The following is a 57671-nucleotide window of genomic DNA, read 5'->3' on the forward strand; positions in this document are numbered from 1 at the left end:
TCGGCTCGATCCATGGAGTGCCCGCATTCCGGTGTACGTCCAGGCCGGGTCTTTCACGCTTCCGCTGCCGGTCGATCCGGAAACCTTCCGCGAAACCGCGCAGCATTACACGGTCTTCGACCAAACCGTCGGCGATAATCCGTTCGCGTTTTTCGACCCCAAGATCGGCGCGAAGCTCACCGTCGGCGACACGCTCCGCGGCTTGAGCGCGCAGATCTTCGCGGGCCCGGGCCACGACCGGCAGAGCGGCCTTGCGACCATCGGAACCGATGTCATGACGTATCTTCAAGCCGCCGCCGGCCCGGTAACCCTGAGCGCTTACCGCTACGGCGGCGAGCGTCCCGATGCGCCCTCGTTCGTCGATCGGTTCCAACGAACGGGCTATGCCGTGGTGTTCGGCAAGGGTAAGTGGACCAGCGAATCGCTGCTGCAGACGGGATGGGATTCCAGCATCGCCGGCGCCGGCTACCGTTCCAGCGGCGGATTCACGCAGCTCCGTTACGCGTTCAGCCGGCGCTTCTTTGCCCTAGCACGATACGAAGGGACGAACGACCCCGCGGGCTTCGCGCGCGACGGCGTCGTTCTGCTCGGGTACGCACCGATGGAAAATGCGCGTTTCACCATCGAGGATGTGATCGCGCGCACGCCGCTCACGACGCATACGATGAACGCCCAGTTTACGATCGGATACTGAGATGCGCACTATTTTACACGCTCTCCTTGCAGCCGGCGCGGTTGCGTTGATCGCGGCAGCACCGCCGGTATCTCGCGCAATCGATCCCGCGCGTTCCACCGCGACGTTCTCGGTGCAGCACATCTTCGTAAGCAACGTCGTGGGAAGCGTGCCCATCGTAGACGGGCGCGTTACGCTCGCGCCGGGAACGCGCGTGCCGACGTCGGTTACCGCCACGCTCGACCCGAGCAGGATCGCCACCGGCGACCGGGATCGCGACGCGGCGCTTCGTGGCGAGGATTGGTTCGATGTCGCTCGATACCCGCATTGGACCTTCGCCAGCACGGCGATCTCGCGCACCGCGACGGGGTTCACCATGGACGGGATGCTGACGATCCACGGGGTGAGCCGCCCGGAGCATCTCGAGGTCTCTGTCGCAGGCAACGCGGAGCATCCGATCTACCACGCCACCGGGAAGATCGACCGGCACGCGTTCGGCATGCACGTGGTCCGTCTGGATCCAGTCATCGGCAACCCCGTCACGATCGCCCTCGATATCGTTCTCGCGCCGCCGGGCATCTAACTGACGGAAGCGGCGTTCCCTTACGCGAAGGGGTATATCGCGTGAATCTTCGGGGATTACCCGGCGCGCTCGCGCTCGGCTTACTCGTTTCGCTCCTCGCCCACACGGTGAGTTACGGCGCGGGCCATGCCGAGGGAGGCGCCTTCCACCTACTGCTGGTGGGGCTCGCGGCCGTAGCCGTTCTCGGCTTCGCCGGGCGAGCTGTTACGCTGGCATGTTCCGGGGTTGGACATTGCCTCCAAGGCAGCATTCTTGCGACGCGCTTATCATCGCTCGTACCAAGCCGTTCGCTGCTGGCGGTGGTATCGCTGGGGTGGTTCGCTCTGGGTGAATCGTTAGAGCCCGCGCATGCCGATGCTTCGGTTGCGGTCGTGCTGGCCGCGGTCGTCGCGGTCGTGCTCCTGATTCGCAGCATCACGGTCGGCGCGTTGCGCGCGCTGGCGAGGATCGCGGTCGCGATCGCCGCGGCCGCCTTCGCTCCTCACATCCTATGGTGGACGCCCCGTACCGGCACGCGCCCGCTCCCGCAACGCTTTCGCCTAGCGCGACGGCGTTTCGCCCGCCCTCCTCCGGGCTCGATGCTCGCCGCCTAACATCACCCTTCCCAGCATCTGAGGAGACCCCATGTCACGTCTCTGCGCGGCGGCGCTCGTCGCCGTCTGTTTGCTTACCTGTGGCGCGAATGCGTTCGCGGCCACGACCAGCCTTATTCGCGGCGTCGTCACGCTGGCGGGCAAGCCGCAAGCGGGAGCGACCGTTACGCTAACGGGCGACGGCTCGTCGTTTACCACCACCACCGGCCCGAGCGGCGTCTACCATTTTTCGCGAGTACCGTTCGGCCACTATCACCTCACGGTTCGCGAGAACGGCTCGGATAATCCCACCCTCGATATCGACATCACGAGCGACTCGGTCGCCACGGTCAACGTGCCGCTGGACAGGCTTGCAATCATCGGCCGGGCGGTCGTTGCGGCGCACGCGGGTGCGAGCGGCACGCCCGTCTCCGTGAACGTGATCTCGAAGCAGCAAATCGCGAACTCGCCCAATCGCGATAATCTCAACCGGCTCATCGAAACGGTTCCGGGCATCGTGCGCTTTTCGTATAACGAACCGGTCGCGCACGGCTTCCACGGCGTGACGTATGAAATCGACGGCGCACCGCTTCCGCTTGCGACCAGTTCCAACTTCGGCGAGATCATCGATCCGCGCAACATCGATTCACTCGAAATCTCAACCGGCGCGATGCCCGCAGAATACGGTGGCAGCCGCGCCGGCGCCGTCATCAACATCGTCACCACGCGGCTCTCGGACGTCGCTCCCGGAAGCTACGGGCACGTCAGCATCGGGGGCGGAAGTTTCGGCTCCGCCTCCGGCAGTCTCAGCGACTTGATACGTTTCAAGAACAGCGAGCTGTTTGTGAGCACGAACGCGCAGCGCAGCAACCCCGGCATCGATGCTCCAACGTACTCGCCCATCCACGACGGCTCGTCGAATGCGGACCAGTTCGTGCGTTTCCTCACACAACTTAGCCCCCGCAGCACCTTGTCTTTTGACGCATCGAATCAGTTAGGGCAGTTTCAGATTCCAATCAATACCGATCCGAACAATCCGATCGATCCGGTCTTTAGCCCAGCCGGGACCGACGACGTGCAGCGCGAGTACGACCGCTTCTTCAACGTCAATTTCACGACCACGTCCAAAGACGGGGATGGGATCTTTCAAGTGATTCCATGGGTGCGGTACACCCGCATCGCCTATGCGGGCAATTTAGCGAGCGACGTGCAAACGTTGGCTCCGAACTCGGCGTATGGCGATCCAACTTCTCCATCGGCGCCGCTCTACGCAAACCAAATTGGGCTCCGGCAAGATCGCCGTGCAAGCTACGGGGGCATTCGCATCTCGGACTTCCGCGCCACCAAGCATCACGCATTCAAAGTGGGCTTGGACGCAAGCCGCGAGATTTTTAACGCATCGCAGACCTTCGGGTGCTACGACCCCGCATGCACGCTCGCGCCAACCACCCCTTTGCCGCCGCCGCCCGCTCCCGGATACTACGCTTTTACGACCGGACAGCATCAGGCCGGCGCTCAAATCGGGATCTACGCGCAAGACCAGTGGCAGCCCAATCGCAATCTGGCGGTCAATTACGGCCTGCGTTACGATCATTCAACCGGCTATGCCGGTGGATACATGCTCGAGCCGCGCATCGGCATCAACCTCTCCGACGGCGGCAAAAATATCGCTCACGTCTACTACGGACGCTTCTACGCCGCGCCGCAGCTTGAGGACGTTCGAGCCGATTGCGTGCTCCTTAACGGCTGCAGCGGGACGCCGACATACAACCTCCAACCCGAACGCGACGCATACTACGAACTCGGCGTCGCGCACTACTTCAACGCCCACATGAAAGGCTACGTCAATATCTTTCAGCGTTCGGTGACGAACGTACTCGACACGACGCAATTCCTCAATACGCCGCTCTTTGCGGTCTTCAATAATGCTACCGGCATCGACACCGGCTTCGAAGTACGGTTGCAAGATGCGCTACACGACGGCGACTCGTGGTACGTCAGCGGAACGGTATCGGGGTCGTATGCGGGGGGCATCTCGGGGTCGACGTTTCTCTTTCCAACATCGAGCCTCGATACGGGTGGGCTGCCGCTCACCTCGCCGGCGCTGCTCGCACCCGAGGATCACGATCAAACGGTCGCGGTTACGGCTGCCTACACGCACACCTTCGGGCCGATGCGCTCCTGGTTTGGAACGCTCCAAACCAATTATGGCACCGGCTACCCGGTTGCATTTCAGAATCTCAACGGCGGCGTACTCAACGGACGGTTAGCATCGCACACAACCTTCGATCTCTCGCTCGGCCGGCACTCGGCGCCAAGGATTTTTGGCTTCGATTTCGACGTGCAAAATCTGTTGAACCATCAGTACGTCATCAAGATCGCGAACGGGTTCAACACGACGCAGATCGCAAGCGGACGCCGGGTGGACTTCCGCATTACCTCCGCGCTCTAATGCATGGGCCCGCCGGGCTAGCCGAGCTTTGTTAGATGAGATGCTTCAACCGGAGCGCCTCGTACGTCTGCTTGCAGCCGCAGAAGGATGGAGGTTTCTCGAGCGTTCCAGGGCTCTGCACCACGCATCCCCGTTCGCCGTGTAGAGTGACCGAGTGCCCGCACTCGTCGCATGCATCGCTTTTAAGCAACGCGCATACGGCTTTTAGGATGCACCGCGGTTGCAAGCGCTGCGACGATGGAACGAAGCGCGCCATCCGAACGGGCATGCATCAGTTCGAGCACCAAGCTTGGGGAGGCCCCAAGCCCACCTTCGTCGCGCCCGATGCGTTGGGCGAATTCGTCGGCGACGGCTACGATGAGGGCGAGGGTGCCGACCCGGTCGTCGCCATCGATCGCATAGCGTTGGTACTCGCGGATGGGACCTGCCAGATTCCGGAGCTCGGGAATCCGCTCGAGAGCCGCCGGGTCGAGGTCTCGCAGAACGCCGATGCGGCGCGCCCGCACGGCATCCGGAGCGTCTTTGAGGGCCCCGGCGATTCGCGCCGACCACTCCCCGACTTCGCGAGCCCGGGCATAAGCCGAAGTATTGCTGCCGACGGAGAGCACCAGCACGGCGTCGATAACCGCCTCTACCTGCGCTTCCCGCACCCAAGCGGTCTCAAGCACGCTCGGCGCTATCGTCCGCAGCTTCCGCTCGGCCTCCAAACGCCCCAGCTCCCAAAGGGTAAGTTCCTCGTCCATAGGATGAGCCTAAGGCAGAGGGGGTCCGCTCCACTATACGCATGCTTAGGTAGGCCAGGGTGGAAATTCGGCCGAGTCCCGCTTCAAACCGGGCATATTTGCCGTAAGATGTCAAAATAGATGGTCGGAACCGACTACCTGTATTGCTTCGAAATCACTTCTTGAAAGGGTGGATACCATAGTGTTTCAGTTACTGGCTCTTGTTCTTAGCATTTTTGCCGGCCATTTTGGCGGGACGTTCACCGCCGCCGATTCAGTTGGTGGACCGCCTACGTCGCGCATGATTGCCCCCGCTGACTCGATCGGCGGCCCGCTTACCTCACCCGTGGTTACCCCCGCCGACTCGATCGGTGGCCCGCTCACCGCGCCCGCGGTCACCTCCGCTGACTCGATCGGCGGCCCGCCTGGGTCCGTAGTTGTCTCCGCCGACTCGATCGGTGGCCCACTTACGTAAAAAGAGCGAATCGCTAGGCGGTACCCCAGGGTGCCGCCTACTTTAGCGGGAACATCGTGCATATGGAAAGGCCTTCGCTGGTGGAAGACGCCTTAAACGCATTCCAACACGGTCACTATCAAAGGGCGAAAGACATTCTGTTGGGATGTCCGCGGTGCACTGCGTGCTCCGAAGTGCTTCTTCTCATCGGCCTGCGGCTACGAGATTACGATCTCGTTTGGAGAGCCGCCGTCGACCTGCGTGAAACGGGCGAGACGCCGGATCAGCGCGCAATCGGCGAAGCAAGGATATTTTATGCCGACGTTGCCCGGAATCGCACAGCAGAACCCTTCTCTCAGACAACGCGCCCGCGAACAGCGGTAGGGAAAGCCGAAATCGCACTTATCCACGCATCGATCGAATGGATGCGTGGTTCGACCGACATAAAGACGCTACTTTCGAAAAGCCCTCCGCAAACGCTCGATCAAAAAATACGGCGAATATCGATTGAAGCCTGGATTGCAGCACATCGCGGAGATATTCGTCGACACTCGGAGTTACTGCTGAACGCACTAAGTCGTGCTTTGGCAGGTGGACTCGACGTCGGAGCGATCATGGTGCTTGCGCACCCCGTCGCCGCCCTGTTTCGCGAAATTGATTTAGGCGAGCTTGCCCCATATGCGGAAGCGATTCTCCAGAAGGTTCCATGGGGATCCGTTTCGATTCACGATCGCTTTTATGGAGAGCGAGCATTTGCCTGGCGACGAGCTCTCGACGGCGACTTCATATCAGCACTGAAACACCTGGATACCGCGATGCTTGCAGCGCCCGACGATCTCTGCAGGGCACTCTCTCATATTGACTCGGCTCGGATTGCCGTTGCGAGCAACTCGCATGTCCACGCGCAAGCCTCGGTAGCATTGGCTTTCGCGGCTTTTGAGCGCGTCGAATGGACCGTCGCCACGCATGAAGAGCCCTTGGGACTCTATGGTTCTCTCGACATTCTCTCGGTAGAACCAGAGCGAGCCCGGCTTCTGCTTGACCGTGCCGTTGCTGCCGTTCCTACTGCGGCGCTAGGGATCGCGCACGGTTCCCGCCTTACGGCATACCGAACATTTGCGGAAGCAGCTGTCGCAACGTCGCCTGAGGAAGCGCACATAAAGGCGAATGCTGCATATCGTCTTTTTATCAAGTGCGGATATATTTTTCGGGCGGCCTCGGCAGCCGTGCTTGCGTTCGAAGCATCGGGCCAACGTAAATGGTTGGAACGTGCATCAGAACTCGTCATGCCGTATCCCCGCTCCATACTTGCGATGTCACTTCGTCAATATGCGGAGCGTCCCGACGGATTGACCGAACGGCGCTTGCAGGTTTTGCGCGGACTTTGTCAGGGAAAAACCTCGCAACAGGTTGCCGAGTCTTTGTGCCTGTCCGAAAGTACCGTTAGGAAGCATATTGGAGATCTCCATCGTATCCTAGGAGTAACACGCCGCGCGGAGTTGGTGCTGCGGGCGATCGAACTCCGCCTCGCCGCGTAGACTGCCGACGCGCGAACCTCACCGGCAGGCTTCCGCGGAATCCGCTGCTCCGGCATTCTCGGGTGAATTCAAGCTCTCAGCGAGCAATGCGATTCATCGCTTTTTATTTTGTAAAAACTAAGCCCGAGATTTTGCCGGCTTGGTCGAACGAAATGTACTCCTCGATGGATCCGGCCTTGAATGCAACGACGTAGCGATAGACCGTGGTTTGGCCAACCATTTTGGAGCCGCCGTATGCCGCACCGTACGGCTGACCGAGAGGCGCGAGCTGCTTTTGCAGAGTGGTTAGCATCTGTGGCGTGAGTTTCGCGTCGATCGTCTTATTGAGTTGGCTGCGATCGACGTTGCCGCTCTGCACTCGTTCCAGCCATTCGACGGCCTTGCTCTCTATCGCCGGATTTTGAGAGGCAGCGCTCGCGGCCAAGCCCGGCAGGGGCGCGGCCGGCGCCGGCGCGGTCTGCGCGCCCGCGCTCAAAGGCGTTGTGCCGACTGCAAGCAGCATTGCGATGACGACGGGGTAACGACTTTTACTCATGATTGCCTCTCACCTGATTGTCTCTGAGCGCTCACGGAACCACGTGTGGCACGCGGAACGTGAGCTGGAAATTGGGAGCGTCTTGAGTAAGCCCGATCGCCAAAACCGTTTGGTACGAGAGGTTCTTGCTTACCGCGTAGGTCGCTCCAATGTTGAACACCGCCGCATTGAGCGCACTTCCAACCACATTGGTCCACGGCAGCCCGTCGGGGCGCTCCCGCAGCGGCTGAACCATCGAATCCTGGAACGAGAACGAGGTGCTCATGCGGTCGTTCAGAGAAAACGCCGTTCCGATCGTAAAGCTCAGCGAGCCACCGGGCTGGATCGTTCCGGGCTGTGTGATGCCGACATAAGGGCTGATGTCGTTGTAGTGCTGCGGTAAGTTATAGGCTAGATTGACGCCTCCGAAAACGACTGCCGGATCGAGCGTTTTGATCATCGTCGCGCCCAGTTGTAATCCCCAGGCTCCTTGCCCCGTCGGGAGCGCTTCCACATAGGAAAGGTTGTTGTTCGTCGTGTCCTGGTACACCTTAATCCCATACGGGCTGATCCCCGTCGGGGCGGTGATATGGGCACTCAGAATGGTCGCCGGGCTGCCAAGCGAATGCTGAGCAAGCTGATAGTAGAGCCCAAAGTTTACATCGCCGATCGAGCCGCTATGCGTACTGCGCTCGCTGATCTGTGCGGTGGACGATTGCGCACCCTGAGAACTGTACATCGACGAGCGATAGACGAATGGAACCGTCGCATCGAATTGCAAACGATTAGATGCGCCGTAAGCGATATTGAGATTCGGCTCGTAGAGCGCGTTCTGCTGCCGGCTTACGTTGATGTTCCCAAGAAAAATCGCTCCCAGCGCCATGAATCCGTTAAGGGTGAAGAATCGGTTATCGCCATACGTATAGGTCGCCGCAGGCGTCAGGGTTAGCCCCTTACTGAATAGCGCATTCTCTTGCTGGTATACGGCTTTTACCGCGTTGGCAGTCGGCGCAGCTTTGCCATAGGTTTGCTGGGCTATCGGAGGTGGAGCAATGAGGTGCGCTGCCGACGCCGACGGGGCCGACGCCTCGACGTAATGGTTCTGCGACGGCAGAGGGTCCAAATAGCTCGGCGTCGATTGATAGACGGCCGGCTCGGCAGTAACGACGTTAGGCGAGGACATCTGCGACGACTCGTTCTGTTGCCGGCTGCGTTCGAGCGCCTTGATGCGCTGGCGATCTCGCGCATTCTCCTTTGCCAGATGCTGCATCTGCAACTGGAGAGCATGCACCTGTTGCGCGAGCGTCTGCTCTGCCAGCGCCGGCGCCGGCAAAACCATCGCAGAAGACAAAACTACGGCCAGATATCGCGAACCTTTAAACATGAGCGCGCCCCCTTTTATGGTATTCCGATTAGGGTATTCAAAATCGTCGACATTCCCGTGCCGGTTAACGGGCTCGTCGGCTGACTATGAACGGTGATGCCGAGTTGATTGGTAATCTGGTTTGCGTCGCCCCACGCTTGTACGGATTGCCCGATCGTGCCGGACCCTACCACCTGCGACACCGTGCCGCGCGGCGTCACGATCGAGACGCTGAACGCGTTGTCCCCGACCGTGGTCGAGCATTGCGCACCGCAGGTATTGATGACGGGAACCGGAGTTAAGCCCGGCGCCGCGTTGCCATAGGTGACGGTCGCTTCGTTTGACGCCGTATTGCCGTCGCCGGCTATTTGAATGCTCTGCCCGACGCCGCTCGAGATATTCGTCAAGGGAGCGTTTCCGGCGATGCTGTCGTTGGCGGGCCCTCCTGGAATACCGCCGCCGCTCCCGGAACTCCAACTCTGGATCGAAACGCTCTTAGACTGTACGTCGATCCCAACGTTTAGTCCGACGCTGTCTTGCGTCGGGCTCGCAGCACCTTTTACCGTCCACGTGCTGACCATCGCGATCCCGAAATACGTTACGCTGCCCGATCCCGTAAGGTTGGAGAGCGGTGAGGGGCCACTGGCGGCGGCCGCCGCGGGTGTCTGTGAGAGGATCTGCGAGCCGGGCGTCCCCATCGCAAGGGCAATCGGCCGAATCTCCGTCGGCGGTACGTATTTACCGCGAATCCCATTAAGATCCGCGTCCGAAACGGCCGAAGCATCCGCCGGCATGGCCGGAAACGCCGTCGCGTCGGCTCGCGCCGGCACTGCGTCGAAGAAAGGGAGCGCCGCAAGAACTACGGTTGCGATCGTTAAGCGGGCGATAAGCATGGCGCTTCTCCTCATCACAGGCGATTCATGGCCGGAATGTACACGAGCATCAACTGCGCGTTATTAAGCGCATTCGATACAGACGGAATGCCATTCGATATCACGTCAAGCGGCAGCGGCTGGTTCAGCGCCAGCAATTTATTGTGTATGTCGTAGGTGTTGGCCGCGATCACGAAAATGATGCCGTCCCACGAGTGCGCGAATGCACCCGTCTCGATCCGGCGGTTTCCGAACATCGGATCGGCCACATACACGTAGTCCGGATCCGCATGCTTCAACACCACGAAGTGCGAGTATCCCTCGACCGTTATCAGCGCGATCGACGGCACTTTAATCGCGTACAGCGATGTTAGCGGAAGACGATAGCCGGACCCGATAAACCCTATCGCGTCGACATAGTGCTTGATGTCCAGCAATGAAAAGCCGTGGGTTTTGACGACTTGCGGATCGCTGATGCTGAGCATTCCACGGATCGTGCCGTTTTCAGTCGCTGCCAAACCGTACGCGTAGCGCAGTAGGGTCGCCACCGAGGCGGCCCCGCAGCTATAGTCCGTCGATTGGCGAACGATATGGGCAAAGCGTTCCGAATAGAACGATGAGATGTGGAAGCTCACTTGCCCGGCTCCCGGGATGAGCATCGGCGATTGCTGCCCCAAGGCTCCTCGAGAGACCGCGAGCATGACTAAAAGCGTTAGACTGATAATGCGCATGGTGGTTGTTTTTCAACATTCCGCATAGTATGTGTGGGCACGGATCGCCGTGCCCACACCACAAAGCAGCTCGTCTCTATGGCTCGACCACGAGGACGTTGGCTTGCTGGTTGCCGATGCCGGAGGCTACGTTAGCCCCGATGTTTCCTGAAGCGTTCTGGAAGGCGTTGTTACGAACATCAGCGTTATTTCCACCCGACAGAATGTTGACGGTGACTGCCGAGATTTGGCCGATGGTCGAGGTGACGCTGCCGAGATCTCCGTCTGCAGCAGAGCTGAGGTTCATCACAACAGCACTATTTGATTGCTGATTCAGCGATCCGGCAGCCAGGTTCAGCCCGATATTGCCTTTGGCGTTCTGGAACGCATTGTTCATAGCCTCGGCGTTATTTCCGCCCGAGGCGAGGGAGATCGTAAAGGCCTGGCCTTGCCCGACCGTATCGCTGACGTTTGTCACGTTCTCGAGTACGGCAAGGGCGTTGTCCTGCATATTCTGTGCGCCGCTCGCGATGTTGGCTCCGACATTACCCGAAGCATTGCGAAACGCGTTATTTTGCACAGTTGCTTTGTTCAGACCGGAGAATACGGATGCCGCACCCAAGGTCCCTTGGAGAAAAGTTCCGGTATAGTTGTACGCTGGCGATGTCGGGCCATCGATATATGCGCTATTGGCCTGCTGGTTGCTGTCGCCGGCGGCGATGTTTGCGCCGATGTTGCCGCTCGCATTCTCGAACGCATTGTTTATGGCCGCCGCGGTGTTTGCGCCGCCGCCGCCATTACCGCTCAAGATATTGATCTGCCCGACGGTCTGATCGACGGGAACCGTGGGCGGCGCGGCGAAGGCCGGCCCGCATAGAGCTGCGATGAATGCAAAGCTCGCCGAGGCCGCTATGAGTTTTCTGTTGATCCGCACGTGATGCTCCTTCTGTAATCGCGTGACGCTAATGCGTTACGCCTTGTTGAACTTGGAATAGAAAGCCATTGGCCGATGCGTTTCCGGTCCCGGCAGTTTGGTTGAGTTGAACGATCCCTTTGCCATGAAAGGTCGTGACATCCGAACTCACCGAGTTCGCTATTGCGGCCGGTGTTGTACCGTTCGCGGATGTCGTTTGAACCGGCATGGCGCCGGCGAGCGTGTCGTCGCTCAACTGCTGGGCGGGAACCGCAAACCGCACGATGGCGAGGTTGCCCTGTTCGTTACCGGATCCGGCAGATTGGTTTACCTGCACGAGACCGGAAACATTCGAAAAAGCAAAGTCTCGGATGCTAGCGGAGCCCCCACTCCCATTGGAGATGGTGGCCTGCTGCGTTAAGCGAAGGGGAAGGTGTGTGTCGCCGACGGTGATATCGGTGACGTTGCCTTGAACGTTCCCATTACCGGCGGCCTGATTGATATGAAGCGCGCCGGGAACTGTTTGGAACGCATCGTTCGCGATCGTTGCGGTATCACTGGCAGGCGTCGGATCGGCGAGCGCCGGTGTTCCGACTCCGCTCAGAAAGCCCAGAGTAACGGCCACTGCAACGATGTTGAAGGGACGCATATTCACATCGACACCTGTTTTCTCTTTCGATTCGAAAAGCGTACTATTGCTGCATGGTCGCGAACAGTGACGAAAGCCCCGGGACTTTCGCCCCTGCGCGAGCGACCTTTATTTGAACGTTAGATCGTTGCACATGTCCGTTAGCATGCGACGAATCGTCGGCGATCCGGCACTCTTGGGAATGACCAATTTAACCTGCGGCGCGGTATGAATTTGCGATTGGGTATGCGACATTCGCGCACAAAAAAGCACGACCGAGCTCTCTCGGCTCGCCGCCTCGGCACGGCGTAGTGCATTCAAGAGGCCGCCGGTGAGATAGTCGGTATCCATGAAGACCAGTCCGGGGCGATGCCTGCGCAGATAGTCCTCGTCGAGATCCGCGCTGACGTACGCTACGGAAATGTTGAGGCCCGAGAAGATGGCGGTCAGGGACCGGACCAATATGCCCTGCGCCTCAACGATATAGACGCTGGGCAGAGAGATGGACGGCATATTCATATCCGTCCATCGTAGTTCGAGACTTGAACTTCCTTAGAGGCCGCTACTGCCCACCGACGTTAGTACCAAGGGACTACGACTTCCGGTAGCGAGACCGTGACGCACCGCGTGAACTGCAACCTGGGATCGAGCCGTAAGCCCAAGTTTCACGAAGATACTCCCGATATGGTTTTTAACGGTCTTTTCTGATAACTGCAACTCGCTTGCGATCTGCTTGTTCGTCAGGCCCTCTGCGAGCAGACTAACGATTTCGAGTTCGCGAACGGTGAGGTCGCTGGTGCATCGCTGGGTCCGCGGCGCGGAGCCCTTGAGGACGGATCGCACGAGCCGCGGGTCGACGTAAAACCCGACGCTGGCGACGGTATGGATTGCATTGAGAATTTCCGTCGGAGCGAGGTCCTTAACGATATACGCATCGATGCCGCTTGCGAGCGCGTTTAATACGACGCTTTCATCCAGAAATGCCGAGAGCATGCAAATGCGTGAACTGACTCCAGCTTTCCGAAGCGCATGAACGATTTGGCAGATATTGAGCCCGTATGGGTCACCGTCGATCACGAAGATGTCATGTTCTACAGCCAGCAAGGTGGCAATCGTAAGCTCGCTTGCTTCGGCGACGATTTCGAGCTGGTCGTCGGTGGCGATAATCGAGCGAAGGGCTTCGAGCAATAGCCGCTGGTGTTCGACAATGATCAATCTAGCGGGAACGGTGTTGAAGTTTGATAGCTCCATCACACACTTTCCAAGATACGGTAGTGGTAACATTTCTAAGGACGGAAAAAGACCGGCAGCACTCTGCGCGTCGATTTTCAATCGACGTAGCTGTACTGATCGTCCCTACGTCTTACTCCCTACTGTAGCGGGCGCAGGGCGTCCTAGGCACCCTCAATTTAGGGGGGTTTTGGAGGGTAAAATGCCCTTTGGAGCCTAGGTATATCGCCATATGCGGCGCGGGCCTCGTGCCTCACCGGCCCGCCCCGCCCGGCGGTATTTCCTAAGATGAAATTTCGGCGTACCTAGCTCGGCTATGAACCTTGCCGATGAAGCTTAAAGTACGTAAAGACGAGGTGATCGCAAGGGGGCCTACCTAATATGCAAGCAATAGTTCTCCGATAGATTTCGCGAGGAGTCGAAGGAGCGGTACCCGGCGTTCTCGCCGGGCATGTGACCGTTGAGGATCATTGGGATGGCCGATGCGACAACCTGAAAAACATCACATAAAGAAACCGAAAACTGCGATCGAGGCAGGCCCCGCGGATAGTATTACCGGGTGGTGCTACGTTAGGCTCGGCCGGTTCGGCGAAATCCGAATGCTCCAGCACGAGGGCATTAAAGATCAAGCGTATGTATTTCGCCTCATTTACGCCGATATCGAGCTCTCCGGGATCGCGGACGATATTTTGCACGGCGTTGTGGGCTTCGATGGAAGCCGAGCCCTCGCATTCACCGAATTACATACCAACGGCGTCAGCCGTATTTATATGCTGGTGCGCGACAAGACCGCTCGTGGTGAAGCGTGGCTCGTGGGGTTGCGCCAAGAAGCGAGCACCCTGCTCCGGCTCTACAACGCTCTCCCGGATAACTGTGTGAACGGTGCGCTGAACATGCGCACGATCACCAGCATCGCGGTAATCCAAGTTGACGCTTCTCAGACTCCGCTGGCATCGTGGTTTTCGGAGGATGCGAGCCTTCGTGCGGTAGCACCGATATTGGCCCTCAAGCACGATCGGCTGCAAGCGCATATCGCAACGCTCGTTTCGGCCTTGACGCAGGATTGGGATTGGAACGACCCGTCACGGTGCGCTCCCGTTAGCGGGATGCTCGGCACGGATATCTTGCTGCAGATCGTGCCATCGTCTGCGCAGGGATCGGTTCTAGCGACGCTCATTTTCGAGCCCGTGCGGATGCGCCGCACCCTTTCAGATACGTTTGCCACACGTGCCATCACCGCTCGCGAGTCGGACGTCGTGCGCCTCGTCATGGCCGGTCGCTCCGTGAAAGAGATCGCCAGCGCTCTCTCGGTAGCAGAATGTACGATTCAGGACCACATCAAAAACGTACTAGCGAAGACCAACGCCCGGAATCGATCGCAAATGATCGCAACGTTGCTCGGATTCGGCGCGAGCTAGCGCTAGCCGCCGCTTAGATATTTATACCGATTAGCGAACATCGCGTCGGTTACCGGTGAGAGCACGCCACCCAGAACGAGTTCGCTCGTATAGAGCCCGGGTGCGGCCGCAGCGATAACGTCCTTGCATCGCAGTGCGATGAGCTTGACATATTTCGCCACGAACGGCATTTCCGATGCATACACGATCCGAGGTATCCCGGCCCAAATCATCGCGCTCATACACATCGGGCACGACTCGCCGGTGCCGTACATGGTGAGATTGTTCCACCCCTGGTTACCGTGATGGGCGATGTAGTCGTTCATCGCCGCGATCTCCGAGTGAAACGTCGGATTGGCTCGCATATTCACCACGCCGCGCCCAACCACCGTGCCGGAACGCTGGTCGACGATGACCGATCCGAACGGCCGAGCCGGATTTTGCTTGGCCGCATCGATGGCCATCTGCATGTAGCGCTCGTGCCGCGCCAAGTCATCCGGCGAGGGTGCGGCCGACGTTGCCGAGACGGCTGCGGCAGCAGCGACCGTTCCCGCGATTCCCGCGATAAAGTGCCGGCGCGACGAAGGGTGGGTCATGCTTGGACTCCTTAGGCCGACGTGGGCGCGCCGGCGAGTTTCGCGAATATGCGGTCCTCAGTAAACGGCGTACTCGTGAAACGCACGCCCGTCGCGGCCCGAAGCGCATTTCCGATAGCCGGCGCAACCGGATTTATGGTGTTTTCGGCGATCGACTTCGCGCCTAACGGGCCGATCTTGTCGAAGGTATCCGCGAACAAGACCTCCGTCACGGGCGCGTCTGCAAACGCTGGAATGCGATAATTTCGAAGCGACGGATTGACCACCGCGCCGGCCCCGTCGTACACCATCTTCTCTTGCAGCGCAAATCCGATGCCCTGAACGACGCCGCCGATAACCTGTCCCCGGACCTGGTTGGGATTCACGACCACGCCCGTATCCACGGCCTCAATGCTAAAGAGCACGGCTATTTCTCCCGTGACGCGATGCACGGCGAGCCGAACTCCGTAGGCGATAAACGCCACCGTGCGCGGCGATCCATAGGCTTTGCGAAACGAGGAGAATTCCTCACCCTCCGCAGTCCCCTTGGCCGCTAACTCGGTCAACACAAGACGCTTGCGGCCACAAACCACGTGCCGGTCTTCTATGTGACAGTGTTCGACCTTCTCTCCGGTCGTGCGGCTCGCGTACGCCAGGATCTTATCGCGCAACGCTCGGGCAGCCTGTTCGACCGCTTTGGTGGGGACCATCATCCCGACGCTCGCGAACGTGCCGCTATCGTACGGCGTTTTATCCGTATCGGCATTCAGGAAGGTCACTCGCGATGTCGAGCAGCCAAGAATCTGCGCCGCGACCTGTTGCTGCGCGGTGACCAGACCGTTCCCAATCTCCGATGAGCCCACCGTAAAATGGTAGCGCCCGTCCGGCAACAGCTCGATCTGCGCGCCGGAGCGCTGCTCGGTGGGCGGCACGCAATCGAGCATCGAGAGCGCCATCCCGCTCCCTTCGAGCCAATCGTCACCGGCAGGTTTGGAAAGCCCTCGGCCGCTCTGCAGCGCCCTATCCACTGCGTCGATGCATTGGTCCAATCCGTAGCTGCCCATCGTCAGATCGGATGCCTCTTTCCATACGGATTCCATGTTGTCCGAGGGACCGATGACGTTCTTGCGGCGCATTTCGATGGGATCGATCGCCAGCATACGCGCCAATTCGTCGAGGGCGGACTCTATCGCAAACGTCGTCTGCCCGGTACCGTATCCGCGAAAGCCGCCGCCGCAGTGCATGTTGGTGTACACCGCATATCCGTCGCCTTTTTTGTTCGGACATTTATAGATCGCCCACGGGCCGGACATGCCGTTGGCCAGGGTTTCCCCGCCGTGATTTCCGTATGCGCCCGTGTTCGATACGACGCGGAACTGAATCGCCGTTAGCGTGCCGTCCTTCTTCGCGCCGATTTTTACCTGCGTTTTCATCGCGTGACGAGTGGTTGCGCCGATAAATTGCTCTTCTCGGGTAAACTCCCATTTCACCGGACGTCCCGTTTTCAGCGTCGCTAAAAACGGCAAATCTTCGCTCATCATATCTTGCTTGCCGCCGAAACCGCCGCCCACGCGTTCGGTGAAAACGTGCACGTCTGAGAGGTTGAGTCCAAAGATGTAGCAGAGCTTGCTCTTAACGACAAATGGCCCCTGAGAGCTCGTCCGCACGTGCATGCGACCGTCCTCGCCACGCCAACTAATCGACTGCATCGTTTCGAGGTGCACGTGCTGTTGGCGTTGGGTCGCGTAGGTGTCCTCATAGATCGCGTCGGCATCCGCAAAGCCGTCTTGCACGCTTCCGATTTCACCATGGAGTTCCAGAAAGACATTCTTCTCGGGATGCATGATATGCGAATAGGCCCGCTTTTCGTGGAGCACCGGCGCGCCGGGCAGCATCGCTTCTTCGGGATCGAAGACTGCCGGGAGAATCTCGTACTCCACCTCGAGCTTGCGACAGCCTTCTTCGGCGGCGGCCTCCGTATCGGCAATGACGGCGGCGATGCGCTGCCCGACGAATCGCGCAACGTTGTCGAGGAGATAGGTATCGTCCGGATCGACCCGATTATCTTCGTGAATCGCCGTCGTATAGAGTGTGCGCGGGACGTCTTCCCACGTAAATACGTCCACAACGCCGGGAACGGCCATTGCCTTATCCCGTTTGACCGACAGAATCCGCGCGTGTGCGTGCGGCGAGCGTAGAACCTTCAGATGAAGCAACCCCTCCATCGGTGGAATATCGCTAGTGTAGCGAGCGTGTCCGGACACGATCGACTCCGCGAATGGATTGGGAACGCTGGTGCCGCTCGAGCTGCCGGCCGCGTCCCGCACAACGTTCGTCACGCCCGCGAAGGCATCGCGAATCGACGCATACCCGGTGCAGCGGCAGAGATTTCCCTTGAGCGCGTGAGGAAGGTCGCGCTTTTGTTCTTCGGTAAGGGCCGCCCCCGTCATGATCATGCCCGCCGCACAATAGCCGCACTGGAACGACTGCGCATCGAGGAACGCCTGCTGCATCGGGTGCAGCGTACCATCCGGTTCGGCCAATCCCTCGATCGTCGTGATTTCGTGGCCCTCGGCCCGAAATGCCGGATAGAGGCAGCTATGTACCGGCTTTTTATCCACCCAGACCGTGCATGCGCCGCAATCGCCGCCGTCACAACCCTTTTTGACGCCGTACCATCCCAGATCGCGCAAGAACACGCGAAGGCATTCGCCCGGGGCCGGTTGGCCCGAGAAATCCTTTCCGTTTACCGTGAGTTTCATGCGCTCAACTCCTGACGAATCTCTTCGGCAAAATGATAGGTAAGATGCCTGCGGTGGCTCGGCGAACTGTGCACGTCGTCCAAATACAGCGCGTCGGGAATGCTCGCATCGATCGCGTCTCGTAACTGCGCGCTCGTCGGTGTCGTTTCGAACCGCATCTGCACGGGGTGAATCGTGGCTGCGGTAACGGTAACGAGCATCTCGTTCGTCGTACGGTCGCGCGTACCGATGAGCAGAACGCCGGACCGGCCGAGATGCGTCAGCGAAGCTCGACGAAATGCGTATGTTTTTTCCAGCGCGCGCCCCGGGATATGGATGTTTCGCACTAATTCACCGGGTGCAAGAACGTTAGCATGATTTCCGGTGACGAAATCGATCGCCCGCACGTCGCGGGGCGCTCCGCTTCGGGGCCATAGCGTATAGATTGCCTCAAGCGCAACGGTGAGCGAGATCATCGGTCCGGCCGGTAGCGACATGACGATATTGCCGCCAATCGTGGCTTCATGCCAAATCTTAAATGATGATAGGAACGAGCGGCAACATTCCCCGATCAAAGCCCCCGCATGCCACTCTGCAGGCGGCCTAAATGCGTAGAGCTCCGCAATCGTACACGTTGCCGCAAGGTCGAGGGCGGCTTCGGTACTCGCAAGCGCAGGCCAGTTGAGGTCGTGCAAATCAACGAGCGTCGTGGTGTGAAGCTGGGGCTCCGAGAATAGCCACGTTCCACCCGCAAGCCATGCGTAATCATCACGCCATTCTCGAATCTCTTCGGCTGATTTTGGGCGTCGCACCTCGGTGATCGTGTTCAGATTCATAAATGCCTCGTCTTCGCGTCTTAGAGTAAGCGCCAGAGAACTGCGATCTCGATCGCGTAACATAACAGCAGAACTAGCGGGCTGGTAAGCACCAGCCAGCGGGGTTGCGATTCGGGAAAGAGCCATGCGTGGAATACACGGACCGCTAGCGGCATGAGGGGCCATGACGTGAGCGCTACGCTGATCGCGTTACCGATAAACGTGCCCATGGCGGGATTCAATGCTTGGAGATGCGGCGAGAGAAACTTCAGCTCGAGCATCACCACCGGGAAGAGCGTAAGGAGCACCAGCGATGCCGTCTTCCACATGTTCGGTGGTTTGCCGGTGCTTGGATTGAGCGGGGCCCATCCGGGAAACGACGTGTCGACCCGTTGTGCGTGGAAACCGTCGATGAGATCCTCGCTTTCCTTCAAAAGCGAGGCCCTAATATCGGAGTTCAGCCACCCGTCTAGGCTCGTTTCCGAATCGAAGCGCAGAACGGTAGTCCAGCCCGATTCCTTTTGGTGCGGCGGCGCGACGAACGAACCGAGGTAGCCCGGAAACGTTTCCTGCACTTTTTGAATGCGATCCGCGAATCTCCGGTACGCTTCTTCTTTACCGGCTTTGATCCGCGTGATAATGACTTCGGTAGCGCTGTGCTGCACGTAGTATTCGATAGCAGCCTGGCCGGCGAGTTGCATGATGACGCCGCCCGCAACGAACGGCGCCCCTTCCTGGATAAGGTTCCGATTGCGCTCGGAGCTGCGCCAGGCCCGCAGCGCGTCCACCGAGTCAAATCGCGCGATCGCGACCGCCTCGTCCTGATCGGGAGTGGGCGGCCAATACTCGAAGCTCGTCGATCCGGGCGACGCAAGCACGTCGCTCTGCCAGCGAGCGTGCCACTGCGTGAAGTCGCTCGCCTTCTCCGGCAGCACCCGGGCGCAAAGGATCAGGCTCGCGCTTGGGCCGTCGCTCACGGCTGGCGCTGCAGCTGCTCGATCGTCGCCGGGCCGGCGCCGGGAGTAATCTTCACCGGCCACTCATGCGAGCCGAACGGCACCAATGGCGGCAGGTACTCAGGAATCCCAAGCTTTTTATCGCCGGCAATAATGGCGGCACGGGCATCGCCACCCATCAGTTCGTAATCCATCAAGTAGTAATTACCGAAGAACTCTTCGCCGACGGATCGGTCGGCGATAACCCGCGTTAGGGCGGTCATCATCGCATCGGGCGTCGTGGTGAAGTCGGTGGTTTCGAATAGCATGAGGCGCGTATTCATAGCGCTCGGACCAAAAAACTGTGCGAGCACGCTAAAGAGCACGTTATTTTGACGCGCGACGTAGATCGTGTTGCTCAGCGCGTACGTCTTGTCCCAATCGTCTTTGCCGAGGAGATGCTTCCATCCGGCAACCACTCCCATCCAGTGATCGACCTGTGTGTGCGCGGCCCACGTCACACATTTTGCCAGCAGAGGACTCTGCTGATGAGCGAACGCGTGAATATCGTCGTAAGAAATGACGCCCTTGGAAAGCTCTTTGTCCATAAACGCGATATTATTTGCGAGCACCGATTTCATGGTATTACGCCACGCCGGATTCACAGAGATATCGCCAATCGTATCGAGCGCGGATTGTTGCTCGGTACGATCCGATTTCATCATCGCGACCCACGATTGATCCGCGGAATTGTCCAGGTGCGGGCCGGAGAGCTCGAACAGGGCCATCGTGCTGTGACCGACCGACTTCAACAATTGATAGACGATCGGTACGGACGGCGCATCGAGGGGCGCCTTCCCGGGCCGATAGAGAATCATCTTGCCGCCCGAGCCGCTGAAGAGCGCCATCAGCACGGGATGCTGTGCCAGCAGATTTTGCTGGAAGCTCGCCAGCGCCGAATCGTAGTACGAGAACATCGAAAGATCCAGCGAAAGCACGTTCTGCTGCGCTACTCCCTCTTTGGTGGTGGCGGGATGGCCGACGATCACGTTCATATATGGCGGCATCTGAGCGGCGCCTGCGCTCTGCAGGCCAAACGCCCCGAACAGCGCGAGCGCAAGTGCAAGGACTGCGATACGGCAATATAACGGGCGTGCGTACATAGAGCATCCCTTCAGCGGACAGTGAATTGTCCGTCGGAGCTTTCGAATAATAGCTGTAGTAGCCTTTTGGCTCGAGCTTTTTGCCGGATAGCACAAGAAAGGAGCGCGCTCGCATCGCGTATATCCACAGGTAGGGTTTGCGCCCTGAAGAACCCCAAATGCTATGCGAGATTCCGGTGCTGTAACGACGCCAGTTCCGACGTTGCGGAGCGAACGTCTGTGCCTGCGACCGTTTAGCGCAATCGATCCCGATTCACTCCTGACTTTCCAGGAGCGTAATCGGGCCCATTTATGGGAGCCCAAGCGCGACGAAGCTTTTTACACGCGCGACTACCAACGAGCACAGATCACCGCCAGCATCGTAGCAGAGCAGAAAGGAACCGACGCGCGCTTTGCCGCTTTCGAATCTGACGGAACGCAGATCGTAGCATGCGTCAATTTGTGGAGCATTCGACGTGGCGCTATTCACGCGGCGGTTCTCGGCTACTCCGCCGATGTCGACTACCAGCAACGGAGCTTTGCACAAGAGGCTGCGAGCGCAGTCATCGACTATGCCTTCGATATGCTAAACTTGCACCGAATCGAAGCGAGCTATCAGCCCCTCAACGAGCGCAGCGGCCGCGTACTGCGAAAACTCGGCTTCGCCGTTGAGGGATATGCGCGCGACTATCTCTTTATAGCGGGCGAATGGCGCGACGGCATTCTCACCTCGCTAACGAACAACGGCTGGAGCCCACGCTCAGTAGCTTCTGACGCGAAGTGAACTTCGTACGGTAAGCCGATCGCGAACGCTCGAACGGGCAGCCGGCATGAACCGGAGGGGGCGGCGAGAACAAAAGAAGGCATGGCCGATCCCACGCAGCGGGACAAAGTCCAGACCACTCGAGTGAACGAGATCGTGGCACTATGCGAGCGAGCCAACGTTGACGAGCATGGCCCGCTGGCCGAAGCCGGATCTTCGGCGCTCTATCGTTCGGCGCAAGGCCTTCCCATCTCGCGCATTTCGTCGGAGTCAGAGCACGGCAGCGACGAAGCGGCGGCATTCTGCCGCGGCGTCCTGGCACAGTTGCAGGCAATCGACATCGCTGCGCTTGACGAGCAACCCCGGCTCTCCACCGTGGTTCTCCGGGCAGCTCTTGAACGGCGGCTGGCAGCGGCTCGCTACTACTGGTATGTATCTCCAGTAACGCCTTACCGGTCGTTTGTGGGGGCGTTTCGGCTGATTTTCCGTTCTTTTGACGTTGATTCGGACGAGGCACGCACGCGCTATCTCTCAGTCCTGAAAGACGTCGCGGCTTTCGCACTTGCAGCCAAGGATAAACTCGCCGGGCAAGCGGCACGTGGTCTTACCATCACGGCGCGCGCACTTCCGCCGATCATCGCACTGCACCGAGCTGCCGCCGCGTCCGACGGAACGCCATTCTTGCCGGGAACGGAGAAACTCGCAGCCCTCGACGAACGCGCATGTGAACGGCTTCTTCGAGACGCGCGAGCCGTTTTTCAGCACGATGTCTCACCGGCACTGCACGAGCTGGCCGAGTATATTGCCGGGCCTTACGCACACTCGGCGTGCGCCGCATTCGGTCAATCCGCCTATCCGGGCGGCACCGACTACTACGCTCACGCGGTTCGGGCAAATACGACGCTCGCTATCGAACCATCCGCGGTTCACGCCCGCGGCTTGGCGGTGATGGACGAACTGCGGGAAGCGATGAGCGAGCTCCGTTCGCGCCTTGGGTTTCACGGAACGGCGCAAGAGTTCCACCGCTCCCTGCGGGCCGATCCGCGGTTCGTCCCGACTCGTCCGGAGCAAATCGGCGAGCGACTGCAGTTCTTTGCCGAAAGGGCCGACGTTGCATTGCCTGCGCTGTTTCTCCGCAAACCGGCAGCACCGTTTAGCACCAAGCGCTTATCGCCGGATCTCGAACCCGGCATGACCTTCGGATACTACGAACCTGGAGCCAAGCCGGGTGAATGCGGCAATTATGTTTACAACGGTTCGAAGCTCGCTGAACGTTCGCTCCTGAGCGTCGCTTCTCTCGCTCTTCACGAACTCGTTCCGGGCCATCATTACGAAATAAATCTGTCGCGCGAGAATGAAGCTCTGCCTCGTTTTCGGGCATTCCAGTCGCTCGCCACATACATTCCCGCATACCATGAAGGTTGGGCCGAGTACGCTGCGGATCTCGGCAAGGAACTGGGCATATACGAGGACCCATACGATCTGTACGGGCGACATGCACTCGATAGCTTCATTTCCTCGCGCCTAGTCGTGGACACGGGAGTCAACGCACTTGGGTGGAGCTTCGATCGCGCGGCAGAGTATTTGCGCGAAAATACGCTCCTTTCAGAGGGCGAGATCGAATCCGAGCTCCTACGCTATGCCACCGATCTTCCCGCACAAAGCCTTTCGTACAAAATCGGCTCGCTGAAGTTTGCAGAACTTCGAGAGCGAGTGCGCTCGCAACTCGGGGCGGCTTTCGATGTACGCTCCTTTCACGATCGAATCGTACGGAACGGCGGAATGCCGCTCGACGTCCTGGAGAGCGAAACGCTCGATTTTATTTCCGACCAATGAATAAAGGCTTCCTTAGGGCCGCCTTAGCGTTTTTAGGACCGGTATAGGCGGCGAGAGGCTCCGCCTAGGCGCTACGCCTTACGGTCGAACAAGCCATATGACGGCCACGACGACGAACAGCACGTCCGAAATCACCGCGTGCCGCCCCGCTAGTCCGGGCGTATCGCCAGGCGCGGCTCCGGTGCGTGAGGAAGGCGTGGATTATGGATGATGCAAAACGGTTGGCGGCCGCACTCAACGTACTTGCGAAGTCGCCTCAGTTTTCGAACAGCAAGGCGCGCTCCGCAGCGCGCCAGGAGCCGGCGGTGAATTGGCCGGAAACGAAAGCTCTCAACGCGGACTTCAACGCCGAAGTAGACGGGTTCGAATCTTTCGTCATGAACGACGGAAGCACGTGCGCCTGGATGCCCGGCCAATTCCGCTACGCGGCGCAAGCTCGTTAGACGGCGGTAATAGCAGCCCGAATTATCGGAAGAGTGCGAGTACCGATTGGGCGTTATTGTTCGATTGCGAGAGTACCGACGTTCCTACCTGGACCATAATCTGCAGTCTTGTGAACTCGGTTGTCGCTTGACCGACGTTGAGATCGCGAATCGACGATTCCGACGCCTGCAGGTTTACGGCTGCGGTAGTGTCGCTATCCGCATCCTCGTTCAAGCGCACAACGACGGCGCCCAGGTTCGCTTGCTGCGAGAGCACCGTACTTAGCGCGATGTCGATCTGACCGATCGCATCTTCAGCTCCGAGCGATGGATTATTGGCACTCGAGATGGCGACGTTGATATTCGAGATGCGCAGCGTCGAGGTGTTGGTCGCCTGAATCCCAACCTGAATGACGTCGCCTTCATTGGCACCGGATTGAAAGTTGAACGCGGGGTTGCTGGGATTCGTTAACGCCGCAACATTTTGACTGACCTTGATATATGCCGTCGTCCCGACATCCGCGGTGGTGATGGCGCCGAGCGTAACCGCCACGTTATCGAAGCCCGAGTAGTTGCTCGTGAACTTTGCAGTTATATTCTGCGGATGCAAGCCGAGCGCCGTGGTCGCGACCGCACTCGGGCCGAATAGCGTACCCGATACGCAGACCAGTCCGGTCGCGCTCTCGATGAACGTTTCTTGTACTGCGATCGAGACACCGGTGTTGATAACTTGAAGCTCGATCGTGCCGTCGACCGTCGATTCCCCTGCGCCGGTGCCGTTCCCGAGCCCCTGCACGCCTGGCAGCGCCGCATTCGGTGTCGTGTTAAAGGCGGTCGGAAACGACGCGACCGCCGTCGCGACGAGGAATCCGTAATTGATGCCGCTGGCAGAAGCAACGCCGCCGTTCGTCGCAAGCGCGGAGTTCGCCGTGACGGTGAGGTACGCGTTTTGCTCCGCTTGGAATCCCGCGTGGCTGCCATCGAGGAGTGCCTGGCCGTTGAAGTTCGTGTTCTGCGAGATCCGGTTGACCTCAAGCAGAAGCTGCGAGACCTCGGTTTGCAGATTAGCGCGATCGTTCTGGCTGTTGATGTCGGATGCGGCTTCGACGGCCAGCGAGCGAATGCGCTGAAGAATGTTGGTCGTCGTCGACAGGGCGCCGAGTGCGACTTGCGCCGCGTTGTTGGCGTTCTGCACGTTTTGAACGGCGGTATTGAAACCATCGACGTTCGTCTGCAGATTTGTCGCGATCGCTAAACCGGAAGGGTCGTCGGCGGCGCTGTTGATGCGCAGGCCCGATGACAACTCATTGACGGTCTTTTGCAGCGCCTGCTGATTTCTGTTGAGATTGAGCTGGACGCTGTTAGCCAACAGGTTGTTTGAAATGCTCAGGCCTTGACTCAAGGGACACTCCTCCATGGTTGCGCCGAGACTTCCCGGCTAAGATGGGCTATCCATAGCCCTCCCAACGGCGCCGATACACGTTTACTATCGGTAACTCCTGTCGCTTTTATAAGCGCAAAGGCTCGAGCCATCGCGGGCCGAGAACCCTATATAAGATGGCATCACTCGAAGACGGGCTGGCGCAAGCGCAGGCGGCGCTCGCCACGGCCCCGGACTCCTGGCGGGCACTGGCCGCCGTGGGGAGCCTGCTTGCGGCCCTCGGGCGGCTCGAGGCAGCCGTGCCTTTCCTCGAGCGGGCGTTTGCCCTCGGTCCCAACCAGGCGACGGTCGCAAATAATTTGGGTGCCGCCTATCGGGCACTCGGCCGGCTAAGCGAGGGGCGCGAACTCTTTAGGCGCGCAGCGGCCTTGGAACCGAGCTATGCCGACGCGGTCGCGAACCTCGCCGGGTCGTATTCGGCCGTGGGGGCGCACGAGGAGGCGGCAGCGGCGCTCGAGGGCTTGATCGCCGAGGGCGTGGATTCGGCCGGAATGCGCGACCAGCTTGCCATGGCGCTCTGGGCGGCAGGCCGGGCGCCGGAAGCGATCACGCATTTGGAGCGCGCAATCGCACTCGATCCACGCCACGCCGGCGCCTACGCGCATCTCGGGCAGATCCACGTGGAGAGCGGCAGCCTACCCGAGGCGAAATGGGCCTATCTCAAGGCGATTGAAATTGCGCCGGAGCGGCCCGAGTACTACCGTTTTTTGATCGAGGTCGATGCCGAGGCACTCGAACCGCACCACCTCGCCTCGCTCTCTTCCATGCGGCCGGACGACCTTTCGATCGACGATCGCATCGAACGAGACTTTGCGTTGGCCAGAGCGGCGATGCGTACCCGCGACACGAGCGTCGCCTTCCAACACTTCGCAGCGGCAAATGCCGCCGCGCGCTCGCAGCGCGCGTACGAAGAGCGCCAGACACTCGACGCATTTATCGGTATCTCCGAAACCTTCACGCAATCTTTCATCGCAGCGCGCGAAGGCACGGGAGACCCCTCCGAACTGCCGGTGTTCGTCTTCGGGATGCCGCGGTCGGGGACAACCCTCATCGAGCAGATGCTGGCCAGCCATCCGGATGTCGCGGGCGGCGGCGAACTCGGGCTTTTCGAGGATGTCGTGCAGGAACGGGAAGGGCCGCGCGAACTGCGCGAGATCGGCGCGGCATACGCCGCAGCGCTTCGTGCGATCGCTCCCGGCGCGCTACGCGTCACCGATAAAATGCCCGCCAACTTTCGCTATGCCGGGTTCATTCATCTCGCGCTCCCGAACGCGCGGATGATCCACGTGCGTCGCGACCCGATCGACACATGTTTTTCGTGCTTTACACAGCATTTCCGCAGCGAGGGGCTTGCATGGACGTACGACCTAGGCGAAATTGGCCGCTACTACCGCGGCTACTTCGAATTGATGGAGCACTGGCGACGCACCCTCCCGAACGGAGCGATACTCGAAGTGCAATACGAGGATCTCGTCGACGACTTCGAAACGCAAGCGCGCCGCATCGTCGCGTACTGCGGCCTGACCTGGAACGACGCGTGCCTAACGTTCCACCAAACCAAGCGTGCCATAAAGACCGCGAGCGTCGCGCAGGTACGCCGCCCGCTCTATCGCTCGTCGATCGGGTATTCGCGCCCATTCGTGCCGTATCTCAGTCCGCTGCTCGACGCACTCGGCCCAACGCGTCAACGCTTGTAGAACACGCCCCGGAACGCGCCCAGCTCGGCCTTCTTCAATCTGCTGCCCGCGTATCCGATGGACGGCGGGCGAATCGTCCACGCGCTCGCTTGAGGCGCGACGCACAGCCGAGCGAAGGCGATAAAAATTGCCGGAACGCTCGGCACGATCATGTCGGTATTGCTGGGCTTGTGGGGCGTGTTTTTACTCGTCGCAGGCTTTACGGTTGCGGGCGTATCGTTGAGCGATTTTGCTAAAGCCGCGCCGCAAAACGGCACGTGTACCGTCACGTCGATCATGACTCCCGTGGCACGACTCGCGCATGTCGACGCGGACACCAATGCGCTCGACGCAATGAAACAGCTCTCGAGTTCGGGCTTCCACCAACTGCTAAAACGAACGCTCGAAATCGATCGCACATGACCGCGACGTTCCTCGGATCCGGAACGAGCCAGCGCTAACCGCCGGCGGTTACCGGTGAGGCACGCCATCGTCAAAACGGTCCGCTAAGAGGCTCGAATCGTTCTGCCAGCGCGAGCAGCTTCGCGTCCATTCCTGCGGGAGCGACGAGTTGCGCCCCAATCGGCAAACCATCGCGTGAACGCCCCACGGGAAGCGTGAGGCTCGGTGTTCCGAAGAACGACCACGGGGCCTGCGAACGCGCATCGCCGGTCGTCTCGCGGCTTGGGGCGGGTCCGACGCACGTGGTCAGCAACGCATCGATGCCGGAGAATAGCGGCGCCAGTTTCAAACGCAGCTCCTCCCTCAGGTCTAGCGCGGCTCGATAAGCATCCTCATCGATGGCCTCGCCTCTACGCACCAGAGCACAAATTTCCGGCGGCCGGTCGCGCTCGCGCAGAAATGGCAAGGCGGCGGCGACTTCGAAGGCCACGATCGTTTTGAGCGGATCCAATGTGGCCCGCGCAACAGCTCCAAAGTCGCGAGGCACGACGTCCGCAAAGTCCGCGAGCCGGTGCGCGAATCCCTCGAGCGCTGCGTGGGCCTCGTCGCCGTAGTACTCCGAAAAAAGCTCCATATCGACGGCAATCAGCGGCCGCTCCGGCGCCACCGCCGACGTCAGGCTCGGGATCAACACCCGCGCGACGCGTGTGACCATTCCGACATCGCGAGCAATGATGCCGACGTGATCGAGAGAGTGTGCGAGCGGCAAAATGCCGCGGGTTGAGATGCGCCCGTAACTCGGTTTGAAACCAACGACCCCGCAGAAGCTCGCCGGACGCAACGTCGAACCGACCGTTTGCGTGCCGAGTGCGAAGTCGACGTGCCCGGCTGCCACGGCCGCGGCGCTACCGGCGCTCGAACCCCCGGGCGTGCGTGCCGGATCGTGTGGGTTGCGCGTCGGCGCCGGATCGAGATACGCAAACGCCGTCGTGTGCGTTTTCCCAAGGATCGCCGCACCGGCGTCGCGCAGCGCAGCGACGCACGGCGCATCTGCGGTCGGAGACATGTCATGAAAATCAACCCCAAAGCGCGTCGGCATGCCACCCACGTCGATGACGTCCTTAATGCCGCATGTCAACCCGGCAAGTGGTCCTTCACCGGCCGGTGCGGGATTGGGATCGATGAAGACCCACGCCTCGATTCCGCGATCGGAACCGTCACCCGGAACCGATGGTGCATGCGTCGCATTTTTCATGTTCGCTCCCTTTGATTCTGTCATGTCGCGAGCGCGGTCATTCCGAGCCGCACGAACAGCCGCGCGTCCTCGTCCGGTTCCGGATTCGGTGTCGTGAGCAGTTTCGGACCCGCGAAGATCGAGTTCGCGCCGGCGAGAAAACAGAGCCCCTGCAACTCGTCGCTCATCTGTTCTCGGCCTGCCGAGAGTCGCACGACGGTCGCCGGCATCGTGATGCGCGCGGCCGCGATCGTACGCACGAACTCGATGGGATCGAGATCCTCGTTCCCGGCCAGCGGCGTTCCCTCCACGCGCACCAGGAGATTGATCGGTACGCTCTCGGGATGCTGTGGCAGTGTTGCGAGTGTTGCGATCAACCCGATGCGGTCCTCGGGAGATTCACCCAGCCCGACGATTCCACCGCAGCAGACGTTGATTCCCGAATCCCGCACGTGCGCAAGTGTCTGCAACCGGTCGTCGTACGTGCGCGTGCTGATGATGTGCCCGTAGAACTCCGGCGATGTATCGAGATTGTGATTGTAATAGTCGAGTCCGGCGTCCTTGAGCCGCTGCGACTGCGGGGCGGTGAGCATTCCTAACGTCACGCACGTCTCGAGGCCGAGTGCCTTCACGCCCTCGATCAACGTGCAGACGCGCTCCAGATCGCGATCGCGCGGCGAGCGCCAGGCGGCGCCCATACAGAACCGCGTCGCCCCGGCGTCCTTCGCTTCCCGCGCCGCGGCGAGCACCGTTTCGAGGTCCAGAAGAGCGGTTACAGGCAGCGCGGTATCGTGCCGAGCGCTCTGCGGGCAGTATGCGCAATCTTCCGAGCAGCCGCCCGTCTTGATCGAGAGCAGCGTTGATATTTGTACGACATCCGGTTCAAAGTGCGCTCGATGCGCAAGCTGCGCGCGGAAGATCAGTTCCGGCAAGGACAGCGCGAAGAGCGCGCGCACTTCTTCGCGCGTCCAATCGTGTCGGGGGACTCCCCATTCGGAGGATTGTGCGACATCGCGGGTCTGGGAGAACCTTTGCGGCATCATCGATCGTTCAGCTCCTGAATTGCGCGAGTACATCTGCGTCACTCTCCGCCGGTTCCACATCCGGGCAAGCTAAGACTGCGCGACTTCGATCAAAAGCGCGTCAACGACGATGGCTCCGCCTGGAAGTACTTTCACCGGATTGAGATCGAATTCTAGGATGCTCTCGGCGTGATCTGCCGCAAGGCGCGACACGTTGACCAAGAGTTCGGCCAGCGCATCAACGTTGGCAGCCGCGCGGCCACGCAGCCCGGTAAGGATCGGAAAGCCGCGTAGCTCGCGCAACATCTCGTGTGCATCGGTAAGGGCAAGCGGCGCCGCCCGGAAACTAACGTCGGCGAGCACCTCGACGAAAATCCCCCCCAACCCGGCCATCACGACGGGGCCAAAAACGGGGTCGAGCTGGACGCCGACGATGGCCTCTTCGCCGCCTTCGATCATCTTCTGCACGAGGACGCCGTCGATTCGCGCTTTCTCGTCGTATGCGCGCGCAGCGGCGAGCACGGTATCGTACGCGCGGCGCACTTCCGCATCGTCCTTCACACCGAGGACGAGAGCGTGCGCATCACTTTTATGCTGGATGTCGGGTGATTCGACTTTGATCGCGACCGGATACCCGATCGCTCGTGCCGCCTCGACCGCGTCGGACGCGGTCGAGCTCACCCGCCACGGCGCGACTTCGATGCCGTACCGCTGCAGCAGGTCGAACGTCCGGCCGGCGGGTGCGACAACCCGCGGTTTTTCCGGGCCGGACGGCGGAGTAACATCGTGGCGCGGTACCGAGCGTGCCGAAGGCGAGTTGCTGGACCTTGTAGCCAGAGCGCTGTCGCGGCGCTGCGCGTAGCGCACGAGTGCGCCGGCTGCGGCGACGGCTCGCGTCGCGGTCGGAAGCGCGCACATGCCCAGCTCGGACATCTTCTCGCGCGCGCTTTGCGGCGCGGCTGCCCACGCAATGAGGAACGGTTTCTCCGTGCCTGCCAAGACGGCACGAAACTGTTCGATGATCGTGTCGGCGAATTTGTCCATGAGGCCCAAATAGAAGACGCCGATGTCGACGTTCGGATCGGCGAATACGATCTCGAGCGTCTCCCGCAACAGGCGGGGCTCGGCGATGAATTGGGCCGTGATATCGATCGGGTTTTTGATCGACCCAAACGCCGGGACGACGTTCCGCAGCGCGGCCTGCGTCGCTTCGCTCAAGGTAGCCGTCTGGAGCCCTTCGGCCTCGGCCTTGTCGGCCATGAGCACCCCGGCCCCGCCGGAATGCGTGACGAGTGCGATCCGCGGCCCTTGCGGGAGCGGGCACATCGCGAACGCGGCGACGAAGTCGAGCAATTCGTCCTCGTCGTCGACGCGAACGATTCCCTTTTGCCGGAACACGCCCGAGTAGACCCGGTCCGATCCGGCCAGCGAGCCGGTGTGCGAGAGTGCCGCCCGGGCGCCCGCCGCCGATCTACCGACCTTCGCGATCACGAGAGGCTTTCCGAGCGCAAGTGCCTCATCGGCAACGGCCAACAGCTTTGGGCCATCCTTCAGACCCTCGATGTAGCCGGCAACGACGCGTACGCGGTCGTCGCGCACAACGTACTCGAGCAAGTCTGCGAACATCAGATCTGCCTCGTTGCCGGAGTTGACGAAGTAGCCGAGCGACAATCCCCGCTCGCGCAACAAGGCAACGAGCGCCGTGCCGAACGCACCGCTCTGCGTGACGAACGCTATCGGCCCGCCGACAACCGAACCGTCTCCGGCCTGGCTGAACGTCGCAAGCACGTGTTCGTACGCATTCCAAAATCCGACCGTATTGGGCCCGCAGACGGGTATGCCCCCGCGGCGTGCCAGCGCCGTAAGTTCTCGTTCACGTTCCTTTCCGCGCTCGTTCATCTCTGCGAAGCCGGAACTGAAGATGACCGCGCCGCCCACGCCTTTTTCGATGCACGCTTCGAGCGCACCAAAAACCGCTTCCGCCGGAACGGCGATGATCGCTAAATCCACGGTGCCCGGGATCGCGCGAACGTCCGCATAGCATGGCAATCCCGCGAGAGTTTGGTATTTGGGATTGATCGGATAAATCGGGCCTTCGTATCCTTTATCGAGAAGAAACTTCAACGGACGGCCGTTGATTTTCCGAAAGTCTTCCGAGGCGCCGAAAATGGCGATCCCGTTTGGCGCAAAGAAGCGTTGCAGGTTCGAGGTCATACAACGCGCTCGATCGCGATGCTTGCGCCTTGGCCACCGTTTCCGCAAATCATCGCGAGCCCGTAGCGTCCGCCAAGCGTCTCTAATTGGTGCACGAGGTTGAGGACGATGCGAATCCCCGACATCGCGATCGGGTGACCGATCGCGATCGCCCCGCCCCACACGTTGACTCGTTCCTCGTCGAGTTTGAGGTCGCGGATACAGGCCAGCATCTGCGCCGCAAAAGCCTCATTGACTTCGATAAACGCAAACTCATCGATCTTCATCCCGAGACGCGCCAGGAGCTTGCGCGTCGATGCGACCGGAGCGATGGGGAAATCGGCCGGATCGACGGATGCCATGGCCATTCCGATGATCCGCGCACGCGGATTGCGTTTCAAACGCTTCGCACCATCCTCGGTCGTAAGCACGAGGGCCGCAGCCCCATCGGCGAGCCCGCACGCATTGCCCGCCGTCACGGTTCCGTTCTTATCGAACGCGGGCCGCAATTTCGCGAGCGTCTCGTGCGTTGAATCCGGGCGCGGAAGCTCGTCGGTTTCAAACACGTCCGGCGGGGCGCCGCCCGTCGAGAGCGGCGCTATCAGGGCGTCGTCGGCATGGGATTCCCGAGCCCGCGACCAACGATGCTGGCTGCGTAACGCAAAATCGTCCTGTTCTTCCCGCGATATTCCGTAACGTAGCGCAAGGGCGTCGGTCAAAGCGCCCATATGCTTGCCGGTCATCGGATCGATGAATCCGTCGTGATACATCGCGTCCACCAAACTCGCGGTACCCATTCGCGTCCCCCAACGCACGTCGAAGGTAAGGTGCGGAACGCTCGACATATGCTCCACACCCGCGGCAATGGCCACATCGGCTTCGCCTTGTGCGAGCGCGTTCGCGCCGGTTGAGATCGCCAGCATTCCGGAGAGACATGCCTGCTGCACCGTGAAGGCCGGCGTCGTCACGGGCAGGCCTCCGGCGATTGAAATAAGCCTTCCTGGATTCGGACCGTTTCCTGCTTGGCGCGCGAGGCCAACCGTGCAAAGACCCACGTCCGCAGCCTCGAGCGCCGTGTACGCGAGCGACGCCGTAACGGCGTGCGCGCCAAGATCGACCGCCTTTAGCTGCCGCAACGCTCCGCCGAATTTGCCCACGGGCGTTCGGACGCCGCCGATAATCTGAATCATTGCTTTACCAATCTGACGGAGGTTATGTCGCCGCGCTGCGCGAGCGCTTTAAGCAGGGTGAGGATCGGCGTCCTACCGATCGGGTAGTCCCGTTTGATCGGGCCGGCGCTCTTGAGCGGCCGGTACTGATCCTCGCCGTAGAACACGGCGAGCAGAAGATCGTCATCGGAATCGAATGGTCCTCGCTCGCGGCGGACGCGCTCCAGCGTCGGCGCAAGCAGGTCGCCCGGCCGCTCGCTCACGACGCGTTCGCCCGCAACGATGCGGTCGTAGAGATTAGGCTCCACCGGCGCCGCGAGCTCGCCGTAATAGCCGAGAACATAGCGTCGCACCTCGTCGGGAACCGTTTTATAGCGTTCCCCTCCGATCACGTTCAAGGTGGCCTGCGTCGCCACGTATTGTGCGAATGGACTCACCATGATGGGATAGCCAAGATCCTTGCGCACCGCGGCAGCCTCTGCAAGGATCTCGTCGAGGCGGTTCTCGATGCCCATCGCTTGCAACTGGCTGCGCAAGTTCGAAATCATCCCGCCCGGGACCTGATGTTCGTAATGAAACGGATCGTATTCCGCGACCGCTCCGAGCGGTTTACCCTCGCGAGCCGCTACGTAGCGGAGGTGGTCGCGAACCGGGGCGAGTTGTTCGAGATCGAACGGCACGTCGTAACCCAGCCGGCGCGCGTTCTCGACAAGCCATTCGGTCGGAGGCTGGGATGCGCCGTGGGCTAAAACGGAGGTGGCGCTATGCACGACGTCGACCCCGCGCTCGATCGCTTCGAGCGCGGAGAGCGGCCCAAGCCCGGTCAAACAATGCGTATGCAACTGCAGCTGCATCGAACCGACGGCTTCGCGCAACCGCGGTATCAAGGTTGCGGCTCGCTCGGGCTTCAACAAGCCGCTCGGATCCTTGAGGTACACCGCATCGACTCCGAGCGCGACGATTTCCCGGGTCTTTCGCACGTAGTAATCGTCGGTATGAACGGGGCTCACCGTGTAAACGACACCGGCGGCCACGTACAGCCCGGCGTTCTTAGCGGCCTTCACCGAAACGTGGATGTTCCGAATATCGTTGAGCGCATCGTAGGGCGTGGTATATCGAATACCGTTCGCCGCCATTCGTTCGGCCGTAAGCGCGACGACGTCATCGGAGAACAACTCGAAGGTGAAGAGACTCTGCCCTCGCGTCATGACGATGAGCGGCGTGCGCGTCACGACCTCGCTCATGATTCGCATACGCTCCCACGGGTCTTCGCGCAAAAAGCGCACGCACACGTCGAACACGGCGCCGCCGACCAGATCGATCGCCTCGAAACCCGCCCGGTCCAGGTTCTCGGCGATGGGAAGCATCATCGCCGTCGTCATACGCGTCGACCACAGACACTGGTGCGCGTCGCGCAGCGTCGTATCGATGAAACCTATTTTCCTCATGCCGGGCTGCCTATCGGAAGAAACTCGCGCTCGATCCATTTCGTATCGATTGCATTCGCCGCGAAGCGCGGATCGGCAAGAACCCGCAGGTGGAAGGCTCGCGTCGTCGGTACTCCCTCGATCTCGAACGCCTCGAGTGCGCCGCTCATTTTTTCAATCGCGGCCGCGCGAGTCGGCGCCGTGACGATGAGTTTGGCGATCATCGAATCATAGAATGGTGGGATGACGTATCCTTCGAACACGTGCGAGTCAACCCGGATCCCTTCGCCGCTGGGCGGCGTCCAGCGTGTGATGCGGCCGGGCGCCGGCCGAAAATTCGCTTCCGGATCTTCGGCATTGATCCGGCACTCAATCGCGTGCCCGTTCAAAGCGATCTCCGCCTGCGTAAGAGAGAGGCCATCACCGCTTGCTACCCGCAGTTGTTCGGCAACGATGTCGACTCCCGTGACCGCCTCGGTAACCGGGTGCTCGACTTGGATGCGCGTATTCATCTCCAAGAAAAAAAACTCTTCGGTCTTTGGGTCGTAGACGAACTCGACCGTACCGGCGCTCCGATAGCCGATGTTGCGGGCAAGCATGATTGCGGCCTCACCCATCGCCACCCGTGTCGCCGCCGAAATACTCGACGGCGCCTCCTCGAGAAGCTTTTGCGAACGACGTTGCAGCGTACAATCCCGCTCGCCGAGATGGAGGTGCGAGCCGGCGCCGTCCGACAGCACCTGAATTTCGATGTGCCGCACGCCTTCAAGGAAGCGTTCGGCATACAAGGATCCGTTCCCGAAAGCAGCCTGCGCTTCGGCCGACGCCTCCGAGAATGCGCTCGCGAGTTCGTCCGGCGAGCGAACGACGCGCATCCCTCGTCCGCCGCCGCCGGCCGCTGCCTTGAGCAAGAGTGGGAAGCCGATCGACTTTGCCGCATCTTGCGCGGCCTCGTTATCGGCCAGCTCCGCCTGCGTCCCGGGGATCGTCGGAACCCCAACCCGACGCGCCGTCTCGCGAGCCCGTATCTTATTCCCCATCGTCGCTACCGCTTCGCTGGTGGGGCCAACGAACCGCACGCCGTTCTCTTCGCACAACGCTGCGAAGGACGCGTTCTCCGCCAAGAAACCGTAACCCGGATGCAGCGCGTCGCATTTCGACCCGATGGCCGCAGCCACGATCGCGTTTTCGTTGAGATAACTCTCCGCGGCACGCGGCGGACCGATGCACAGGGTACGATCGGCCATGCGTACATGCAGAGCGTCACGATCGGCGGTCGAGTAGACTGCGACGGTCTCCACCCCGCATTTCCGTGCGCCGCGAATGATCCGCACCGCGATTTCTCCGCGGTTCGCTACCAAGAGCCGGCGGATCATACCGGTTCGAGAACCATGACGTCTTGCCCGTACTCGACGATCTCGGCATTGGCGACGGGGAGCTCGACGACGCGCCCATCGCGCGCGGCGGCAATCGTATTGATCAGTTTCATCACTTCGATGATGCAGAGCGTATCGCCCTTACGTACGACGCTCCCAATTTCAACAAACGGAGGAGCACCCGGAGCCGGCGCGCGGTAAAAGGTTCCGAGCATCGGCGCCGTCACGCGAAAGCGGTCGCTTCCGAGCGGCGCCACCGGTTCGGCGGCGCGCGGCGCAACGGGGGCGGCAATTGGGGCCGGCGCCATCGGTGGGGCCGGTCTAGTCTCCATTGGCCGCGAGCCGGCGCCGTTTCGACGGACGTCGAGGACCATACCGCCGATCTCGAGGTGCAACTCGTCGAGCGACGAGCTTTCGATCAGCTTGAGAATCTGGGCGACATCTTCGTAGCTGATATCGGCCTTGGGTTCCATCTTAACTCACCTATTTGAGAAGGGTGGCAGATTCGTCTGCCACCCATATAGATTACCGCGTCGCATTAAACCCGGGCCAGCTCTGGCTGCGCTCCCTGCACGGGCGTATCGACCGCGTCGTTCGTATACATCCGTCGCACGGCATACAAGCACGTTACGCTGATCATGCCGACGACGAAAACGTAACTCGCGACGAGCCAAGGGTTGCCGCCGGCGCGACTGAGCAGAATGATGGCCAAAATCGGCGTGAGGCCGCTGGCGTATATCCCCGAGAACTGGTACACGAACGAGATGCCGCTGTAGCGAACGCGCGGCTCGAAGAGTTCGCAAAACAACGCCGCTTCGGGGCCGTAGAGCGCGGGGTATGCCAAGCCGAATGGAACGATGATGGCCACCCACATCCAGCCCACGCCGAGCGGCATGAGCAAAAATGCGGGGAAGGCAAGCAACGCCGTCGCGACGGTGCCGATAGCGAAGATGCGACGCCGCCCGTAACGATCCGAGAGCCGGCCGAAAATGGGAACCATAAACGCCATCACGATTGCCGCGACGGTTACGGCACCCAGGACGCTGTCTCTTGTGTATTTCAAGTTCGTCGTCAGATACGACAAGATGAACACGCCGTAGATATTGAAGCCGACACCTTCAATAAACCGAATGCCGAGCCCGAGCATGACGTTCCGCCCCGACGTGCGGATGAGTTCTTGGAAGGGTATACGCGCGATCGATCCGCTGCTCTTAACGTGCTCGAACGCCGGGCTCTCGAGAATACGCAGACGGATGTAAATGCCGATGATGACCAGCAGGGCGCTCGCCAAAAATGCGATGCGCCACGCGTAGGCGAGCAGCGCGGCCTCGCCGAGTTGCGAAAGCAAATACGAGACTCCCGTACCGAGAGCGAGCCCTGCAGGAACGCCGATTTGCGGCCAACTCGCGTAGAACCCGCGTTGCTCCGGCGGGGAATGTTCGGCCGACATAAGAACGGCGCCGCCCCACTCGCCCCCCAGCCCGATGCCCTGCAGCAGTCGCACCGTCAGCAGCAGGATGGGCGCGAGCGCACCGACCTGAGCGTATGTCGGCAAGAGCCCGATCAAGAACGTCGCCACACCCATGATGCCGAGCGTTAGAATGAGCATGCTCTTGCGTCCTATTCGATCTCCGAAGTGACCGAAAATCATCCCGCCGATGGGACGAGCGACGAACCCGACGGCGAAGGTCGTATACGCAAGGAGCGTTCCGATCGTCGGGTTGAACGTTGGAAAGAACAGTTTTGGGAAAATTAACCCGCTGAACGTTCCATATAGAAAGAAATCGTACCACTCGATCGTCGTTCCGATCGCGCTCGCGAATGCAACGGTACGCACGTTTTTTGCCAGCGCTCGGGCAGCGTCACTCGTCATGATGAGCTCTCCTCACATCAATGCGGTAATGCGGTGACTAGGCGTCAGAGTATCGCAACGCGGTGCGCCTGACGCCTAGTCACCTCTCAAGACATCCTATGAAAGGCTTTACCTTTGCAACATGTCCGTACCTGCCTAGATAGGTTGCTCATTTTCAAAATTGTTTCTCCACGGCCTTCGACCCTATGCGATGAGTAAACCGCCGTCGATCACGATGGTCGATCCATGAATATAGCTAGCGACGTCCGAGACCAGGAACGTGACGAGCGCCGCGATTTCGTGCGGCTGCGCGACGCGCCCGAGCGGTATCGAGCGGGAGACCTGATCGTAGACATGCGCTTCCAACAATGCGTCCGCAGTCATTGGCGTCTGGGTGACGGCCGGAGCGATCGCATTCACGTTGATGCCTGCTCCCCCGTACTCGCGGGCAAACCCCTTCGTTAAGGCGATAACCGCGGCTTTGCTGGCTCCGTAGAGGGCGTTGCCGATCGAACCGCCGCCCTTCACTGCAGAGATCGACGCAACGTTCACGATTTTTCCGTAACCTCGTTCGGACATCGCGGGCAACGCAGCCTGCGAACAGGCGAGGACCCCACCGACGTTTATACGAGAGACGTCTTCCCAATCGCCCATCGTCGACGATGCGAGCGAACCCTTTTTTAAAATTCCCGCACTATTGATGAGAATATCCAGCGAGCCGGATTGCGCAAGAACGGCCTCTACGGCCCTCGTCGCGGCCTGAAAATCGCTGACGTCGAGCTCGAGGCCAAACGCGCGCCTGCCAATCTGTACCAGGGATTTCGCGGATGCTCGTGCGGCCATGCCGTCAACATCGGCCAAATAGACGGTGCAGCCTTCCGCCGCGAGCGAGGCTCCGATGCTCGCACCTATCCCTCTCGCGCCGCCCGTAACGAGTGCGACTCGCCCTTCCAGACCTAGATCCATAGATCGCGGATTACCAGTATGCCATTGCGGACTCGAACAAGCCGCGAAGGTCGTCGCGAGAGATCTCGCGCGGACTGTTCGTGAGGAGGCGACGCTGCGGAAACGCGCCATCGGTCAGGGCATCGACATCGGCAGCCGTGTAACCGAGTGCTTCGAGTCCGTTCGGCATATTCGTCGACCGCATCAGTTCGACGATGCGGCTCGAGAGTGCGTGTCCGGCGTCTCGGTCGTCGACGTCGCGAACGTCACCGCCGAGTAACGACGCCGCCTCTATATGGCGACCGGGGCACGCAGCGGCCGTGAACTCGAATACCGCCGGCGCGTTGACGATGACCGACATCCCATGGGGAACGATGGCATCGTCTTGCGGATAGCCCTGGGGGCGAAAATCTCTCACCAGCCCCGACACGGAGTAGGACATGCCGTGCGGCGCATGGCAGCCAGCATTACCGAAACCGATTCCCGCGAGCGTCGCAGCGAACATCATCTGCTCCCGAGCCTCGTCGTCGGCTGCATCCTTTACGGCCCGCTCGATGTAGCGTCCCAGCAGCTTGAGCGCTTCGGTACAAGCGATGTCGCTAAACGGGTTTGCGCCCTGCGAGAGCGGTCGCGCCTCACCGTTTACGGGGCGCTTCCGGCGAGTGAACGGCAGCGCGGTATAGGATTCGAGAGCGTGGCTAAGCACGTCGAATCCACTGCAGGCTACAACCTCACCCGGAAGCGTGCGCGTGACATTCGGATCCGCAATTCCTAGAGATGGTTTTAGGCGCCGCGATACAATGCCGGTCTTTGCACCCATCGCGACGAGGTCGAAGATCGCTATGCCCGTGCATTCACTTCCGGTTCCGCTCGTCGTCGGGCAGGCAATGTGCGGTTTGAGTGGACCCGGCACCGCTTGCCCGCCGCCGATCGGCGCATTGACGTAGGCCATGAAGTCCGCGGGGTAGGTCGCGTACAAGTTTGCCGCTTTCGCCGTGTCGATCGTCGAACCGCCGCCCACGGAAACATAACCGTCAAACTTTCCATCGACGGCGAATGCCGCGGCAGCTTTGAACGATTCGTCGGTGGGTTCTACCGAAACCTCATCATAGATCACGGTATCGATGCCGGCCTCCAGCAGCGATTCTCGAACGGTTGCGAAGAATGCCAGTCCCCGTACGCTCTTATCCGTAAAGAGAGCAACGCGCGTCATGCCAAGCGCGCGCGCCGCGCCGCCGACCTCGTCTAAGAGGCCCCTCCCGAATCGTATGCGGGTAGCGTCGACTTCGAAACCGCGATCGCCCTCGCTCGTTGCATGATAGTGATTGGCGCAACAGCTCATGTCGCCGCACCGTCGCGCGAGGCGCCGTCTTTACGTCCGGCAATCAAAGCCGCGATCGCAATCGCCGCCATACGGGCTGCGGCCGGTTCGTTGCGCGACATCAATAAAATCGGGGCAGACGCTCCAAGGATGATGCCCGGAGCGATCGCTCCGCTAAAGTAGACGAGTTGTTTGTACATCACGTTGCCCGTTTCAATCGTCGGCACGAGAAGGATATCCGGATCGCCTGCGACCGGCGAGGCGATACCCTTCGCTTGCGCGCTCTGCAAGGAGATCGCATTATCGAATGCGAGCGGACCGTCCACGATCCCTCCGGTAATCTGGCCCCTCTCGGCCATCTTAGCGAGAGCTGCCGCATCGATCGACGCCATCATCGCCGGATTGACCGATTCCACCGCAGCTAGAACCGCCACTTTCGGCCGCGTGCAACCGAGGAGACGCACGAAATCGATCGCGTTTTGTACGATCGAGCGCTTCTCCACCAATCCGGGTGCGATGTTGAAAGCGCCATCGGTAACATAGAGCGTTTTGTGATAGATCGAGCTGGGGACTGCGCACGCAAAAACGTGACTCATCAAGCGATTGGTACGCAGCCCGGTCTCTTTGTGAAGAATCGGGCGCAGGAAGTCGTCGCTGTGCAGGTGGCCCTTCATGAGAATATCCGCTTGCCCGCCCCGGACCAGAGCGACCGCGGCGCTCGCCGCTTCGACGTCGCTCCGCGCGGCAACGATACGAGGGGGGTCGGCTACGCCTAGTTCCCCCAAGATGGCGCGAATCTTCGCCGGATCGCCGACGAGCAGCGGCTCTACGCCGCATCGATCGCGCGCTTCCAGTGCCGCCTCCAGCGCGTCGATACTGTGCGGCCACGTGATAGCTACGGTGCGAGGCGGTAGGCCTCGCACCGTAGCTATCACATCCGCAAACGGATCGAAGCTAACCGTTGAGATGTTTGTATCGGTCAAGGAAACGCTGCGGCTTCTGGAGCGCATCGCGACGAAACGGCTCGCCGAGTTCTTCGGAATCGACCATGAGATTGATAACCGACGGGCGCTTCGATGCGATTGCCTCGCGCAAGGTGCCCGCAATGTCCGACAGCCGGTCGACCTTATACCCATTGGCGCCCATTTCGCGAGCGATTCCCGCAAAGTCCGGATTTTTGAGATTGGTGCCAAGGAACCGGTTGTCGTAGAAATCGATCTGATTCTTCTTTTCAGCACCCCACTGAGCGTTGTTCCAAACGATCGCAACGACCGGAATATCTTCTCGAACAGCGGTCATGACCTCGGCTAGGCTCATACCCCACGCACCGTCCCCGATGAAGGCAACAACCGGAAGATCCGGGCGGCCGAGCTTCGCGCCGAGCGCCGTGGGATACGAATATCCGCAGTTGCCGAAGCTCATTGCCGCAAGGAACCGGCGCGGCTCCTTAAAGCGCAGATAACTGTTCGCTACCGACGAAATATTTCCGATATCCGTGGTAACGATCGCATCGTCAGGGAGTGCGTCCGCAACGGTTTGTAACGCGCGCCTTGGGCTGATGGAAGCCCCCTCTTGGGACGACATCGCATCGAGCTCTTTGCGCCACGCATCGCGGCGTTCTGCGATTTTTCGAACGACCTCGCCGTTACGCGTGCGACCGGCCTGGATCGAACGCAACCGCTCGAGGATCGCACGAGCCGTTTGCTTTGCATCGCCGCAAATGCCGAGTTCGATCCGCTTCGTCAAACCTAAAACGCGATGATCCGCGTCCACTTGAACGATACGTGCGTTTGCGGGCCAATAGTTCATGCCGTGCTGCGGCAGGGTGCCGAATGGGCCAAGGCGGCAGCCGAGCGCGAGGACGACGTCGGCTTGCGCGATCGTTTCCATCGCGGCCTTCGACCCCTGGTAGCCAAGAGGACCGACCGCAAGTTCGTGTTCGTAGGGGAACGCATCGTTGTGTAAATACGAGCACGCGACCGGCGCGGTGAGAAATTCTGCGAGTTCGCGCGTTTCGTTTACCGCATCACCCTGCACGACGCCGCCGCCGGCGAGAATCACCGGATTTGCGGCGTTCGCTAGTGCTTGCGCCGCAGCCTCGATTTGTTCGGGGTTGCCGGGCCCGCGTTCGAGCGTTAGCGACGGATAGATCTCCGTCATGAAATCGCCATAAAAATAATCACGCGGGATATCGATTTGAACCGGTCCCATCTCCGCCTTGGCAATGTAGAATGCCCGCCGAAGTAGCTCGGCCATGCGTTCCGGACGATTGACCTGCACTTGCCACTTGGTAATTTTGGAGAAGATCGGCATCTGTTCGGTTTCTTGGAAGCCGCCCAATCCTACGCCGAGCGTACCGACCGCGGGCGTACACACGACCATTGGCGTATGCGCCCAAAAAGCTGCGGCAACGCCGGTGACGAAGTTCGTGATGCCCGGACCGTTTTGCGAAATGACGAAGCTCGGTTTACCCGTGACTCGCGCCATACCGTCGGACATGTGTACGGCGTTTTGCTCGTGCGCTACGGAGAGAAAGCGAATCCCCGCCGCCGGAAAGAGATCGAGCGCATCCATATAGGCCGACCCGACGATTCCCGGTACTAACTCGACGCCTTCGGTTCGCAGCGTTTCGACAAAGGCTTCGCTTGGCGTCATGCGAGTCGGCCCGCTAACCGGCCGAATAATTGCGGGGGCAACGTTCGTTTTGGTATCCAACACGATAGGTTTCCTCTCCATATGTGGTACGTCGTATTCCGAGCATCGCTGCAGCGAGCAGCGTCATCTTCGAAATTTTGTACCTGTCCATACTTGTACGGACAGAGTTATTGTATGGTCGCGTTTTGGAAAAGTCAATCGCGGTGCGCCCCAGCGCACCGCGCAGCAATCAACGGCTCGCACGAGGTTGCGATCACATGGCGTTCACGAGCAACTCTCGCAGTGCGGGCACGATTCCGCTCGGCGTTTCGCATACCGATACGCCGGCTGCGGCAAGGGCACGAACCTTGGAATCGCCGCTGCCCCGCGACCCGTCGACGATGGCTCCGGCGTGGCCCATCTTGCGCCCGGGCGGGGCCGTACGGCCTGCGATAAAAGCGGCAATCGGTTTATCCATGCTTGCCGCATACTCGGCCGCCTCCTCTTCCATCGATCCGCCGAGCTCGCCGATGAGAACGATCGCCTTCGTATGCGAATCGCGATCCAGCATCATCAAGGCGTCGCGCGTGGTCGTACCGATGAACGGATCGCCACCGATTCCCAAAAATGCAGACTGCCCAAAACCATCGCGGGTGAGATTCAGGCAGACAAGCGTACCGAGGCTGCCGCTACGGGAAATGACGCCGATCGAACCCGGTGCGAAAATCGTTGTCGAAAGGCTCGGCATAATGCCCAGCGATGCTTCGCCCGGCGTTACGAGCCCTGCAGTATTTGGGCCGAAGACGCGCGCGTCACGATCGCGTGCGTCCGCCAAAAACCACATGACGTCGTGGACGGGAATATGTTCGGAGAGTACGACGATGTTGGATATTCCGGCATCCAGCGCATCCGTGACGGCGTCTTTGGTTGCGTATGGCGGAGTAAAAAGAACGCTGAAATCGATCTGGTGCGATCGCGCCGCATCCCGAGCGGAATTGTAGACCGGGACGCCCAGATGCGTCGTGCCGCCCTTACCGGGCGACGAGCCTGCGACGATTTGCGTTCCGCTTGCCCGCATCCGCTCGGTCCAGAACGTGGCCTGCTTTCCGGTAATACCCTGAACGAGAACCGTGTGCTGCGCGCGAAGAATCATTGTGGTACCTCCACGAACGCCCGATGTTCTGCGGCAGCGGAAATCGCGGCGCGCACCGCATCGTCCATCGAATCGTACGGCTCGATACCCAACTCGTCGCGTACGATCGCTATTGCGGCTTCTTCCCCGGTCCCGTGAATCGAAAATGCCATGGGGATCGTCGGACGGAGCGACTGGATAGCGTCGACGACACCGCGTGCCATCACGTCCGTCTGCGCGAACGCACCGCAGAAATTAACCAGCAAACTTCGGACGTTGGGATTCGCTAAGACGATTTCGAGCGCGGGCTTCGCCTTGGTATACGCATCGCCGCCAATCTCCATAAAATTCGCAGGCCGCCCGCCGTAATGTGCGACGACGTCCATGGAGGTCATCGTCAAGCCGGCGCCATTAGCAAGGATTGCGACGTCGCCCTCGAGTTCGATGTATAACAGGCCCAACGCACGCGCGCGCCGCTCGAGTTCCGTGCCCGGCTCTCCAACTGCAGCTGCCGCGTCGGCGAACAACGCCTCGTGCCGCTTTTTAGCCGAATCGTCGAGTACGAGCTTGCAATCCAGCGCATAGAGTTCGCCATCCTCCGTCAGCACCAGCGGATTGATCTCCACGAGTTCGGCGTCCGTCGCCAGGTATAGATCGTATAACGTAACGAGCGCGCCGGCTATCGCGTCCACGTTGACGGCGCCGACATCGGCCGGCCCGAGTAGCTCTTTAATCGCGCCGAGCGATAGCGGCTTACGGATGTCGGCCGTCATGTGATGAATGTGCGAGGGCTCCACATCTTCGATGTCCATGCCCCCGAAGGTGGAGAAGAGTATTCGCGCGGATCCGCTAGACGGATCGTTCATGACCGCCGCGTAGAATTCGCGCGCGATCGGAACGGCGGCCTCTACGAGGAGCGAGCTGACGGCGTGACCGTTTACGCTGCTACCGATCATCTCGGCAGCGGTCTCGCGCGCCTGGGTCGCGCCGATCGCGAAGCGAATGCCGCCGCCCTTCCCACGTTTGCCCGCCCCGATCTGCGCCTTTACGACGACGCGGCCGCCCAAGCGTTCGGCGACCGCGCCGGCACCCGCCGCGTCGCTCACCAGCTCGCCCGCCGGAACATTCATACCCGCTCGACGAAGAAGTTCTTTGCCGATGTGTTCGGAGACGTTCATAATATTAAGCTCCGTATCGCGCTAAGTATGCGCCGAATAACTCGCTCTCGCTGGGTTCGCGCGATGGGCACGTACGCACGAGGTGCGTCATGTTGATGAAATGCTTGTACGAAAGGTTCTCGCTGATGCTGTTCTTAGCCCAGGAGCCGCATCCCATCGAGAGCGTGAAATTCAACCCGTTGTCGAACGATCCGCCGTTGTTGAAGCAATGGGCTTGATTGACGAGTACGCGCACGACGCCCACGCGGTGCGCGAGAGCGTCGGCGTTCGCCTCATCTCGAGTATGGATCCCACAGGAATGGCCGGCGCCGGAGTAGGCGAGGATTTCCTTCACGCGGGCGACGGCGTGGTCGAAATCCGGGGCGCGGAATAGCGTCAGCACGACCGACAGCTTCTCGCCGGACAGCGGTGCGTCGTCGCCGACGCGCGTCTCCTCGACCAGAAAGAATCGCGCCGCATGCGCGGCCGGGTCGTCAAAGCCAACGACCTCGGCAATGCGCTTCGGCGATTGGGCCGTAATGCTCGGGTTGAGCTTATCGTTCACAAACATGACTCGCTCGAGCAGCGCCTTCTGCTGGGCGTTGAGGAGATAGCCGCCTTCGTTCCGTAACGCTTCGAGCGTGCGCTCGTACACGGCGTCCAAGATGACCAGGCTGTTCTCCGACGAGCAACTCGTCGCATAGTCGAAGGTCTTGCTACGGGCGATTTTATCGGCGGCATCGTCGATGTCCGCGCTGATATCGACGATGACCGGAACGTTTCCCGCGCCGACCCCGATGGCGGGCGTTCCGCTCCGATAGGCATTACGCACGTTGGATTGCGAACCGGTGACGACGACGAGGTCCGCCTGAGCCATCAATTCGTTCGTGAGTGCTTTGGTGATCGGCGGAGGTAACATCTGCACCAGGTCCGTCGGCGCACCGACCTTGCGCAGTTCTATATGGATGAGCTCGAGCAGCTTCGCGCACGTCGTGGCGCCCTTGGGCGAGGGCGCGAGGACGACGGCATTGAGCCCCTTGAGCGCCATCATCGCCTTATTCGTGGGGGTGGCCGACGGGTTGGTCGATGGGCATAAGGCGGCGACGACGCCGATCGGTTTCGCGATGCGCGTGAGATTCGTCGCGGCGTCGTGATCGATAACTCCGACCGACACCGCCCGAGGCTCCAGCAAATCGCGTAACGTCCCAAACGTCTTCCGCAGATTTTTCTGAACCTTGTCTTCGTACCGGCCGATTCCCGTGTCCTCGACCGCGAGCTTAGCGAGAGACTCCGCGTTGTGGTAACACGCCCACGCTACGGCCGTCACCAGCGTGTTAGCCTGTTCCTGGGTATATTGCGAAACCTCGTCCTGCGCCCTTCGCGCGCGACGGATAACGTCTGCAACGATTGCCGGTATCGATAGGGTGTCTACGAGCATGCGTCAACCTCTACGAGCGCGCCGAGATGATACAAAAAAAATGACGTGACACGTCTTGTTATGCACGGAAGGCGAAGGGGAGTGTCGAATCGGCTTTCAGGGTACTCATGCCGAATGTTCTAATGCACACGGTTGCCGCGGCAAAAAAATGCAATCCCCTTTGGTCATCAGTACCTGTCCGTACAAGTTCTCATCAGGGTACACGGTAATGCAGCTGAAGTCAAACCCACCCGAACTCGTTGCCGACGGCCCGGTGCCGCTCTACGAGCAGATAACCCGGGTTCTGCTCGCCGAGGTCCTTGCCAATCGGACCGGCCCGCGACGGCTGGGATCGGACAACGTCCTGATGGCCCGGTTTGGCGTGAGCCGAATGACGATCCGGAGCGCCGTCGACGAACTCGTACGTCGCGGTCTCGTGCAGCGCATTCAAGGAAAAGGAACCTACGTCGTCGATCCTCGATCGGTCGAAGTGCGGCTCGACGGGCTCGAGCGCTTTTTCCAAGAATGGCACGAACCGCATCTTCACACGCATGCGCGAATCCTGGCGTTTCGAACCATCGTGCCCCCCGCGGCGATCTCACAAACGCTTCGGATCACCCGCGGCAGCCGCGTTCTGCACGTCCGCAGGCTCCGCGAGGCCGACGAGGGCCCGATCGTTATCGACGACCGGTATGTCCCAGATTGGTGCATGCAAGACCTCACGCGCGAAGACGCCGCAAAACAGTCGCTTTTCGTATCGATCGAGTCTCACTCCGGAATAAGGACGGAGACGGTGGAGCAGACCATTTCGGCGGTCCTCGCCAACGACGCCGAAGCGAAGCTCTTGGCGGTCGCTCCCGGAACGCCGGTCCTCGAACGCCGCGTCGTCTTCATGACGGCGGACCTCCGGCCAACACTATGCGGTCGCAGCGTTTACCGTGGTGACCGCGTTCAGTTTCAGCTGCGTGCCTCGCGAGGCGAGGGCCTCTCCTAGCCCGCATCGGACCTTCGGAACGGTTCGATTCGGTTCGATTGACTTCTTGACCCGGACTCACTAGAATCGAATCAGACTTTTGTCCGTACATGTTCGGATTACTATGGACGGGTGTTCAACCGTTGGCGGCTAGTCTTTCAGACTAGTCCGCAGGGGTGACAAGTTGCGCTGGACGAGCCTGCTACGACCGGCCTTGGAGAGAGCGGCGTTTGAAACGTTCGCTCTGCGCCGCGCTCTTCGACCAGCGAACGCTGCTGCGTCCACCGCTACATCCGGCGGACAATCGATATAGTGCCTGACATCCCCAAACACCATCTCGCCCGGAGCATCTCGTGGGACTCAAAGGCCCACGAGGGCGCTTTTTGCTATGCCAAACCACCTGCGTCAAATCACGACTCTACCGTACCAGCTTGGGCACCGCGCATTCGCAGCCGGTGCCCTCATTTAAGGAGAGCCCAACGATGAGTACAGGAGTTCCCGCAGACACCCGATCGATCGAGCACGAGGCCAACCTGCTCGCCCGTCTCGACCGTTCGCCCATGACCAAGACGATACGATTGATCATCCTCCTTTTGATGCTGGTGTGGTTAGTCGAAGCGTTCGACATCGGCATTATCGGAACGGCTTTGCTCTTCCTCAAACAAGCATGGGCTCTCACCCCGAAACAAGTGGGACTCCTCGGCAGCGCAGGCACGTTCGGCATCGTCTTGGGGTTGTTACCGGCCGGTCGCATCGCGGATCGATTCGGGCGCAAACGCGTCCTCATCGTCGGCATCGCGATATTCTCGGTCTTCACGCTCGCCGGCGTCCTCGCGACGAATATCTCAGAACTCGCCGTTCTTCGCTTCATCGCCGGGCTCGGCGAAGGCGCGGTATTCCCCGCACCCTACTTGCTTATTGCCGAATTCGTAAACAAAAAACATCGCGGCATTGCGGTTGGCTGGGCGAACTTCGTTCTTACCGGGGCGTATATGTTCCCAAGCTTGGCGGGAGTTTGGGCCCTGCGATTCAGTCCGGAAACAGGCTGGCGCGCGCTATTTCTCGTGGGCGGCGTCTGCATCGTCCTCGTGCCGATTCTGGCCAAATGGCTACCCGAGTCGCCGCGCTTCCTGCTCAAAGTAGGCCGCGAAGACGTCGTGCGTGGATTGGTTGAGCGCGTCGAAGATGAAGCACATCTGCCACACGATACCACGATCGTCAATCAGCAGGCACTGGACGTACTCAAGGTTACGGAACACCGCAACGTCGGGCTGGCCACGCTCCTCCAACAGCCATACCTCAAGCGCGCGTTCGTCGCCTACTGCGCGCTGGGCTCACCATTCGTCATCTTTTACACGATGACGATCTACGGACCGACGATTTTCCATCTCATGGGTCAAACCAAATCGAATGCGCTCCTCTATACGGCCGCGTTGCAGCTGCTTTCGGGCTTCGGCACGGTATTCGGCGCGGCGCTGGGCGATCGTTTCGGTCGACGCCCGATTCACTCGCTCTTTATGATGATCACCGCAGTTGCATTGATTCTACTTGGACAGCACTTCTCAACGCCGGTGCTCGTCGTCCTTGCCGTGATTGCGTGGTTCTTGGGTCTGGGCGGTTTTGCGGTTCCGAAGCTCTATATGGCCGAGCAATTCCCCACGCGTTTGCGTGCAACGGGTAGCGCGGCCGGCGAGGTGATTACCCGCTTTCTCCTCGGCGTGCTGATGGTGTACTACATCCCGACCATGCTTGACATCATGCACCCGAGCGGCCTCTTCGTCTTACTTGGCATAGCAATGGCCGCACTCGTACTCCCGCTGATATTCTTCGGCGTCGAAACGGCGGGCCGAAGCATGGAAGAAACCGGGACGAAGGTTGTAGGTGCAGCAAAGCCAGCCTGACCTTTTCCCTTCGAGAATCGTTCCCTTAGCCGCCGCCTCCCGCACCGGGGAGCGGCGGCTCGTTTCTGCTCAGATGCCGGTTAGCTCGCTCGTTGCGATCGTTCCGCGTTGCTGCGCGCTGAGGATCGCGGGCTACTCGCGCATGAGCGAGATCGCCGCGGCCGCTAGCCTTCACGCCGTATTCATACGGTCTTCTTCAACAACGACCAGAGTGAAAGCGTGCAGATCGGGCGCGTTTTCGGGATATCGGTGCTCATTGACTGGAGTTGGCTCCTCATCTTCGCGCTGCTCGTTTGGTCGCTCTCGTCGAGCCTTGGTCCATTCGGGACGATCGCTGCTTCCTGGCGCATCCCCGCGGCCCTCATAACGGTTCTCGCGCTCTTTGCCTGCGTCGTCGTGCACGAACTGGCGCACGCGCTTGTAGCGCGCGCCTACGGCATCAAAACGCAAGAAGTCTTGCTGTTTGCTTTCGGCGGCGTTTCGCAGATGGAGCGCGTCGGCGTGGATGCAAAGAGCGAGGCCCTCATCGCTGTCGCCGGGCCGTTGACCAGCCTGGTCCTCGGCGGCATCTTCGGCGCAATTCGGCTCGTGCTGCCGCAGGCCGGAGACGCGGCCCAGGTGTTCGGCTACTTGGCACTGATCAACGTCGTGCTCGCCTTCTTCAACCTGCTGCCCGCGTATCCGATGGACGGCGGGCGAATCGTCCACGCGCTCGCTTGGGGCGCAACGCACAGCCGAACGAAGGCGATACAAATTGCCGGGACGCTCGGCACGATCATGTCCGTATTGCTGGGCTTGTGGGGCGTGTTTTTACTCGTCGCGGGCTTTACGGTTGCGGGCGCATGGACGATGCTCGTTGCCTGGTTCATCATGCAGACGGCGCAGAGCCAGTACATCGCCGAAACCGAAATCGAACCACTCGGTCTCCTGCGGTGTGGAGACGTCGCCGATCCAGCCGGCGATCCGCTTGCGCCCGATACGCCTTGCGACGCGGCACTCGATCTGATGGAGGCCACGCGGCGCCGCGCCGTTCCCGTGGCGTCCGGAACGACGGTGCTCGGCCTCGTATCGTTGAGCGATTTTGCTAAAGCCGCGCCGCAAAACGGCACGTGTACCGTCACGTCGATCATGACTCCCGTGGCGCAACTCGCGCATGTCGACGCGGACACCAATGCGCTCGACGCAATGAAACAGCTCTCGAGTTCGGGCTTCCACCAACTGCCGGTCATGAACCCCGCCGGCGAGCTGTTCGGCTTCGTTTCGATCGAGACCATCCGCCGGGCCGTTGCGTTCGACTTGGAGCGCGCGCGTCTGGGCGCGCGCGTAGATTCGCATCGAGGCAGCCGTGTCTAACGCGAGCGCGACGTGGGCGCCGATCTCCAAACGTGCCGGCGTCGCGGTGACGCCGAACATGCTCGATTACGCGCAGACCTGCGCGTCCTTTCGATGGGACGCCGCGTGGAAGGAACTGTTGTCTTCCCCGCGCGCTGCGGGCGTCAACATCGCCGATCTCGCCGTCGATCGCCAAGCCGAAGGCCCGCTCGCGGCGCACGTCGCGCTCCGGTGGCTGGGCAAGCGCGGCGAGCGGCGCGACATTACCTTTGCCGACCTGCGCGCCCTCACCAATCGGTTCGCAAACGCGCTGCGCACGCTAGGCATCGGCAAAGGAGAGCGCGTGTTTGCGTTGACCGGCCGCGTGCCGGAACACACCATCGCCGCGTTGGGAACGCTCAAGAATACGAGTGTCTTCTGCCCGTTGTTCTCCGCGTTCGGCCCCGAGCCGCTCGCGCAACGCCTCGAACGCGGCGATGCGAGAGTGCTCGTCACCTCGTACCGGCTCTATCAGAAACACGTCGCCGCATTGCGGCTGCGGCTGCCGCAGTTGCAGCACTATCTCATCACCGATATCGAAGATCATGTCGGCGACGGTGTGTGGTCGTTCGCGAAACTGTTGCAGGACGCGTCGCCTGAGTTCGCCATTCCCCGCACCGAGCCGAGCGACATGGCGTTGTTACATTTCACGAGCGGAACCACCGGCATGCCCAAGGGAGCAATTCACGTTCACGAGGCGGTGGTGATGCATTACATCACCGGAAAGTACGTACTGGATCTGCATCCGGACGACGTGTATTGGTGTACGGCCGATCCGGGCTGGGTCACCGGAACGTCGTACGGCATGATCGCACCGCTCTTGCACGGCGTTACGAACCTCAGCGACGAGGGGGAGTTCGATAGCGAGCGCTGGTACCGAACCCTCGCGGCAGAAGCGGTGAGCGTTTGGTATACCGCTCCGACCGCCGTCCGCATGCTGATGCGTTCGCCGATCGAACCAAGAACGGCCTACGATCTGCGGCGGCTACGCTTCGTCGCGAGCGTGGGCGAACCGCTCAATCCATCGGCGGTGCTCTGGGGGCAACAGACGCTCGGCCTGCCCATTCACGATAATTGGTGGCAAACCGAAACCGGCGGCATCATGATCGCAAACTATCCCTCGATGGAAATCCGTCCCGGATCGATGGGACGCCCGGTGCCGGGAATCGAAGCGGGAATCGTTCGTCGCGCTGCGGGTGATACGATTGAAGCTGTAACCGAGCCGGACGCCGAGGGCGAACTCGCGCTGCGCCCCGGCTGGCCCTCGATGTTTCGCGGCTACCTCCACGACGATGCGCGCTACGCGAAATGTTTTGTCGACGGTTGGTATCTGACGGGAGATCTCGCGCGCCGCGATGCCGATGGATACTTCACGTTCGTCGGTCGCGCCGACGACATCATCAAAACCGCCGGGCATATGGTCGGCCCGTTCGAAGTCGAGAGCGTATTGATGGAGCACCCCGCGGTCGCCGAGGCGGCGGTGATCGGCAAACCCGAAGCGACGATCGGCGAACTGGTCAAAGCCTTTGTCGTGCTCAAACCCGAGCATGTTGGAAACGAGCAATTATCGCTCGATATCTTGGGTTTCGCACGAACGCGCCTGGGATCGGTCGTGGCGCCCAAAGAGCTCGAATTCATCGCGCAGATCCCGCGCACGCGCAGCGGCAAGCTGATGCGGCGGCTGCTCAAAGCGCGCGAGCTGGGGCTTCCCACCGGCGACGTCTCCACCTTGGAAGGCACGTAAAATGCTCGAAACGCCGGCGGTCAAACACGGCCTCGCGCTCCTTCGCGAAATGCTGCTCATCCGGCGTTTCGAAGAACGATGCGCGCAATCGTATGCGGAGCAAAAAATCCGCGGGTTCCTTCATCTGTACGTCGGGGAGGAAGCGGTTGGCGTCGGCGTTATGCAGACGCTCGTCGCCGAAGACGTCGTGATCTCGACGTATCGCGAACACGGCCATGCCCTCGCGCGAGGAATCGCTCCGGGCCCGATCATGGCCGAGATGTACGGCAAACAGGAGGGCTGCAGCCACGGCCGCGGCGGATCGATGCACATTTTCGACCGTGCGACGAACTTCTACGGCGGCAACGCGATCGTCGGCGGAGGCATTCCGCTCGCACTCGGGTTCGCACTCGCGGCCCAGCTGCGCAACCGACCGGCGATCTGCTGCTGCTTCTTCGGCGAAGGTGCGGTCGCAGAGGGCGAGTTTCACGAGTCGATGAATCTTGCGGCGCTCTGGAAGCTCCCCGTACTGTTCGTCTGCGAGAACAACTATTACGCGATGGGTACGCGCCTCGATCTCTCCGAATCGGTGACCGACATTCACCAGAAGGCCGCGTCGTACGGCATCGCTTCCGCGTTCGTCGACGGTATGGACGTCGAAGCGGTTGAAGCGGCGGCGCAAACCGCCGCAGCATCGGTGCGCGAACACCATGGCCCGTACTTTCTCGAGTGCCGTACCTACCGATTTCACGGCCATTCCACCGCCGATCCGCAACTCTATCGCTCCAAGGCCGAGGTCGAAGAGTGGAAAAAACGCGACCCGATCCCAATGCTGATCGCGCGCCTCAAAAGCCGCGGCGAATGCAACGACGACGATATCGCTCGCCTCGAGAGCGAGATCGCCGGCATCGTCCGCGACGCCGTCGCCTACGCGGATGCCGGAACGCTGGAGCCCCCGGAAACGCTCACGCGTTTTGTGTACTCGGAGCAACCGGCGTGAGCACTTATCGCGAGGCCGTTCGCGCGGCTATCCATGAGGCGATGCAAAGCGACGAACGCGTATTTCTGATGGGCGAAGACGTCGGACGCTACGGCGGATACTTCGCAGTCAGCAAAGGCTTTATCGACGAGTTCGGCCCGGAGCGCATCCGCGACACGCCGCTCTCGGAATCGGCCTACGTCGGCGCGGGCATCGGTGCGGCGCTCGCAGGCATGCGACCGATCGTGGAAATCACCACGGCGAACTTCAGCCTGCTCGCGCTCGATCAGATCGTCGACAACGCCGCGAGTTACCTCTACATGTCCGGCGGGCAATTCAACGTTCCGCTCGTGATTCGCATGGGCACCGGCGGGGCGCGCCAAATGGGTGCGCAGCACTCGCACAGCCTCGAAGGCTGGTACGCGCACATTCCGGGGCTCAAGATTCTCACGCCGGCAACGCTCGCAGATGCGCGCGGTATGCTGGCAACCGCCCTCGCCGATCCCGACCCGGTGCTGATCTTCGAACATGGGACGCTCTACAACATGGAGGGCGAACTTGCCCCCGATGCGGGGGCGGTGGATATCTCGAGCGCGAGCATTCGGCGCGCCGGCCGAGACGTCAGCATCATCACCTACGGAGCGACGCTATGGAAGGCGCTCGCCGCAGCCGAAACGCTCGCGCAAGATGGGATCGAGGCGGAGGTGATCGACCTGCGGAGCCTTCGACCCCTCGACGAACGCACGATCGTGGAGTCCGTAAAGCGAACGCACCGCGCCGCGATCGTCGACGAAGGATGGAAGAGCGGCAGCATCTCCGCCGAGATCTGCGCCCGGATCGTTGAAGCGGCGTTCTACGATCTCGACGCGCCGATCGCGCGCGTCTGCAGCGCCGAGGTGCCGATGCCCTACGCGAAACAACTCGAAGATGCCGCGCTTCCGCAGGCCGAAACGATCGTCGCTACCGTCAGGTCGCTCGTGAGTCACGCCGGTGGGTGAGTTCCGCATGCCGAGCCTGGGCGCCGATATGGCTGCCGGAACGCTTACACGCTGGGACGTAAAACCCGGCGACCATGTGAACAGCGGCGATACGATCGGCGTCGTGGAAACCGACAAAGCTAACGTCGAAATCGAAGTATTTGAAAGCGGCATCGTCGACCGGTTGATCGTGCAGCCCGGAGCGAAAGTACCGGTCGGTACGCCGCTGGCCCTCATTCGCGGCGAAGCCGAAGCGCCGGCCAAAGCTCCCGCTCTCGTTCGCGCGTCACCGATGGCGCGGCGTCTTGCGCGCGAGTACCGGCTCGATCTAGCGACGATCGCCGGCAGCGGCCCGCACGGCGTCGTCGAGCGCGCCGACGTCGAGCGCGTCGCGAAACAAGCTGAGGTACGTCCGGGGCCCGCGGCCCCCGTGCCACCCGCAGCGCCCGCGCCACAACCGCCTGCGCCGCAACCATCGGAAGGCGCCGGCATGCGGCGTGCGATTGCAGCGGCGATGACGCGGTCGAATCGCGAGATTCCGCATTACTACCTCGAGACGCACATCGACTTCTCGAACGCCCAGCGTGCGCTCGAAACGATAAACCTGCGCCGCTCGGTCAAAGAGCGGTTGCTGCCTGCCGCGCTGTTGTTCAAGGCCGTGGCAACCGCGCTCGCCGAGGTCCCGGAACTCAACGGGTATTGGATCGACGACGAGCCGCACCAGAGCGAGCGCATCAACGTCGGCATGGCGATCGCACTACGTCAGGGCGGGCTCGTGATCCCGGCCATCCACGATGCCGACGCAAAATCGCTCGATGAGATCATGGAAGCGATGCGCGATCTCATCACGCGCGCTCGTAGCGGCTCCATGCGAAGCTCCGATCTCGTTGACTCGACGATCACCGTGACCAACCTCGGCGATCTCGGCGTCGAGAGCGTTTACGGAATCATCTATCCGCCGCAGCTCGCGCTCGTGGGATTCGGCAAGATCGTCGAACGCCCGTGGGCCGAGAACGGCATGATCGGTATTCGCCCGATCCTCAGCGCGACGCTCGCTGCGGACCATCGCGCGACCGATGGGCACCGCGGCGCGCGCTTTCTCTCCGCCCTCGAACGCTACATACTACAGGTGCAGCCGGGATGAACGCGACCGAGATCCGCGAAGCCGTGCGTGACATTCTGCACCGCTTCGCCCCCGAAGCCGACCTTGACGCCCTCGCCCCGACCGCCGATCTACGCGAAGCGCTGGACATCGACTCGTTCGATTTCCTCAACCTGCTAAACGCGCTCCACGATCGCCTTGGAGTGGACATCCCCGAATCCGACTACGGCCGCGTTCGAACGCTCCAAACTCTCACAGAATATCTCACCGCGTCGTAACTTGGACATCAGCCAAGGTGTTTACTTAGGACTACGCTTTCGTACATGGCGTGCGACCACTGCTGCCGAGCGACTTCTAGGAACCCCTTGCGCTTGTAATAGTCTATTAAGGTCGTGGCGTCCCGCGCAGTGTCGCACGACAGGTACATCTTTCCATGACTCCGTGCATACTCTTCAACCGCTCGCAGAAGAGCGCGCCCTACCCCTTCCCCATGGAGTCTTGGTTCGACCGCAAACTGCCCGAAATGCCCAACGTCGGAGCGCCCGTAGTATTCCGGTTCTGAAGCAAATCGCCGCTCTGCATAGTAAGCGATGGTTCCCACTATCGCATCGCTACATTTAGCAGTCCAGGCCATCGTCGCGCTGCTTAGACGGCGCCCCGTTGTGCCCACATTTTGAGTAGCCGCAACATAGTTCAACCCCTCGGCGGCGAGTGGGGCGTAGGCGCGATGTAAGAGCTCGGTGATTTCTTCAAGCGAGTGACGATGGGAGTCCCAAGGGAATATTTCAAATGGGGTCACGCTCTCGACTTCGCGCCGGCAAAAGCGCGTTCTTCCTTCGTCGGCGTGGCCCTGAGCGCGTGTTGTGCGACGTGCGCTGCTGAGATGCCGACGTAATAGCTGCGGAGTCGGCCACGAGACCCGCGCAAACGAACCTGCCGCGATTGTTTCCCGGACGGGCTCGTTATGGCGGTGCAATCATCGTCGCGGCTCAGTGATTGTCTTCGCGGCCGCCTTCTCTCTGCACCAAATCTATAGGTCGAAACTGTATGCGCAAAAAAAGGCCCGTACTTAAGACGGGCCTTTTTTGAATTGGCTCCCGGTGCTGGACTCGAACCAGCGACCCATTGATTAACAGTCAATTGCTCTACCAACTGAGCTAACCGGGATTACATCCGCGGGACGAACGCGGGCCGAGCGATATTGGCTCTTGGCGGCTCTCATCCTTTTACCGAGCTTGACCGGGTCTGTCAAGGTGCGATATACATCACAGACTATGCTTTCGGGTGGTCCGCGGCGCGGCGTCTTTAGCTCGCCCGCTTTCGCACGGTATTTCCTGGGCCAGGCCCTCTCGTACGTAGGGGATGGGCTGCGGCTGCTTGCCGTCCCGCTGCTGGTGTTCCATCTGACGAAGTCGGCCCTTTCGACGGGCGGCTCGCTGGTGGCCGAGGTCGTGCCGTTTGCCATCTTCGCCATGGTGGGCGGCTCGCTCGCCGACCGGGTCGATCGGCGGCGGCTGATGATCCTGTGCGATATGGTGCGCTTTGCCGTGATGGCGGCGTTCACGGTTACCTACGCCCTCCACGTGCTCACCGTCCCGATGATCTACTGCGGCCTTGCGATCATCTCCATCAGCGCGGCCTTCTTCATGGGCGGCCAATCCGCGTCGATCCCGTACCTGGTCGGCAAGGAAGGCGCGACGCGCGCAACATCGGCGCTCCTTGCGGCCGAGAACACCACCAACCTAGTCACCCCAGTCATCGGGGGCGCGCTCTTCAGCTTCTTCGGTCCGCTGCCGGCGCTCGCCATCAATGCGATGACCTATCTGGGCAGCCAGGTCTCGCTCGCGTTCGTTCCCTCGCTCGGTCCGGACCAGCCGAAGGGCGTGCCGACCTGGAGCGAGTTGCGCGGCGATTTGAAGATCGGCATGCTGCATCTCTTCAACGATCGCGCGATGCGCGCGCTGACGGTGATCGGCTTTGCGCTCAATACGCTCGGTTATGCCGGGTATGCGATCTTGATCCCGTTCTTCAAGCGCGATTTCGGTGCGAGCGATCGCGACATCGGCATCATCTTCGGCATGAACGCGCTCGGCGCATTGATCGGCTCGCTCGCCGCGGGACACTTCGATCGGCGCTGGCCGTTCGGCCGCGCGATCACTATCGCATACGTCATCGATGCGTTGCTGTTTTTGCCGATCATCTTCGCGCGCTCGATGTGGCTGGCCGGGCTCTGTTGGGCGGCCTCCAACGCTCTCGCGCAATTCGAGGTCGGGCAGATTATCGGGTGGCGTTTGCGCATTCTGCCCGGCGAATTGGTAGGCCGCGTCTTCGGCGCGATTCGGTTGGTCGTGCTCATCGGCATGGCGCCCGGCGTGCTGTTTTCAGGCTGGGTCGCCG

Annotated in this window: 50 protein-coding genes and 1 tRNA gene (1 of these 51 running past the window's edge); 19 read left to right on the top strand and 32 right to left on the bottom strand. The window is 60.7% G+C overall.

From position 1 onward, the window contains the following. The 4 genes from VMW12_01605 to VMW12_01620 all read left to right on the top strand — a co-directional run. Nucleotides 1-694 (top strand): hypothetical protein (locus tag VMW12_01605; GenBank protein HUZ48416.1); only part of this gene is annotated, 694 nt, incomplete at its 5' end. 1 nt (nt 695) lies between these two features. Then, nucleotides 696-1256 (top strand): YceI family protein, encoded by a 561-nt coding sequence (locus VMW12_01610; protein ID HUZ48417.1) that lies wholly within the window; start codon nt 696-698, stop codon nt 1254-1256. A gap of 41 nt (nt 1257-1297) precedes the next feature. Continuing rightward, the gene (locus VMW12_01615; protein ID HUZ48418.1) at nt 1298-1849 is read left to right on the top strand and encodes a hypothetical protein; all 552 of its coding nucleotides are present in this window, start codon (nt 1298-1300) and stop codon (nt 1847-1849) included. A 31-nt stretch (nt 1850-1880) separates the two neighbouring features. After that, nucleotides 1881-4280 (top strand): TonB-dependent receptor, encoded by a 2400-nt coding sequence (locus VMW12_01620; protein HUZ48419.1) that lies wholly within the window; start codon nt 1881-1883, stop codon nt 4278-4280. Between the two features lie 182 nt (nt 4281-4462). Here the strand turns inward: VMW12_01620 and VMW12_01625 are convergent, their stop codons facing one another. Further along, nucleotides 4463-5023, bottom strand: coding sequence for a hypothetical protein (locus VMW12_01625; GenBank protein ID HUZ48420.1), 561 nt, complete (start codon nt 5021-5023; stop codon nt 4463-4465). Nucleotides 5024-5557: 534 nt separating this feature from the next. Between VMW12_01625 and VMW12_01630 the strand changes: the two genes are divergently transcribed. After that, nucleotides 5558-6994 carry a helix-turn-helix transcriptional regulator gene (locus tag VMW12_01630; GenBank protein ID HUZ48421.1) on the top strand — a complete coding sequence of 479 codons (1437 nt, stop codon included), beginning with the start codon at nt 5558-5560 and terminating at the stop codon, nt 6992-6994. A 103-nt stretch (nt 6995-7097) separates the two neighbouring features. Here the strand turns inward: VMW12_01630 and VMW12_01635 are convergent, their stop codons facing one another. The 8 genes from VMW12_01635 to VMW12_01670 form a co-directional block, all read right to left on the bottom strand. Next, nucleotides 7098-7529 carry a hypothetical protein gene (locus tag VMW12_01635; protein ID HUZ48422.1) on the bottom strand — a complete coding sequence of 144 codons (432 nt, stop codon included), beginning with the start codon at nt 7527-7529 and terminating at the stop codon, nt 7098-7100. A 31-nt stretch (nt 7530-7560) separates the two neighbouring features. Then, on the bottom strand, nt 7561-8841 hold the full coding sequence (locus VMW12_01640) for a transporter (GenBank protein ID HUZ48423.1): 1281 nt from the start codon (nt 8839-8841) through the stop codon (nt 7561-7563). A 65-nt stretch (nt 8842-8906) separates the two neighbouring features. Continuing rightward, nucleotides 8907-9764: a hypothetical protein gene (locus VMW12_01645; protein ID HUZ48424.1), complete on the bottom strand. Its 858-nt coding sequence runs from the start codon at nt 9762-9764 to the stop codon at nt 8907-8909. Between the two features lie 14 nt (nt 9765-9778). Next, nucleotides 9779-10474, bottom strand: coding sequence for a C39 family peptidase (locus VMW12_01650; protein HUZ48425.1), 696 nt, complete (start codon nt 10472-10474; stop codon nt 9779-9781). Between the two features lie 76 nt (nt 10475-10550). Further along, nucleotides 10551-11387, bottom strand: coding sequence for a hypothetical protein (locus VMW12_01655; protein HUZ48426.1), 837 nt, complete (start codon nt 11385-11387; stop codon nt 10551-10553). Between the two features lie 28 nt (nt 11388-11415). Beyond that, nucleotides 11416-12021, bottom strand: coding sequence for a hypothetical protein (locus tag VMW12_01660; GenBank protein ID HUZ48427.1), 606 nt, complete (start codon nt 12019-12021; stop codon nt 11416-11418). A gap of 102 nt (nt 12022-12123) precedes the next feature. Then, on the bottom strand, nt 12124-12507 hold the full coding sequence (locus tag VMW12_01665) for a hypothetical protein (protein HUZ48428.1): 384 nt from the start codon (nt 12505-12507) through the stop codon (nt 12124-12126). Nucleotides 12508-12546: 39 nt separating this feature from the next. Next, complete coding sequence (locus VMW12_01670) at nt 12547-13245, bottom strand: response regulator transcription factor (GenBank protein HUZ48429.1); 699 nt, start codon at nt 13243-13245, stop codon at nt 12547-12549. 578 nt (nt 13246-13823) lie between these two features. Between VMW12_01670 and VMW12_01675 the strand changes: the two genes are divergently transcribed. Continuing rightward, nucleotides 13824-14642, top strand: coding sequence for a LuxR C-terminal-related transcriptional regulator (locus VMW12_01675; GenBank protein HUZ48430.1), 819 nt, complete (start codon nt 13824-13826; stop codon nt 14640-14642). A 2-nt stretch (nt 14643-14644) separates the two neighbouring features. Here VMW12_01675 and VMW12_01680 read toward each other — a convergent pair whose 3' ends face one another. The 5 genes from VMW12_01680 to VMW12_01700 are packed head-to-tail and all read right to left on the bottom strand — an operon-like array spanning nt 14645 to nt 20850. Continuing rightward, entirely contained in the window at nt 14645-15217 is a 573-nt protein-coding gene (locus VMW12_01680; GenBank protein HUZ48431.1) for a nucleoside deaminase, read from the bottom strand. Nucleotides 15218-15228: 11 nt separating this feature from the next. After that, nucleotides 15229-17958, bottom strand: coding sequence for a molybdopterin cofactor-binding domain-containing protein (locus VMW12_01685; GenBank protein HUZ48432.1), 2730 nt, complete (start codon nt 17956-17958; stop codon nt 15229-15231). Beyond that, a complete protein-coding gene (locus VMW12_01690) occupies nt 17955-18773 on the bottom strand; it encodes an FAD binding domain-containing protein (GenBank protein HUZ48433.1) in 819 nt (272 codons plus the stop codon). Before VMW12_01690 ends, VMW12_01685 begins: the two co-directional genes overlap by 4 nt. 20 nt (nt 18774-18793) lie before the next feature. Beyond that, nucleotides 18794-19729: an antibiotic biosynthesis monooxygenase gene (locus VMW12_01695; GenBank protein ID HUZ48434.1), complete on the bottom strand. Its 936-nt coding sequence runs from the start codon at nt 19727-19729 to the stop codon at nt 18794-18796. Continuing rightward, nucleotides 19726-20850: a hypothetical protein gene (locus tag VMW12_01700; GenBank protein HUZ48435.1), complete on the bottom strand. Its 1125-nt coding sequence runs from the start codon at nt 20848-20850 to the stop codon at nt 19726-19728. The genes VMW12_01695 and VMW12_01700 overlap by 4 nt, the downstream gene beginning before the upstream one ends. A gap of 163 nt (nt 20851-21013) precedes the next feature. On the opposite strand from VMW12_01700, the gene VMW12_01705 reads away from it, so the two are divergent. The 3 genes from VMW12_01705 to VMW12_01715 all read left to right on the top strand — a co-directional run bounded on the left by VMW12_01705 (nt 21014) and on the right by VMW12_01715 (nt 23871). Then, nucleotides 21014-21613: a GNAT family N-acetyltransferase gene (locus tag VMW12_01705; GenBank protein ID HUZ48436.1), complete on the top strand. Its 600-nt coding sequence runs from the start codon at nt 21014-21016 to the stop codon at nt 21611-21613. A 135-nt stretch (nt 21614-21748) separates the two neighbouring features. Further along, the gene (locus VMW12_01710; protein HUZ48437.1) at nt 21749-23428 is read left to right on the top strand and encodes a DUF885 domain-containing protein; all 1680 of its coding nucleotides are present in this window, start codon (nt 21749-21751) and stop codon (nt 23426-23428) included. 203 nt (nt 23429-23631) lie between these two features. After that, nucleotides 23632-23871 (top strand): hypothetical protein, encoded by a 240-nt coding sequence (locus tag VMW12_01715; protein HUZ48438.1) that lies wholly within the window; start codon nt 23632-23634, stop codon nt 23869-23871. A 22-nt stretch (nt 23872-23893) separates the two neighbouring features. On the opposite strand, the gene VMW12_01720 is transcribed toward VMW12_01715, so the two are convergent. Next, a complete protein-coding gene (locus tag VMW12_01720) occupies nt 23894-25252 on the bottom strand; it encodes a flagellin (GenBank protein HUZ48439.1) in 1359 nt (452 codons plus the stop codon). Between the two features lie 155 nt (nt 25253-25407). Between VMW12_01720 and VMW12_01725 the strand changes: the two genes are divergently transcribed. Next, a complete protein-coding gene (locus VMW12_01725; GenBank protein ID HUZ48440.1) occupies nt 25408-26988 on the top strand; it encodes a sulfotransferase in 1581 nt (526 codons plus the stop codon). Here VMW12_01725 and VMW12_01730 read toward each other — a convergent pair. From VMW12_01730 to VMW12_01805, 16 genes are all read right to left on the bottom strand, one after another. Continuing rightward, entirely contained in the window at nt 26976-27266 is a 291-nt protein-coding gene (locus VMW12_01730) for a hypothetical protein (GenBank protein HUZ48441.1), read from the bottom strand. The two genes, VMW12_01725 and VMW12_01730, sit on opposite strands and share 13 nt — an antisense overlap. A 194-nt stretch (nt 27267-27460) precedes the next feature. Further along, a complete protein-coding gene (locus VMW12_01735) occupies nt 27461-28624 on the bottom strand; it encodes an amidase (protein HUZ48442.1) in 1164 nt (387 codons plus the stop codon). A 20-nt stretch (nt 28625-28644) separates the two neighbouring features. Then, entirely contained in the window at nt 28645-29643 is a 999-nt protein-coding gene (gene bioB / locus VMW12_01740) for a biotin synthase BioB (protein ID HUZ48443.1), read from the bottom strand. 72 nt (nt 29644-29715) lie between these two features. Then, nucleotides 29716-31839: an acetate--CoA ligase family protein gene (locus VMW12_01745; GenBank protein ID HUZ48444.1), complete on the bottom strand. Its 2124-nt coding sequence runs from the start codon at nt 31837-31839 to the stop codon at nt 29716-29718. Next, entirely contained in the window at nt 31836-33008 is a 1173-nt protein-coding gene (locus VMW12_01750; protein HUZ48445.1) for a thiolase family protein, read from the bottom strand. The genes VMW12_01745 and VMW12_01750 overlap by 4 nt, the downstream gene beginning before the upstream one ends. Next, a complete protein-coding gene (locus VMW12_01755; protein ID HUZ48446.1) occupies nt 33005-34435 on the bottom strand; it encodes a pyruvate carboxylase subunit B in 1431 nt (476 codons plus the stop codon). Before VMW12_01755 ends, VMW12_01750 begins: the two co-directional genes overlap by 4 nt. After that, the gene (accC, locus tag VMW12_01760; GenBank protein ID HUZ48447.1) at nt 34432-35790 is read right to left on the bottom strand and encodes an acetyl-CoA carboxylase biotin carboxylase subunit; all 1359 of its coding nucleotides are present in this window, start codon (nt 35788-35790) and stop codon (nt 34432-34434) included. Before accC ends, VMW12_01755 begins: the two co-directional genes overlap by 4 nt. Continuing rightward, nucleotides 35787-36263: an acetyl-CoA carboxylase biotin carboxyl carrier protein gene (gene accB / locus VMW12_01765; GenBank protein ID HUZ48448.1), complete on the bottom strand. Its 477-nt coding sequence runs from the start codon at nt 36261-36263 to the stop codon at nt 35787-35789. The genes accC and accB overlap by 4 nt, the downstream gene beginning before the upstream one ends. Before the next feature lie 65 nt (nt 36264-36328). Beyond that, the gene (locus VMW12_01770; GenBank protein HUZ48449.1) at nt 36329-37663 is read right to left on the bottom strand and encodes an MFS transporter; all 1335 of its coding nucleotides are present in this window, start codon (nt 37661-37663) and stop codon (nt 36329-36331) included. Nucleotides 37664-37846: 183 nt separating this feature from the next. Next, nucleotides 37847-38608 (bottom strand): SDR family oxidoreductase, encoded by a 762-nt coding sequence (locus VMW12_01775; protein ID HUZ48450.1) that lies wholly within the window; start codon nt 38606-38608, stop codon nt 37847-37849. Between the two features lie 10 nt (nt 38609-38618). Next, nucleotides 38619-39929 (bottom strand): hydroxyacid-oxoacid transhydrogenase, encoded by a 1311-nt coding sequence (locus VMW12_01780; GenBank protein HUZ48451.1) that lies wholly within the window; start codon nt 39927-39929, stop codon nt 38619-38621. Continuing rightward, nucleotides 39926-40891 (bottom strand): bifunctional enoyl-CoA hydratase/phosphate acetyltransferase, encoded by a 966-nt coding sequence (locus VMW12_01785; protein HUZ48452.1) that lies wholly within the window; start codon nt 40889-40891, stop codon nt 39926-39928. Before VMW12_01785 ends, VMW12_01780 begins: the two co-directional genes overlap by 4 nt. Beyond that, the gene (gene xsc, locus VMW12_01790) at nt 40863-42563 is read right to left on the bottom strand and encodes a sulfoacetaldehyde acetyltransferase (protein HUZ48453.1); all 1701 of its coding nucleotides are present in this window, start codon (nt 42561-42563) and stop codon (nt 40863-40865) included. Before xsc ends, VMW12_01785 begins: the two co-directional genes overlap by 29 nt. 253 nt (nt 42564-42816) lie before the next feature. Further along, nucleotides 42817-43695: a CoA-binding protein gene (locus VMW12_01795; GenBank protein ID HUZ48454.1), complete on the bottom strand. Its 879-nt coding sequence runs from the start codon at nt 43693-43695 to the stop codon at nt 42817-42819. Beyond that, nucleotides 43692-44852 (bottom strand): ATP-grasp domain-containing protein, encoded by a 1161-nt coding sequence (locus VMW12_01800; GenBank protein HUZ48455.1) that lies wholly within the window; start codon nt 44850-44852, stop codon nt 43692-43694. Before VMW12_01800 ends, VMW12_01795 begins: the two co-directional genes overlap by 4 nt. A gap of 4 nt (nt 44853-44856) precedes the next feature. Further along, on the bottom strand, nt 44857-46269 hold the full coding sequence (locus tag VMW12_01805; GenBank protein ID HUZ48456.1) for an aldehyde dehydrogenase family protein: 1413 nt from the start codon (nt 46267-46269) through the stop codon (nt 44857-44859). Between the two features lie 208 nt (nt 46270-46477). Here VMW12_01805 and VMW12_01810 point away from each other — a divergent pair, with 208 nt between their 5' ends. The 8 genes from VMW12_01810 to VMW12_01845 all read left to right on the top strand — a co-directional run bounded on the left by VMW12_01810 (nt 46478) and on the right by VMW12_01845 (nt 55552). Continuing rightward, nucleotides 46478-47242: a GntR family transcriptional regulator gene (locus VMW12_01810; GenBank protein HUZ48457.1), complete on the top strand. Its 765-nt coding sequence runs from the start codon at nt 46478-46480 to the stop codon at nt 47240-47242. A gap of 461 nt (nt 47243-47703) precedes the next feature. Then, entirely contained in the window at nt 47704-49122 is a 1419-nt protein-coding gene (locus VMW12_01815; protein ID HUZ48458.1) for an MFS transporter, read from the top strand. Nucleotides 49123-49341: 219 nt separating this feature from the next. After that, nucleotides 49342-50475, top strand: a complete 1134-nt coding sequence (locus VMW12_01820) for a site-2 protease family protein (GenBank protein ID HUZ48459.1) — start codon at nt 49342-49344, stop codon at nt 50473-50475. Then, nucleotides 50468-52237, top strand: a complete 1770-nt coding sequence (acsA, locus tag VMW12_01825; GenBank protein ID HUZ48460.1) for an acetate--CoA ligase — start codon at nt 50468-50470, stop codon at nt 52235-52237. Before VMW12_01820 ends, acsA begins: the two co-directional genes overlap by 8 nt. 1 nt (nt 52238) lies before the next feature. After that, nucleotides 52239-53216 carry a pyruvate dehydrogenase (acetyl-transferring) E1 component subunit alpha gene (gene pdhA, locus VMW12_01830; protein HUZ48461.1) on the top strand — a complete coding sequence of 326 codons (978 nt, stop codon included), beginning with the start codon at nt 52239-52241 and terminating at the stop codon, nt 53214-53216. Between the two features lie 41 nt (nt 53217-53257). Then, nucleotides 53258-54193 (top strand): alpha-ketoacid dehydrogenase subunit beta, encoded by a 936-nt coding sequence (locus VMW12_01835; GenBank protein ID HUZ48462.1) that lies wholly within the window; start codon nt 53258-53260, stop codon nt 54191-54193. Beyond that, nucleotides 54186-55316 (top strand): dihydrolipoamide acetyltransferase family protein, encoded by a 1131-nt coding sequence (locus VMW12_01840; protein ID HUZ48463.1) that lies wholly within the window; start codon nt 54186-54188, stop codon nt 55314-55316. Before VMW12_01835 ends, VMW12_01840 begins: the two co-directional genes overlap by 8 nt. Further along, nucleotides 55313-55552 carry an acyl carrier protein gene (locus tag VMW12_01845; GenBank protein ID HUZ48464.1) on the top strand — a complete coding sequence of 80 codons (240 nt, stop codon included), beginning with the start codon at nt 55313-55315 and terminating at the stop codon, nt 55550-55552. Before VMW12_01840 ends, VMW12_01845 begins: the two co-directional genes overlap by 4 nt. A gap of 813 nt (nt 55553-56365) precedes the next feature. Here VMW12_01845 and VMW12_01850 read toward each other — a convergent pair. Beyond that, a tRNA-Asn gene (locus VMW12_01850) sits at nt 56366-56441 on the bottom strand. Nucleotides 56442-56527: 86 nt separating this feature from the next. Here VMW12_01850 and VMW12_01855 point away from each other — a divergent pair. After that, nucleotides 56528-57671: the 5' portion of an MFS transporter gene (locus VMW12_01855; protein ID HUZ48465.1), read on the top strand. It continues 104 nt past the right edge of the window; 1144 of the gene's 1248 nt are visible here — the first part of the coding sequence; the start codon lies at nt 56528-56530; its stop codon lies beyond the right edge, outside the window.

Source organism: Candidatus Dormiibacterota bacterium, from assembly GCA_035532835.1.
In the GTDB taxonomy this organism is placed as follows: domain Bacteria; phylum Vulcanimicrobiota; class Vulcanimicrobiia; order Vulcanimicrobiales; family Vulcanimicrobiaceae; genus DAHUXY01.

Coding starts and splice junctions, on each gene's coding strand:
- VMW12_01610 (HUZ48417.1), top strand. CDS start 696: ATGCGCACTATTTTACACGCTCTCCTTGCAGCCGGCGCGGTTGCGTTG.
- VMW12_01620 (HUZ48419.1), top strand. CDS start 1,881: ATGTCACGTCTCTGCGCGGCGGCGCTCGTCGCCGTCTGTTTGCTTACC.
- VMW12_01625 (HUZ48420.1), bottom strand. CDS start 5,023: ATGGACGAGGAACTTACCCTTTGGGAGCTGGGGCGTTTGGAGGCCGAG.
- VMW12_01635 (HUZ48422.1), bottom strand. CDS start 7,529: ATGAGTAAAAGTCGTTACCCCGTCGTCATCGCAATGCTGCTTGCAGTC.
- VMW12_01645 (HUZ48424.1), bottom strand. CDS start 9,764: ATGCTTATCGCCCGCTTAACGATCGCAACCGTAGTTCTTGCGGCGCTC.
- VMW12_01650 (HUZ48425.1), bottom strand. CDS start 10,474: ATGCGCATTATCAGTCTAACGCTTTTAGTCATGCTCGCGGTCTCTCGA.
- VMW12_01665 (HUZ48428.1), bottom strand. CDS start 12,507: ATGCCGTCCATCTCTCTGCCCAGCGTCTATATCGTTGAGGCGCAGGGC.
- VMW12_01670 (HUZ48429.1), bottom strand. CDS start 13,245: ATGGAGCTATCAAACTTCAACACCGTTCCCGCTAGATTGATCATTGTC.
- VMW12_01675 (HUZ48430.1), top strand. CDS start 13,824: ATGCTCCAGCACGAGGGCATTAAAGATCAAGCGTATGTATTTCGCCTC.
- VMW12_01680 (HUZ48431.1), bottom strand. CDS start 15,217: ATGACCCACCCTTCGTCGCGCCGGCACTTTATCGCGGGAATCGCGGGA.
- VMW12_01685 (HUZ48432.1), bottom strand. CDS start 17,958: ATGAAACTCACGGTAAACGGAAAGGATTTCTCGGGCCAACCGGCCCCG.
- VMW12_01690 (HUZ48433.1), bottom strand. CDS start 18,773: ATGAATCTGAACACGATCACCGAGGTGCGACGCCCAAAATCAGCCGAA.
- VMW12_01700 (HUZ48435.1), bottom strand. CDS start 20,850: ATGTACGCACGCCCGTTATATTGCCGTATCGCAGTCCTTGCACTTGCG.
- VMW12_01705 (HUZ48436.1), top strand. CDS start 21,014: ATGCGAGATTCCGGTGCTGTAACGACGCCAGTTCCGACGTTGCGGAGC.
- VMW12_01715 (HUZ48438.1), top strand. CDS start 23,632: ATGGATGATGCAAAACGGTTGGCGGCCGCACTCAACGTACTTGCGAAG.
- VMW12_01725 (HUZ48440.1), top strand. CDS start 25,408: ATGGCATCACTCGAAGACGGGCTGGCGCAAGCGCAGGCGGCGCTCGCC.
- VMW12_01730 (HUZ48441.1), bottom strand. CDS start 27,266: ATGATCGACGTGACGGTACACGTGCCGTTTTGCGGCGCGGCTTTAGCA.
- VMW12_01735 (HUZ48442.1), bottom strand. CDS start 28,624: ATGAAAAATGCGACGCATGCACCATCGGTTCCGGGTGACGGTTCCGAT.
- bioB (HUZ48443.1), bottom strand. CDS start 29,643: ATGCCGCAAAGGTTCTCCCAGACCCGCGATGTCGCACAATCCTCCGAA.
- VMW12_01745 (HUZ48444.1), bottom strand. CDS start 31,839: ATGACCTCGAACCTGCAACGCTTCTTTGCGCCAAACGGGATCGCCATT.
- VMW12_01750 (HUZ48445.1), bottom strand. CDS start 33,008: ATGATTCAGATTATCGGCGGCGTCCGAACGCCCGTGGGCAAATTCGGC.
- VMW12_01755 (HUZ48446.1), bottom strand. CDS start 34,435: ATGAGGAAAATAGGTTTCATCGATACGACGCTGCGCGACGCGCACCAG.
- accC (HUZ48447.1), bottom strand. CDS start 35,790: ATGATCCGCCGGCTCTTGGTAGCGAACCGCGGAGAAATCGCGGTGCGG.
- accB (HUZ48448.1), bottom strand. CDS start 36,263: ATGGAACCCAAGGCCGATATCAGCTACGAAGATGTCGCCCAGATTCTC.
- VMW12_01770 (HUZ48449.1), bottom strand. CDS start 37,663: ATGACGAGTGACGCTGCCCGAGCGCTGGCAAAAAACGTGCGTACCGTT.
- VMW12_01775 (HUZ48450.1), bottom strand. CDS start 38,608: ATGGATCTAGGTCTGGAAGGGCGAGTCGCACTCGTTACGGGCGGCGCG.
- VMW12_01780 (HUZ48451.1), bottom strand. CDS start 39,929: ATGAGCTGTTGCGCCAATCACTATCATGCAACGAGCGAGGGCGATCGC.
- xsc (HUZ48453.1), bottom strand. CDS start 42,563: ATGACGCCAAGCGAAGCCTTTGTCGAAACGCTGCGAACCGAAGGCGTC.
- VMW12_01795 (HUZ48454.1), bottom strand. CDS start 43,695: ATGATTCTTCGCGCGCAGCACACGGTTCTCGTTCAGGGTATTACCGGA.
- VMW12_01800 (HUZ48455.1), bottom strand. CDS start 44,852: ATGAACGTCTCCGAACACATCGGCAAAGAACTTCTTCGTCGAGCGGGT.
- VMW12_01805 (HUZ48456.1), bottom strand. CDS start 46,269: ATGCTCGTAGACACCCTATCGATACCGGCAATCGTTGCAGACGTTATC.
- VMW12_01810 (HUZ48457.1), top strand. CDS start 46,478: ATGCAGCTGAAGTCAAACCCACCCGAACTCGTTGCCGACGGCCCGGTG.
- VMW12_01815 (HUZ48458.1), top strand. CDS start 47,704: ATGAGTACAGGAGTTCCCGCAGACACCCGATCGATCGAGCACGAGGCC.
- pdhA (HUZ48461.1), top strand. CDS start 52,239: ATGCTCGAAACGCCGGCGGTCAAACACGGCCTCGCGCTCCTTCGCGAA.
- VMW12_01835 (HUZ48462.1), top strand. CDS start 53,258: ATGCAAAGCGACGAACGCGTATTTCTGATGGGCGAAGACGTCGGACGC.
- VMW12_01845 (HUZ48464.1), top strand. CDS start 55,313: ATGAACGCGACCGAGATCCGCGAAGCCGTGCGTGACATTCTGCACCGC.